Genomic DNA, 50,550 nt, shown 5'->3' on the forward strand with positions numbered 1-50,550 from the left:
TAATAGAGCTTGTCTTAAGCTCAAAATTCAATGCTAGCGAGAATTTTCATTCTCTGTTCAAACATTCACTCGTTGTTCAGTTTTCAAAGGACAATCTTCGTTCGTTTTCGACATCCGTCAAAAGCGACCTGATTAATATATCACATTCGAATTTGTTTTGCAACTAGTTTTTTTAAAGTTGCTTTCATTCGCCGGCCTATCTTGCGACCGGAATGAAAATATACCATGGTTTCCGGAGCAATGCAATGTTTTATTTTTCCATATGATCGATAATTGAATCGTCCACAACGCAGCTATTTACTTGTAGATCGTTAAAGCTTGCTTCCCAAGCTGCTCCCAGCTCTCGATGAATGGGTGCTTTGGTACCTTTTCTGCTTTTTCTCCTGTCAGCGGGTCATTGACGTACACATAATCCTTATCATAACCCACCATAAGAACCGCATGCTCATCAAACGTGGCTTCAATTAATGAACCCTCTTGAGAACGCCACTCAACCCATGATTCAGTGGGCTCGAAATTCGATGTTGTCCAAACCATCACCGGGTGGTCCTTGGCAACCTGTTCTTCTACAGCTTCAAATTCCCCGCCTGTCAGGTTAAGCACCCCATCCGTATCAATCGAATTAAGGAGATCTTCTACTGGCTTATTGTAAACACCATATCCTTTTTGATTACCGGTAATATCTCCTACAAAACCGCGATTGGGATCCCCCCACTGCTCAATGTCCCCGCCATCCCCTTCTATCAGTGGAGTTTCATCTACTGGAAGCATTCGGATTAAATCTTTTCGAGTGTAGGGGAGTTGTTCATAATCGATAAGCATCGCCAATCTTGTAATCTCACAGCCATTCAAATACTCCGGCAGCTGGGAAAGACTATCCACATCGATGAGATGCTCAGCCATCATTATGGGCTCTTCTTTTATCTCAGTTGGAGCTTCAAATAGGTAAGATGGCTCTGAAGGAGATTCAGCGGCCGAGTAATCCAAAGCGTCTGCAGTACTAAACATTTGACGATAGCTATCATCAGGGAACAGCATGAAAACGGCATATAGGAGGCCTAACCCCAAACTTCGCAAGATCGTCATAAGGTCACCACGTTTCTCGATAACTATCATTATTTTTCATTTAACTGTGTCCTCTACTATTTGTCAATTTACAAGGAACGGTTGATTTGACAGTAGGATCAGGTAGGAGTCACGAAGATGCAATTTACATACTTGTGAATCCGTCTATTTTTTTAAAAAAACATGCTATATTGAAAATCGGAGCAAAGTGTCGAAATAATAGTATAAAGTCATTGTAGAAGAACTAGCACTCACATAGTAAAAAACGACTGCGGGTATCGAAGAAAGGATAAGGAATGAATTTTAACACGAAGATGTTAAAAGAGACGAATCAAATTATCAAAAGAAAGGAGCAACAGAAGCTCGACCTCCGGCCTTACCCATGAAATTAAAAATCCTCCTACTATCGTTATGGGATATTTGGATATTTTGGCAGGCAATAACGAATTAAATACAAAGGTCAAGGACATGATTGACCAAATTCAAGTGGCGGGCTCGCACATGAATAGCGTGATCACTCATTACGAGCAAGTTCATCAAGAGCGGTAAAATCCATGCATCGGAAACCGAAATTATGGAAATTATTAAGGAAGCACTGCATCGAGGCCATGGAGGAAAAGGAACACAAAAGCATTACAATCAGAGCCAGCAGCAATGACAATGAAATCCATCAAATTGGGTTTCATCTTTTATTTGTCGACTGGCAAGCTCCAGTTGCCGAATCCGGGCATTCAACTGCACAACCTGCCGCATCGCCTCTTTATCCTTTTCTTTGGCAAAATACAGCTCCGTCTTGCCCCTTCAGATCCCGGTTTAAATGTTGATTCGTCGTTTGAAGGGACGCAAGCTTTTCTGTTTTAGCAGCTCCAGCCTTCTCTAATTTTTCAATGACCCTTTTCAATTGTTCTATTTGCTGAACGAGTCGTTCTAATTTTACATCCGAAATCATCGTTCCTTCTTCGCTTGACTCTTCCCCCACGTTAGATGCTTGCTGCCTCTGCTTCATCTTCTCAAAAAGATGTTTTTCGTCGACTCTCTGTGGCTCTTATTTGTTTCTGCTACTTTCTAGAAAAATCGTGTATTTGTCTAATACAAATGTTGGATGACATCACTATATCAGAGAATATATGTTCGTGCACATAAAAGAAAAAACTTACAAAAGCGAAATATCGCCCTGTAAGTCCTTAATGCTCCAGTGTCGGGTTATTCAGATCTCTTCGTTCGAAATAGTTCAAATCTCGCTTTTGCAACGCCCTAATCATCCTCTGGATCTTCTTCATAATCTGCGGCAAATTCGTAAAATAAATCCGCTAGTTCATCATGGAATCCCCAACCGATTCCACTCGTATTTTGAACAATTGCCCTTAGTCTCTCCTGAAATACGTAATATAGACCGTTACCGTGATCACTACTAATTTTATTTAATGCGTTTTGATACATGGAAACCATACTAGCATAATATGATGCATACATATCACCGAAATCGTTAGTAAACTCCACGCCCAACTCTACATAATAGATCATTAAATCTATGGTTCTGGCTTGGTTATTGCTTAGCTTGGTGAACTCAGAAATCGCCTTCTTAGCTTCTGCCAGTTTAAGCTTCGGTTCACCGCGATCAGGATAAAACTGGTGCAAAATTTTCTTTTTTGTTTCATCAAATAGCTGGTTTTCGGTACTTTCAGGCTCCAGCATCATGTGAATGTATTTCTTTACATCCGGACTGGATTTATAACAATCGATAATAATGGAGACTAGCTCTTCGGTTTTGTATGTTTTTAATTGCTTTTTAAGCTCTGGAAGTGACAGCTTGGTCATATTGAATCTCTTCCCTTCATTGATAGAGATGGTTTTGCTCCCTTATAGTTCCATCCCGCTATATCCCATGGCGCGAAAGCCTTTTATCCTTTTCCTATACATACTCATTAGAAGTGGCACCTGGATATCGACATCATCATAAATCTGCACATCTTGCTTATTTGCATGTGATCTGTGCAGCCTTCCCGCATATTGTTGCAAGTTTCCTTTCCAGGAGATCGGATGAACTAAAAATAACGTATCCAGCCTAGCATCGTCAAATCCTTCGCCAATCAATTTACCGGTAGCAATAAAGACACGCTCCTCCGTATTAGGAATGCCTGCTATCCGCTGCCGCAGCTCCTCTCGCTGCTTTTTCCCCATTCCTCCGCGCAGCACGATCACATTTTTAGCAAACTTCTCCAACTTCTTTTCAAAATATTCAACATGTGCTGTTCGTTCAGTGAGTAGAAGTGGTGATCTCCCTTGATCTAAACACTTAAGAAGATCGTCAAAAATGAGCTCATTCCTTTTCTCGTCTTCAACCAACAGTTGATAGATTGTTTGTATAGAGGGGTTTGCCATTTGTAAAGGCAACTGAAAAGATGTGTACCTTGGCAATACTTTATGTTCGAATCCTCTTGCAAAAGCTTGAGACTTCGCATCAATTTTAGTCCGAATAGGACCGCACTGCATAAGTACAATAGGCTGCTGCCCGTCCTGCCTTGTTGGAGTAGCCGTCAGACCAACGACATATTTAGCACTTGCCTTTTTCAGCACTTGCTCAAAGCTAAACGCCGATATATGATGACATTCGTCAATCATGATCTGTCCATACTCAGTCAAGTATTCTTTAATTTGACCTTTATTGTTTAAGCTTTGAATGACAGCTATATCGATAATACCTGTCCGCTTTTCCTTTCCGCCGCCAATAACACCAATATCTTTGGTAGCTAGATCTAGAAATGTACTTAATCTTTCCTTCCATTGATCCATCAACTCACGGCGATGTACCAAAACTAACGTATTCACTTTTCTAGAAGCGATTATGGAAGCACCTACCACCGTTTTTCCAAAGGCTGTCGTAGCGGAAAGAATTCCCGTCTCATGAGCAAGGATTGATCTAGCCGCGGCATCCTGCAGAATTGAAAGTTGACCAATAAAATTTACGTCTACTTCTATTCCTTTGTTTCTCTCATCAGCTATAGATAGTTCCACACCATATTTCCCAAACAAATTTTCAACTAATTGCAGACAACCTCTTGGTAGAGCAATATGATTAGGAAAGTCCTCAGCACAGCCTATTACACGTGGCTTTCCGTACGTAGGCAAACGCATAGCTTGAGTTTTATAGAAGTCAGGATTTTGAAAGGATGCAAGCCTCCTGATTTGATTAATTATCCTTGCCGGTATGCCATTCTTCTCAATATATATCATATTCGAAAGGGTGAGATGTACCTTCGATGGTAGTGCAATATCGACTCGTGCTTCTTCAAAATCCAGTTGCTGTTTTTCCCATGGTCTATCCTCATCCATCTCTTCATCCCAAAGAGAGACGTTAAGAACTTTGGAGTTCCTTGTCAATTCATGTACTTTAGCCTCAACCTGGGACAAAGTCATTTTCCTTAAACCAGATAAAAACCTCCACTGATCCTCATACGGTGTAAAATATTCGTCTACGAAAACACTATTCCCTTCTTTCCGAGGACCCCCTTGCAGGGGCAGAGCTATCAAATTGCCGAAGCCGCCTTTAGGCATTGTATCTTGATTAGGGAATAAGCGATCGTAGGAATCCAGACCAAGCTCGTATCTATTTTCCATTGTCTTAGTTAAAAGAGCACATCCCAATTTTCGAGCCAAGCTTGCTTCTAGCGGCCGATCAAAAAATATCCATATATGCCCCCCATTCCCTGATCGGGAACGCTCCAATGCCGCCGGCACCTTCAGATCCATAACAGCAGCAGCATCTAGCTTCCAATTTTGCTTATCAAAATCAATAGCGAGAAACCAGCATGTTTCGTCCTCAAGCATCGGGTAAACCCCGATAGTCCGGTTTATCTTAGCATTGAGATGATTAGAAATAACCTCATCAGTTATAGGAAGAAACTCTCTATGAGAACAGTCTGAACATTTAATTTGAGGCTTCTTACATACAGAGGACCATTCGTTTTTACACGCCGGTGAATAACCTGACTTTCCTGTTTTACCTTCCCACCGTTTAGGAAATACATCTTCACGACCACGAAAAAGACTTCGAAATAACGCAATTTTTTCGCTAGGAGTAGAGTAATTATAGATGGTTCCTTTTTCGTATTCTATCCTGGTGAAAGTATCCTTTGCCATAAGAGCATCATTAAGAATAGGAGGATGACTAATGTCAATTAAATCCGGACCATTATTTAAAATGTCAGCAAGTCTTTGTTTTAATTGAGAATTCTCCTGGTTCAACCGTTCTATTTCTTTCAGAGCAATCTCAAGCCGTTTTTCAAGGTCCTTCATATTTCCTCCAATAATGAGCGTTACTAAGATTAGTTTATCATAGGAGGAATTGAGAATAGAATAAAAATACGCCAATTCACATAATGATTGGCGGTAGCTTAATAATGATAGACTAACAATGAGACTCTAAGAACCGAGGGTGTGAAAATAAAAGCATTCATAATCAAGATATCCGACATCATGAAAAAATAAGACGAAGAACTTCAAACTGCAAACCGTCAACTTATTCAAGAGAAAGGGAAATCGGTGTGCAGGAAGCCCTCGAAATGGGCTTGCCTAAAATACACTTTACAGAGGGGCCTATCTCCACGTATTTCGAGGCTCGATCACTTCAGCTTGCGCTTGCTGTTCTATGCCCGTCTACCGTTAGCCTTTAAAAAACTAAGGAACCCAAGACCAAAGCATCTAAACGTAAAGTTGCCCCCCCCTTCCATGCTGGAAGAATTGAGGGAGTATCATTTATACAAGCTTGATTAGTGCGATAAACGGAGATAGGTGGCAAGGCGGTGAATACAATTTTATGTTTTGTCATACTGACGGTAAACCATTTCATCAAGAACGTCCTTACCTATGGTTTCGTGCTTTCCTTAAGAAGAACAATTCGAGGTACATCAAATTCCATACGCTCCGGCATACGAGCGCCACGCTATCGATCAACCAAGGTGTTCATGCAAAAATTATCTCAGAGCGATTTGGCCTCGGCAATATTCAAGTAATGATGAATACCTATGGATTTGCTCTTCGGTCTACTGATAAAGCTGCTGCTGACAAATTCGAATCTATTCTGACCGGAAGAAAAGGACAAGACGAATAATACTCGCACCACCCTATTAGCCCCCGAAAGTATGGTATAATGGAAAAAGAAAATACCCGTTAGCGAGGTGTTATGGTATGCAATGGCAAGAGGTTCGTAATATTTACCCCGATCAATATGTCCTTCTTGAAATCTTAAATTCTCATACAGAAGACAGTGTTCAATATGTTGATGAAGTCGCATTAATCAAAGCAATCCAAGATCCTGACGAGGCGACCAAGGAGTTATTAAAGTGTAAAAACAACAACATCGTTTATCATACCGGCCAAGAAATGATAGCCATTGAACTAAGAAAAAATCCGTTCTACAGGAGCCGGTAAGATGCAGATCGATCTTGTCGATAATATACTGCAAACATCAATGACACTAAATTACAGAGGGCGATCCTTAACAATTGATAATTTGGTCATTGATACTGGCGCGGCGCACTCATTCATCTCCTCTGATATCGTGTTAGATATAGGCATCAAGTTTGAAAACGGAGATAAGCTGGTACGAAGCTTTGGAATCGGTGGAGACGAATACTCTTTCAGAAAGCAAGTCGATCATATCCAGCTTGGTGATTTTGTTCTAAAGGACATCGGATTAGATTTCGGAGTGTTCAATGAGGATATAAACTATATTAGCGGCCTAATCGGATTAGATATTCTGAAAAGCGGTAACATGATCATCAACCTTCATCGGATGCAGATGTATCCGGCAAACTCTAAATAGAACTGAAATGGGGACGCGATTTTGATTGCGTCCCCATTCCGTCCCCAACTATCCCCCGTAACTCACTCAAAACCCTTATAAACCACGGTACAAACTGCTTCCACATGCACCGTATGCGAAGTCAAAAAACGAGTTTATAGAGACTGTTATAGTCCGCTAAAGCCTTGATTTTACTGGGTTTTTGACGTTCGCGTTTTGTTCGCTTAAGCTCGTTTTAGTTAGTTTAGGAGAGGTTTTTTCACCAATTTTACACCAACTTTTTGATAGTTTTTATCTACACTTTTCACAGAAGACTTTTACACCAGTTTTAATATGTACCCAAGTGAAATTACACTGGGTTCATGTCAAGCAATTAATACATGCACTGAAAGAGAAACAGATGGCTCCAGCGGTATTTCTAAGTGGATTAGGACATAAGAGGATACCTCTGCCTTTCATAAAGCGATGTAACAGCTCAAAAAATAGAGTTATACTACGAAAGATTCATATTTGGGGTAGACTCCGGATTTGGAAAAACCCATTATTAATAATGGTTTTCGGCATCTGTTTCTGTCAAAATCATACTCATGCCGCCTCTCCCGCTTACAGACGCAAGGCTATTCCCTTCTTTTTGCATCCGCTCACTTTCCCACTCCAAATAAGCAAAGTCGTAATAAGAAGCAGAGGAAATAGGGGTTAAAAACAAAAAACGGATCAAATAAAGTAATTAAATTCGTCCATCGGCGCAGGAATACAGGGAACTTTAGTTAAGAGTCTCTGAGAAAAGAATCGGGGAAAGGCCTAGTATATAAGGGGATTCTTCGGCTTGAACGACATATCCGTGTATGTACAGCTTATGGTCCAAGTCAAGCGACCGTTGCTCGGGGCAACGCGATTCTTCCAGCATACGCTTTAATTCTCTTTGAAGTTCCTCGGCCGCAGCTTGATGGCTTGCTTTTCGCAAATCCAGTCTTTTTTAGAAGAGCCCCGCAAATCTACCCAACTTATTGGTTTGCGCCTATCTCGTTTAATTCTTCCAAGTACCTGATTTGCTTGGCTTGCTGCTCAACAAGCTCCTATTTGCTGAACGAGTCGTTCCAATTTTACATCCGAAATCATCGTTCCTTCTTTGCTTGACTCTTCCCCCATGTTAGATGCTTGCTGCCACTGCTTCATCTTCTCAAAAAGCTGTTTCTTCGCCGACTCTCTGTGACTCTTATTTATTTCTGCTACTTTCTTCATTTGCGATACAAACGGATGCATATCTATTCCCCCTCGTCTTTATTTCTACGGAAAGAGGATCCTCCGTTAACGTTTTGAACTCCTAAAAGCAGACTTATTATTTTGCCAGTGCAATCACCAATGCGACGATACTAATAATCAACGCAGCTATATTGTTGATATTCGTTGCTATTTTCATATTTTCAGCCCCTTATATGAAAAAAGATCTTCGTATTTGCATAATACAAATGTTGAATGACGTCACCTTGTCAGAGAATATATGTTCGTGCACATGAACAAAAGAAAAAACTTACAAAAGCGAAGTATCGCCCTGTAAGTTCTTACTGTTCCAGCTCTCGATGATCTGATGCGCCAGTTATTTAGATCTCTTCGTTTGAAATAGTTCAAGTCTTGCTTTTCAATGCCTTAATTCATCCTCAGGATCTTCTTCATAATCTGCGGCAAATTCGTAAAATAAATCCGCTAGATCATCATGGAATCCCCAACCGATTCCACTCGTATTTTGAACCATTGCCCTTAGCCTTTCCTGAAATATATAGAATAAGGTCGTTTCATTCTTTCCAGGCCAGGACGCACCGATATGGGGCTTCGTCCCGGTCTACCACTTTTGCCGATAGATGCTGCAGTATTCTTTCCGTTTTCATCAAAAGCTTACGCATATGTTCCTCCGAAGGCGGATTTGAGACTAAGCTAGCATCATGAACAAATAAGAGAAGGTTATTTAAAAATAACTCCGCGTTCAAGTCCAATTCGCCGCGTAATTGAAGATTCCTTATTATATATTCGTACGAATGCTGGAACGGAGGGTGATTGCCGTTAACCTTGATATAGAGCGCTCTAAGCATGGCTTTCACCGACATCCCTGCAAGAGTCACACATTCCTTATGCATGTCATGATCAAGAAATATAAAGGCCTGTGATATGTATCGCTGAGATTGTTCATGCCAAATCTGGATATCCGACAACAAGCTTAACTGGTTGATTGACGTCGCTGACATTTCAAATCGTTATCCAAAATACTCATTTTGGAAATCCCCCCGTTTCTTCTTTAGCAAACCTGCAGTTCCACTTACTCAAAAATGATAGCAATCCATATAGGATCATCAAGAATCATTTCAATCCGGGCAATTTTGTAGCTCATCGCTTCGTATGAAACAACATTCACCATCTGAAGAAGAAGCAGAAGCTCCGATATATTGCTGACCTGCTTCTCAATATATGTATCGTTAGGGAGTAACCATCGGACTTTTGAACCATTCATGATGATATCCCGCTCCTTCTTAGTTGGACATCTAATCCTGGATTAAGAATAAAAATTCTTCATTTTCTGCAGTTGAAAGCACTTTAAACCTCTCTGAGCTTGTCTCATAAGTGTCTATTCCCTGCATAAAATGTTAAGGCTAGAAAACATATATGATCTTATTAATGAATCAAAGGATAACAACTACAATAAATATATCACTTATAAGTGTACTTTTCAACTTTATACACCGATAATGGGATTCCAATTTAAGTCAAGCTCTCCTACGCTTATATTGAGGTGATTCGATTTGTCTAGTCTAAGAAAATTAATTGGTGAAAGAATAAGATATATTCGAAAACTAAAAGGGCTAACGCAAGAAGAATTGAGTGAAAAAGCCCAAATTCGATATACATATCTAAGTGACGTTGAACGCGGCGATCGAAATGCCTCTCTGGATTCTCTCGAAAAAATAATCCGCGCTCTTGATATTCAAACCAGCGACTTATTTGATTTCAGTGAGCTTCATGTAGACCAGACTAATCTTGAATTAAAGGATACCTTAGAGGTCCACTATAATTTTTTAAAAAGTAAGAATATCGAAGACGTGAAAATGATTCATCGGATTACTAAGGAAATATTTAAATCCATTGAATCTAAATAGGACAGAATTACAAAAAAAGATGGCTCCTGACAAATCAAGGAGTCATCTTTGGTTATATATAGCGATAAGTGTTTTTCACTTGACTAACCCTTATCATCGAGGCTTATAGGCAAATGCCTGAAGGAGTAGCTTCCTTAACTTATCGGTTCTGCAGGGAATGTTCCCTTCACTTAATCTAATACTTTCCTCGCCTTTAATTAGCCGCGGCAACAAACCCGTTTAATGTCACGTTGTTTTAATCTTTGAAAGTTCTCTTGTGCCTTTACTCTAACTCTAAAGCTTTCAAGCAAAATTCTTTTATTATTTGCACTTCTTAGCCTCATCGGTATTTCGCTAGTTTAATCTGGAATGGCGGCTGTGATTTGATTTTTTTCTGCTTCCTCGGATATAAAGGATCTTCAGCCAATAGAATTTAATCGCTCCACATGTACTGTATGCGGGTCAAAAAGCGAGTTTTATAGAAACTGTTACAGTCCGCTGAAGCCTTGATTTTACTGGTTTTTTGATGTTCGCATTATGTCCGCTTGGGCTGGTTTTTTTAGTTTAGGAGAGGGTTTTTCGCCAATTTTACACCAAATTTTCCGAAAATAGTACGTAATACACTTAAAAAACATACGTGCACCTATTAGAAATTTATATGGGTTCATGTTTAAAAAATTCACGTATCTCCGATTGGGTGCATGTTAATTAAACAATGGAAATACATGTACCCAACTAAGATACATTTAATTTTAACCTATATAGATCAAGGCTAAAATGACATTACATGTACCCAAAGGGATACCTTTTAACTTTTCGATGTGATATCCACCCCAATTATCAGACCATATCTCCAAATATTTCTGATATATAAAACTGCTAAATCAAGAAATAGCAAGGCTCGAACAATGTAAGATCCCCAAGAGTAACACCAATTCGATTTATGGACATATGGATGCATGTAGCATTATTTATGAATTTCAATTCAAAATGTTCAGTTTTGATTTTTCAAACCAACTTGGATCTTCTCTTCCAACTGTATTTCGATACATTGCCTGATATGGATGAATATTTCGGTGCGGCAGAGCCACTTGGTTAATGAGTGAGAGCCAAAGTGTTATCGAATTAGAACCAGCATTTTAGTGGGAAGAGCCATCAATGAGTGATGTCTCCCAAAACTTCAACTATTTGCTTCCAATCTATGCCCACCCCCCCGCCGTCCGGACCCAGTTTCTCATCTTCATACAAGAGCAGTCCTGAAACTTGTCAATCAGCCATGAAAATATGATAAGATTGATAAGATAAAGTTGGCCAAAAAGCAATAGATTATATTCATGAGAAGGGTGACAAAAATGGGAATTAATATACAACTTGATAAAAGCATTGGAAGACTTGGAGCAATGTATAGATTAGTGTTACTTGGAGCAATTACACACATTTTTAATGTTTTGGAGGAATCTAGTGAAGATATTACGTGGATCATATTTGCTGAAAACGTTAGCCCAACAAATAGACCAAGGAACATCCTGTATCATAGAAAATACTTATACGGTTTCTGTTATACAGATACTAATACAATCTGGATATCTGACAAAGCGATACAATCTATAGGAAATTTAGAAGCAACTTATCGAATGCGAAAAATAAATGGAATTCTCGGTGGAGGACTTCAACGTAATTTATTAGTAGATGTAATTCTTGATGAATTGACACACATAAGAACAAAACAAGATCATGGATCTAGAGCTTATGAGAATAAACTTCGAAAATACAAGGCTAAATATTATCGTGGGACAGATTTATTATTCGAATAAACAACTGCAAACGGCGGCGGCCGGAACATAAGGACGAAAGGGAAACGGAGAGGATCCTCGGCCCGGACCAATTGCCTAGAGCACGTTCGGCCGTCCTATCATGGAATTGCTGATGTGGTATGCATTTGGCGCTAAAGAGGTGAAGGTCGGTCTCACTAGTGCGCCTAGCATCTCGTTGAACTTCCGGGATGGGTAGCGACGGCGGCCTGTCAAATTGCACTCGCACACTAGCCTCGTCTCGCGGAACTCCATGAAGGGCCATGGCGGCCGCCGGCCTGAAGTCCACACGAATAACCGGCTCTTTCTCTGAGCCGGTTATTCGTAGTTGGGATTGGAATAGCACTTAATCTTTATATTCTCGGTATATTTTAAGAACGTATTATGTCCCTAATTTTCTACGATGTGTAGAGCTTCTTAAGATAGTTATTTATATAGGAAAACACTGAATCAGTAATATCTGATAACTCTTCCTTATTCATATCCTCTATGTAATTAATATTATTATAAATAATACTAAAAGGCTCCTGAATTTCATCTAGTTGTTTATCTAATTCGGGTCTACTCTTAGGAACCAGCTCTTTTGAAATTAAAATTATTCTAGCAGTTTGAATAATTAATTTTTTTATATATTTTCTCCCTAAAGCTAAATCATTTCCTAATAAAGCATCATATATTCGAGGAACAATAATATTAATATATGAAAACTTGTTTTGCATTTCATCTTTTTTTATTTTATTAATCGGATTTTGATAATAATTCACGATATAATTCTTATCAAACAAAAGCAATCCATATTTGATCGCCCATATAAAAAATTCTTTACCCTCCAAGTATGCCTCATGAAACTGCTTTTTTAATCTATATACAATATTAATATCTCTGAATACACTCTTGTATGCTAGCTTATCCGTTTTTACTTTCTTATTAAGTATAACTATGATATCTACGTCGCTTTTTTCAGAATATAGTCCTCTTGCAACAGATCCAACCAGCAGAATCGATACAATGCTGACTTTATCTAACAGTAATTGATTAACTATGCGAACTATCTCAGAGTATAAGAGAGCATCACAAACTTTATATAGCTTTAACCAATCACTTGTTATTTTAGCATTTCCGATAAGTGGATTGGAAAAATCTAAACCTATCTTTTCATAGTCATAATCACTTGATTCAAAATGACGCAATAGTTGGTCAATATTTACAATTTGCATCATAATTTCCCTTCTTGTTTTAGGTAAGCTTCTACCTCTTGTACTAATATACATATTTCATTAAATATATCTCTTACTTCATCAAACGAAAATTGTTCTTCACCACTTCCAATATACGTTTCCCCACGATGAAACTCATACGCTTTTTCTAAATAAATTGAATAATCTTTTGACAAAATTCCTTTTGCTGCGAAACGCTTCATCGAGGTTACCAACATAAAAAAATTCATTTCACTTACACCATTAATAGCCATTCGAAGTATATTTATTGCATTTTCGCCTATAACGGAAATCCGGAATGGCAATTCCCTTTTCTCACCGATTGTTACAAGTTCAGTTCCCTTATCAACATGATATCGAATTTTACTTTCCCATAAATCTTTATACATTATACCTACTCCTATTACAAATTAGACATGATTTCTTGAAATACTGTTGGTTTTATAATCCTAGAATACGCTTCGTTTATTGTTCGCGGTGAATAAATCGCTAATAAAGTGCATATACATTGAAGTACTTCTTTTAAATAATCATTCCATATTGTAAATTTTCCGGAATCAAATTCGAGTTGCCAAGAATCACGAAGGTTTTGTTCCCACTTTGTCGGATTAGAGTGAGTATATTGACTGAGGCTTTTAAATATATTACTTATATCCTGTTTTAACTGTGTATTAAAAGGATTACTCCAGTGTCGAATTTCTGGAAAGGAATAAACACTATCAAGTTTTTGAGAGAATCGAAACTCACTTGCGCCTGCTAACCAATTATGGAAATCAGAAGGATTTTTGTCGAAATGCATGCCAAACACAATTAACTCTACGACTTTCCTTAACGAGTCCATGGCCAGACTATATAAGCCGTTAAGAGCGCAAAGTGCTGATTGTTCTAAACATAAAATACTTTCGATTAATGTGTATAAAATAGCTTCCTTTTCTTTATGGGTGATATAGTAGCTATTAATTATATCCTTTAAAGATTTCAAATTCTCTTCAAAATCATTAATTTCAGCTTGTTTATCAACTTTTGATCTTAAATAAATATCTATACTTTGGTTAATTAGAGTTTCTATTGTGCTCATTAACTAGGTCACCTATCTTTTTCAATGCCAACTCAACAGCATCAATCGTATCGGTACTTTCCATATCAAACTCTAAATCAGCATCAATTTTATTTAATTCTTTTTCAATCCATTCTATACTTTCCTCTATGGATATTTCATAGCTCCATTTAATATATGCTTCCCTCTTTTTAACCCTTTCTAATGCCGTAGACTTTGAACACAGTAGTTTTATTACAAAGATAATTCTCCCATTCTTCAAGTCATTTCTTATAAGTTTATCCATTCTTTTACTCAGCCCAGTTGAGACAAAAATATATTCATCTAAAGTATCTAATAAATTAATTATTTTAGACCATGCTGATGAATCATCTTGTTTAGAACTCTCCAAAAAATTATGAGTACTAAACACAGATATATTTAGTTTCTCAGATAGTTGCTTTGCAAATGCCGCTTTACCGGCAGCTATTTGACCACAAACATAAATTGAAATTTTCATTCTATCACCTCAAATATATTATACAAACTAATCATGACAAATAGTAGACCAAATATATCTATAACCCTTTACAATTAACAGTTCTTACCCCCACACACAATTCTTCCATATAAGCATTGGATTAGCACTTTATCTCTAAACAGGGTTCCATAAAATAGAACTTCATACTATCACCAAATTATCACCAACGATTAAAAACACTAACTAAAACAAGGTGCATAACTTCAGTTTTGAACTGTTCATCTCCAAAAGAATGATACCCTTAAATGAACCGTTTCACGGATAATTAAAGTCGTGCACAAATCCCCCATTTTCCCACTTTCCCTCTCAACTTTTCATAGCAAATCTATATTCAGTTTCGCAATAATATCTTGATATGGGCAGAGATAAAGATTGAGGAAAAGATAGGTAAAACTAGGGTGATTGATCGGGTAAAACCATGGGGAAAGGCGATTGAGTAAATGATTGGGGATCGATTGAGAAAGGCATTTGGATGGGGATAAGCCTGGGAAAATCATAGGAATACCAAGGGTTTCCGGTGCCGCGGCGATGGATCAGAAGATCGATTGCATAGCCCTGATAATTATCCTTGCGAGAAGAAAGACCGAGTGAGCCCCGGATCACGTCCCAGATCTTACTCGGTCTTTTTTTGGCTTTATTCCGGCGTTCTTCCCTATCGTATCCCTGGATTATCATGACTTTATTGCGATTTTGTCAGAGGTTTGTTTGTTATGGCAGAGGTTTATTTGTTTGTTACATCATTGTCAAAAGCAATTATAGTCATCCTGCCCATGTCACCTTTCCTTTCCCTCTCTCCACCTTACAGCCACAAGGCTTTCCAGCCTTCCTCCCTCCATCCCCCTATCCCGCCGCGCAATTAAAGTCGTGATGAGAAACGGGGCAAAATCGAGTTCAGAACGGAGAAAATCGGTGTCAAAAATGCAATTAAAGTCGTATTAGGAGCAGGGGAAAAGACAGGGAAAGGCTGGGGAAAGGGATAAAGACAATCGGAGGAAAACCAGATTTATCAAGGGGTTTCGGGTCTTGCGACCCTTTTGAAGAAGAGAAAAGAGCCGAGGAGAAACAGGAGTGGATACCTGAATTTCGCTCGGCTCGTAACATGGCTTTTTAGGCTTTAGTATGACTATTTAGGCTTTGAGATGACTTTGATTGCTATTTACAATCATTTCGTACAAGCAGCGCAACCGACTCCACATGTGTGGGTTGCGTAAAATGGACAAATTTTGATGTGGCAGTATTCGCTGAGTGGTTATTTTTATTATTTTTCGTTTATTGATCTTCTTCCTCTTGGTTAAACCCTACTCGTACAATTTTACCGTCCATTAGCAAGGGTTTTATAGGGTATTTTTTATTAGCTTGTTCAATAAATGCTATGTGTCCATCACTAGTATCTTTTTTATACTTTCTATAATGGAACAAGCCATCATCAGTTATAACCTCATCAAGTATAAATCTACCCACATAGTTCTCGTCCTTATCTCGAACCAAAATATCTTCATAATCACAGTTCAATGAAGAAATATCCTCTTCCGCAGTTTTTACAAACAAAATACTAATAACGTCATTAAGTTCATCAATTGAGTTATTTACTTCAGTAAAAATTACATTGAAACTATTACGAGGATCATCTTTAACCATTTGCCAGTAGTATTGAAGCTTATGGATTCTACCTTCAATGAACGCATCTAATTTGATGTCTTCGGTAATTGCATCAAAAAGCAAAATAATCTCATTACTAATATAGTCATAAACTGATTTAGTTATTGTTTGGATGTCTACACTGCTGAATTGATTTCCCTTTTTGAAGAAAGCACCAATCTCATTAGTTATTCCATCACCAAACAATTCACGAGACATTATCATTTTCGCGTCACTGATATGCTTAATTTTATTATTAAACTCAGTTAAATAATTGAACTCACTACTGCTTTGAATTCTCTCCAGAACATCCAAGGATTTAGTGAAAACCTGTAATTGCTGATCTCTTTTTAATACCGTAATTATTTTATTATAATCGACTTTTTCAATATTTCCGCTATTATTGGCTAGTAAAGCAGAGTTTATTACTTGAGCCATTGCATCCAAAGCATTCCTCAAATATTGAAAAAAGTCCTTTACGTACTTATCAATAAGAAAAGGGTAGTCCACAGTTATGCCGAACATATCCATCTTGAATTGTGGCAAATTGTCGTAACTTATTCCAACTTCTGCTGCCCCAGTTTTTGAAAATTGCTGTGAAACCTCATGGTTTATATTATCCTGCCATTCTTTATGCTCCTGCTCCATTTTCGATATAAGTGAATCAATCACATGACAGCAATACCCAGCAGTTACTACGTTCTTTTGGACATTTAATACAAATTGCCAAGCATCATATACGAAGTGCTCTGCTAAGAATTTCTCATACTCCTTTGAAAAGTATGTCATTTTATATCCCTCTTTTCGTTATAAAACTGTTGAAGTTTATGTTTCCCAATTATTTATCAACACGGTAAATTGACACTACAACATGACTTAAGTGATTGACTACACGCTATATAGCTCCATCGATACTTACTCCATTGAACAAGTTGGGGTAGATATTAAATACGTGCAAAATTTTATTAATTTTGGTGTTAGAGGTTATTGATACTAAACTCGGGATATCTTTAAACTTAAAATATCGATCATTTATACTACTTGAATATTGCTGCAATAAAAGCGATAAAAAGAATTTTTCACTTGAAGAAATTGATTTCACTACAGTGTCTAAATGATCAAAATTTATACCAACTACGTTTGTATTCTTATCAAATGCGCTTTGCCTAATTAATATACAATCTTCAAACTTTAGTAAAGGAGTAGCAAAGATTTCTACCCATAGATCTTTAATAAGTTTAAATTTTGTATACTTCTGATACTTTGTTTTTAGACATAACTCCAATTCTAATAAAACTTTCGTTAAGATATCTAAAAGAACCTTGGCTTTCTCAAGTGAAAAGATATTACCTTTAACAGTTCTTCCACCTAAGAGATATTCTCTGTTTGATACTGTATTATCATGTGCCAGTCTATTTCTATACTCCGAAACCTCTTCTATTGCAGTTCTATCAAACGATAATTCAATTGCCATGAGACTTTGTGCTGTTTGTAATAGAGCTAGCGCATTACCTTTCGAAATAGATTTGATTTCGGCATTAATAATAGTATCGATTATATAATTAGATGAATAAATATTATTGAAAATATCTGAATATTTTAGTCTAGGCTGTTTTTCATCTGATAACTTTTCGGGAAAGGCAGCCAGTATGCGCCGTAAAGCCTCACAAATACTACTTTCAAATAAAGCGAATGAGTAAACAAAAAATGCTTCGTAGTTATTTTTTTCCAATTGTAAAGACATATCGTTAATCTTTTCAATATTTACTCTAAGGTCATTAACCAGTTCTTCGCACACAAGTATCCGCATTCTCTCTTCACTACCCTTTATTTTAATGAGCATTTTGCATAATTCCGTTTTTGTAAATTAGGTAGCAGAATCCAAGGCCTAGTAGAACAGCATTTTTAGCTTGGTCGACTCAAAATACAAAAATGGGCAGACCTGCAGAATTTCTGCTGAATCAAAAATTTAAGCGGCGGCTTTCTTGGACCAACGGGCCATCGCTAACGCAGAAGCCAGCAACACAATGGCGTTTAGGTATTGGTGAGTGGTCACCTTCTGAATACCCCAGACGTGCATGGAGTCTGCAGTCAGATAAGTTTTCATCCTAGAGTTGCATCGTTCTACACTTGTTCTTTCGTTATAGAGTTCCTTCCAACGCTTCGTGTCCCGATGTGGACTCGAGTAGCGCCGCAAATCGCTGTGTGTATCGACTTTAACGACCATTCCATAGTTGGAAGATGAGCATGCAGCCATACCGAGCGGACAGTCGACCTTGCCTGTGGCGTGGGGACAGCGGAATTTCAGGTGATCGCCATCGGCTCCCCAATAGGTCATGGCAAATCCCATTGAGCAGCAGGGTGTGCCGCTGGAAGTCATGCCTGCAGATGGTTCCTTCTCATTGCGAAGATTCATCGGAATAATCGCCTGTGCCTTTACATTCCGCGCTGCTTCGTAGTTTTTGAGCTGGTCATAACCGGCATCAAGCATAAAGAATTTCACTTTCGTACCCATAGCCACTTGTTCCATGAGAGTCGAAGCCATATCGCCATCGTTGACATGAGCCGGTGTAACTGAGAGTGCCACTGGAAGCTCGCTTGTCGTGTCAACGGCAAGATGAAGCTTGTAGCCGAACCACTTGACCTTGTTGCCAAACGAGTCGAACTTCGCACCCCAATTCGCATTGCCGGTCAGCTCGCTTTTTCGTTTCGGTTGCTTCTTCTCATAGGCATGAATCGCCGCACTATCGATCGCCACATGATTTCCGTCAATGATTCCTTCTTGCTTGCCTTGCGCGACGAGATCTTCAAACAGACGCTTAGCTAGCCCTTTGTTGGTCAACTCGGCGAAAACACGGCTTAACGTCGCGATCGAAGGGGCATTCCTATCAAGTCGCAATCCACATTGATAACGAAAGCGAAGGTCCACGTCCAAACGGTGGTGCAGGCCGGTAAATGTATCTATGTTCTCAAGTGGGGCAGCAAGCAGCGCACGAAGAATTCCTTGTCTACAGTGACCATCCGCGCCTCGGGGTGAGCTATTTCTCAGTTCCTTGGCGTAAGGCCGTAAGTCAATGGAGCTAAAAAAGATTGGCAATCGTTCTTTGGATTCAAGTTTTTGTAGTTCCTCAAAGGAAAATAGACTTTCTTGGAGAATATACAAGTAACTTCACTTCCTTGGATGTTTTCGGGTTTGGTCGCTTGAAAACTTCTCCAAGTCGGGGTGAAGTCCCTTTTTTATGCTCAAAATCCTTTGTCTAACAAGGGCTCTGGTTTATGCAAAATGCTCAAATAATAAATCAAAACAATCCATAATTAATTTCATTTCTATAAGAGAGTCAACAGATGCTACTTAGCGTTATTTGATCGTACACATCACATTTAAATTAAGAGCGCATATCCCCCAATATTTCCATTTACTTTATAATTGCTAACTGTTTTTTACTCGAAAGCGTAGTACAAAATACATTAAAAGTTCCTGAAGAGCTCCATCGCCCAGCTACAACTGTAAAGTATTCCCTGTTTGAAAATATAACGTTCTTTATCTCCTTAAACAACTCTTCATCTTCAAACTTTAATATGAAGGTGTATTCCTCTCCGGCAGTAGAGGCAATTAAAGAAAGTTCCTTCTTAGCAGAGTCATAAAAATGTGGTTTTTTGCACTTGGCTTCAATAATTCTCCATCCGAACACACCTTTAGGGTACATGTAGACGCTTCTATTATCCAACAGCATTTTCCCAATTGTTACACCGTTATATGAATCAGAACAGTCATGGGCTTTACACATTGAATATATCTGCCGTATTGTGCGTGGTGGCGATGTTGTTGCAATTCCACCACAATGTTCTCCCGAAAATTCTTTTTTAGTCTGAGACTTGCTTGGCATAGTTAATGCTAATAATGCATTGTCAAACTCGAATGTATCTTCATCATAGTTATTTGGGTTAAATCCATTTGAAGCACCATGTGGACAATTATTTATATGTCCATGAGAATGAATTGCTCCAAAATATGATGCAGAGACACCTTCAATATTTCGTATAAACATATGGGCATCACATTTGTGATTTGGACAATAATAGCGATTACCCTTGTCTTGCTTTTGTGCGTTTCTTGCTAATATCTTTACTGTTCTAGCGGCATCTTTGTAAGCATACATTGCCATGAATGTTCCTCCTTGCGATAGCCGATAACAAGTTTCGAGCCACCAACATTACCACTCTTCATGTTTATAAGAATTTGAACTGTCTGTTTGCAAACACTAAATCTGACCTTTCCCGCGGAGCACTGTACCCTACATGTACTTATTATAAATGCAAAATGGCCCGAAAGAGGCCACTTTTTAAAGTATCCTCTTTCGGGTCACAGTTCATATATGTGGAACAGCTCCTCATCATATATGTGTCCTTTAATAGTGGTGTATGCGCTATAATCATTACAAGATATTACAAGAATTCATCAGGAATAAGGGCATTACCATCCCTAAACTCTTGATCGACAAGAATAACATTATTCAAGTTGGCCGTCTTCCATATTGACTCTGGAATATGTTCTAATACTATCATTTGAAATGTTTGGCCATATATTTCATTAATATGAGTTATAAAGTCGTTAAGTACGGTAAAAGCAATCGTTATTTTTGTTCTATCATCTTGTGGTATCTGTGACCATTTTTTTGTGTTTTTCTTGTTTCCTTCCTCACCGTAATATGGTCTACTAGGTTGATCAAAAATTAGAAGACTTGGAACATAAGGAGCACCTTGTTTTATTATCAACTCATGTATTCCAAGCATAAAACAAAGATGCATAAACATATGATTTGAACTACTCCCTACAACAGAAGGGACAAGTGCAGTCGGTTTTTTCAATTGTAGAATCTTGGTTTTATAATCAAATACAGATTGATAATCTTTGTATATTCCAAGTGCATCAGAAGATTTATTTAGATATTGTTGAATTAGTTCTTCTAGCAACCTGATAACTAAACTTCTATCAACAATTTCATTCTCAAGTTTTGACTTAAGTTGTTCAAGTTCATCTTTCTTTTTTTCTAGATCTTCTTCATTGAAGATCTCTTGATCTCCATGTTTAAATAACCTTAATTTGGATTTTATCTCCCCAATGAATACGAACTTTTCAATTTCCGTGTTAAAAGTTTTTTTATTTTGTGGGATTTTATCTATATCCTTTTGAATTTCATCAAGTTCCTTAGATAGTTTTTTTAGATCATCATCTATATTAATGTCAAATGGCCTTTTGTTACTTATCTCCTTTTTAATCTTATTCATTTCAGTTTCTAGAAAGTCGAGCAATTCATTTAAAATAGAATGCTGTAAAAGATGTCCGTAATTTTCTTTTAAATGATCTACTGGTTTGAGACTTTCAAATGTCTCCGACTGAAGTTGTTTGAACCCATTATACTCATTTTTAAATTTATTATAACTTCTAATCTTATGTTTGATATCATTCTTCTTTTTTTGTAATCTTTCAAGCTCTTTCATGTTTTCAGATGTATTCATAAATTGAACATTTTCAACTACATGCTGTAAGTTGACTATATCCTCATTTAAGCTATTTGTTTCAAGTGAAATTAAATCGTATTCTTTTGCTTGTTTAACTATAGATCTTAAATCACTATCAAATACACTATTTTCTTTTAAAATAGCATTTTTTCGTCGCTCCAATCTCAGAATATCTTTTTCTAATGTATCAATCTTGTCCTTAATTATTATGTTATTAACAGTATCAATTCCAATAGCTAGATCAAATATTCTATGAAGGGCTTCTTTGTATTTTTCATCATTTTGTTTATCGAAGAAAACTTCGCTATGGTCAATAGTATCTCCAGATTGTGTATTGAATAAATAGAAATATCGTAGTGATATTTTGCTTCCAGCCTTTAATTTTTTACCACTGTACGGAATAGTTACATTGCTATCAATCGAAAACTCCTTTTCAATTACAGCTTTTAATTCATCTTCAGTAATGTTTGGATTAGGCTCAATTGGAACATCACCGATTGGGGAGAAGTAGTATAATGAACTTACTTTTCGATTATCACTTAACGCCCCTCTAGCAATTACATATTGTTTATCGTTTATCTCAAATTTAAGCCCGTACCAATTAATATTTTCATTAATTTTTTCATCAGGTATTTTTGTTTTACTGGCAAAGAAACAATAATCTACTATATCAATTATTACAGACTTACCTGTACCACTTTCACCTGTAATTACATTTATTTTGTTCTCAAAAAAAGGGATTGAACGTACTTTTTTATTTTTGAGCCATAAATTTATTTCATTAATAACGAATCTCATAATTTCACCTTCAATTGTAGGTATAGGTTCTTATCATTGTCATTAAGAATTTCCGATAATTTTTTCCCAGCTATTGAGATATTGAATGCTCTTAGTCCATATGCCTCTTTGTTTATAGCAAGTTTTCTCTCTGGATTAATAGAGATTTTGGAATTTTCTATTTTTATAAGTTCTATCTCTTTAAGCAATATTAAAGAATTGACTGACAACGTCAAAAGAGAATAATAACGCTCGTTATAATTTGAAAAGAAATCGGGTCTTTTAATTATAAATTCCTCAAGACTACGCAAGGTAGTGTTGTTGTTTTTCAAGAAATCGAGTGTGCCTTGATGCGAAATAAAAGGGAATATAAGCATTGATTTAGCGACGCTGATGGTTTGTAAATGAAGAAGTACTGAATAGATAGCTATTGCTCCAATCATTTCGTTATTATAGAGATTTTTTTGGGTCATCATGTTTATACTTTTCCCCCCAGTCAATTCGCCACCCAATTAATGGTTCATTGGACAACAAATAAAATTGACCATTACTCAATTCAGTATCAAGTGCTGTCTCATCAAAGATAAGTTCATTTTTTCTAACAGCATCTACGCACTTCAGAGCAGCTAAAACGATATCTTTTTCCGAGGGTGCTGTTCCAAACATTTTTAAATCTAAATTGATTTCCCGATGGACTTCGTCATGACAATTCCTCCACCTTGCAATACAGTCATTGTTGAATTCGTCGATTTGTTCTTGCACTATAAGTCCTCTATTAAGCCAATCCATCAAGTGGTTATTGATCTGTAACATATAACTTGCAAGTCTAAGCATTTCCGCCGTGGCGGTCTTATCTAATGCTAAAATGTCAATCAATTGTTTGATAAATACTTGTTCTTCTATAGGCTTATCAAAGTGAACAGGGGTTTTATTGATGGGTAACTTGTCATTTCTACCTTTATCAAAATATAAATGAAAATCATGGTAAAACTCTTCAAAGCTAATTACATTTTTAACTTTCGATTTAGTATTAATATAGTTACGTTGTCTTAAATTACTATCCACTGAATTGAATACATCATCAATTTTTGATTCTTTTACCTGTTTTCCTTTAATTCTGCTTTTTATTCTTATAATTAAATCGTCTTGATCAAGTTCGAATTCGAGTTTAGCAAAAAACATAGTAAGCCATTTTTGTGGTTGTTTTCTTAGCGATTCAACATACTTCTTAATATCCTCATCAGAGGTGGTTGATTGTAAATCCTCTAAGTATTGCTTTACTTCCAAAATACTAATTAACTTTTGCTTGAGGTCTTTGATTTTTTTGAAGAATTTGTTAGTTGTATTACTAGCCTTATTTGAAACAAGTATGAAAGAAGTTTGCTCTATAAAAGCAAGTTGCTCTTTACTTTTTGACCTCCCATCTAACGGATCATTAATAATATTGACCCAGTTAGAAAGTGTTTTCCACAAGTCACTGTCCCGTTCAGTTAAATTAACAACTTCTCCTGAAGCATTAGTTTGTATTGAATGTTTCAATTGCATTAAGACTTGAGAACCATCATTTAAATCGATATGCACATCGTCTTTAACTTCAATGCCTATTTTCATGCCTTCTTCCAGGCCTAATAATTGGTAAAGAAAATAATAATATTGATAATCAAAACCTATTGATTTATCTTCTGCGTTTGTTTTATCCTGAAATGTTTTCAATAAATTCACCTCTATCACTGCCTTTTTGATTAAGTTCGACAAATTCCTGTTATTTCCTTTTTAATGTGATTCAAAAAGATCATATTTGACTTGTGCGTACAAATGAATTTGAAGAAAATATCATACGGCTCTGATGAGGGCAAGCCTCAATTCAAAGTGAGTAAGCTGATCATTCGACACTGGGGGGATCATTGGAATTCAGTTTTTGCGTTTAAGTAAAGAAAAAGAGCCACCCTTTCAATGGGTGACTCTAACATCATCGTTTATCAGAACGTAAGCGATTCTCTGACCGCTTCAACAGTATTAGTTATTGATTGCTTCCTCCGTTTAAGTTCGCGATAGAGCGAACCTTTGCTAACTCCCGTCATTTCCTCAATTTGAGCTATAGTAAATTCCCCGCTCTCATGAAGCTTCACCGCTTTGTCTAATTTCTTCTTATCCGTCATAGGGCGACCTCCCTTGCGTCCACGTGCTCTAGCTGCTTCAAGCCCCGCTACAGTACGTTCACGGATGATTGACCTCTCAAACTCTGCAAAGACAGCCATCATTCCAAACATAGCCTTTCCTGCCGCCGTAGACGTATCAATGTTATCAGACAGACTTACGAACTCAACGCCTTTCTTGTTCAGTCTGGTAGAATACTGCATCACTTCCGTAAGTTGCTTTACTTAAGCGTTCTAACAACATATCCATTGACTCAGCACTATTAGAAATCCTAGTACCCACATAATATGTTCCATTTTGTCTTTCAAACAAATCTAACCATCCATAATAGAGACCATGATGAATTGTATCATATTCCCCAAACTGTTCCCCACTATGCAATAGGTCGATTACTTTTTTTGGTGCTTCTTTTAATGTTAGTACTCTTAACACATTTCATTCCCCCAATGTCGTTTTGTATGGTAGCCCTTATATTATTAATGGTCGCTACATGCTTAGGAAAAGGTGCAAACAACAATTAGGAAGGCTTGAATGAGGGAATTGGAAAACTTTCACTAACTCTAATTGTGCTGGAAGCTTACATAACATCATCTGAGGGGAGTCGGAAGAAGTGCAACGTGCTTCTTGAACTACAACAGTTATCTCCCCAATATGTCAGCTAACAAGAAAGCTACCGTTACTTGCCGCAAATGGAGGTCACAACAAATGGCAGCCAACACTGTAGCTTTAAGTTGACACCTACACAGAAAAAGTAAAATTTTGGGGAGGTGGGTCAAATTTTGATATACCTCTATCAAGTTCTTCATCTTCCCAACTTTACGTAAGGCGAGCGTAGCGATGCCTATGGGGAAGACCGAGCATAGCGAGGGATTCCACATCGTTACAGTATTTTTATTATTGGTGGGGTAGCCCTCCGCTACGCTACGGTCTACACCCACGGGCTTCGCCTTGCTCGCCCTTTCATTTAAGTTCGATATCTTATCGTAATGTATATATGATTATGGAAAACTTACTCCCCCCACAAGGGGAAAGAGTAAAGGAAGCGTGAATTAAGGCTTCCTACATGACATCTGACGTGCTCAGGTACGGCTTTACCACGTTTATATTAAATATAAGTCTGTCATGACTCCCTCGCCTTTCGGCGACCGTGACGGGGCTACTAAAAAGTAGAATCTGAGGTTGAGTTACCAACTCAAATTCATAACTAACCATCTAACGGGGCAACATCGACTGGTCAAAGCCGAGCCAGTATTTTTACGTGTTCTCCTGTAACCACGGGTGAAGCCGATATGAAGTTTCAGGCTAATTATGACCAATATCATTATCTATATACCTACTATATAGCCCGCGGCGGTCAACTCTACCGATATCGCACTTTACAAAAGTTCTCCAACGTCTCACAACCAAAGAATTTTAATAAATCAACCTCATGAATACGATAAGTGTACATCGACTGCATACCGTCATTAGAAGACCTGTAACACGGTATTTTATCCAAGTCACAGTATCGTTTAATTTGCTGTGGGCTACATTCAAGGGAGCGGGCTACACGCTCACAAGTCCATATTTTCATTCAAACCCCCTCCGTCCATGTGAGAGGATATAGAACTGATGCAATTCTATCTCAGGAATCCTTACGGTAGTTCCTCCCAAATGAACAGCGAAAAGTTTACCTTCGTCAATCCACTTCCTGACGGTCTTCTCTGCGACATTAAACATCTCTGAAACTTCATTGACAGTGTAGTGTCTTTTATCAATCATCGTGTCACGCTCCTAGAATATAGTTTCTTACGCTTCCTGCATCTACTTTGTAGATACCTTTTTCCATTTGTGCTTTCAGCTTTCCCGCCTGAATGAGTCGATGTACGGCGACTTCAGTAAGTAGTCCTAACTTGGTCATAGTCTCTTGAACTGTTAGGCTTTCTGAACGCCCTACAGAAGGCTTACGGACTTCCTGAAGGGCTATCCCGCTTCTAGCGGCATACTTTTCAAGACTGCTCTGAATAATACGTGTGCTGCCATTTTCAGGCTTAGATTGCTCCAAGTATCCGTATTGGCTGAGTCGTAGCACCTCTTGTTCAGTCATGCCTAGCTTTGTGGCGGCTTCGGTGAGTGAGAACGCCCTACTGTTGATTATCATTGACTTTACCTCCTGACATGTCTTGAAGCATGAAATTCCTTAGTCCCGATTGTGGGATTCTGATAACCCGCCCAACCTTTACAGATGGAATAGAACGGCTTGAAACAAGTCTGTGGAGAGTTCGATAAGAAACCCGCAGAAGGTCTTTAGCTTCCTGCATTGTTAGCAGTTGCTCCATTGATTCCACCCCCTTTCAAATATTGTCTACATACAATATAGGTATTTGATTCATTGACTGAACAAGAGGGACGTAAAAAGCTATAGCGGTTCATATTAAGTCCGTTCAATCATCAGAGTGTTTGTTCTTGATTTGAAAGGAGAGGGGCAAAGGCAAGCTAAGGCAAATGAGGTCTGTAATGATGGTATCTAGGAAAAATAAGTAATCCGAGGCGGGGAGGAAATTTGAATAATAGGGGTACTTTTTACAGCATTTTAAACATTATGAATAGCAATAGAAGGTATGTATATCAGAAGATTACATGTCAATAATAGAAACATTCACGCTCCCTTCTTACAGCCCCGCCAATCAGTTGCGGGGCTTTTTGTTTTTAATAGTCTAATATCTTTGCACATTTTCGTAGCCTTGGCACGACCACTGATATTGAGTACACCAAGGAGGCGACTATATTGAAAGTGACTGCAAAATTCACTTCAGATATTCAACTGCAAACTATAATGCTAGAGCTACTTAAATCCCGAGTTGACACATTGATAGAGCAGTCATACGATAGTAAGCAAGCGAATACTGTCACATCTCAAAAACATGATTCCAGAGGGGGAGAATGTGCATGAGATGTGCCATTTATGCAAGAGTAAGTACACAGGTCTTGATAGTCAGAAGGACAGGCTTGAAAGCCAAGTATCGTTCTTTGAGAACCACATAAAAGAAAAAGGTTGGCGATTGGTGGAAGTTTATGCTGATGAGGGGATAACTGGTCGTAGTATGGCTAAGCGTGAAAGTCTAAAGCGACTCATTCGCGATGCAGAAAAAGGTCTATTTGATGTAGTTCTAATCAAAGCATTATCTCGGCTTTCAAGAGATACGCCCGACACAATAAACATTGTTAGAACGCTTCATAGCCATAATGTTGAGGTGTTTTCGTCTAGAGAGGGAATGATTGATGATGAAATGATTTTATCTGTCATTTCAGCGGTCAATCAGAGACAAAGCGAAGATACATCTTATAACATTAGTTGGGGGATAGCAGTAAAGTCACGAGAAGGAATATTTCACGGTACGCCGCCCTTTGGCTACGACAAAGTGAAACCGGGAAAATTAGTTCCCAGCCCTGTTCACGCTCCCACTGTTCAGCTAATATTCGACTTATACCTGAACAAAGGCATGGGCGTTCAAGCAATAGCCAACTTTCTAGATGAAAAAGGTATTCTTCCTTCTAGAAAGAAAAGCAATAAATGGCATGATTCATCTATTCGGCTAATTCTAACTAACCGTCATTATACTGGCGACTTGGTTCAAGGATGCTCTAAGGTTGACAGTAAAGATAAGAAATTCCTTCAAGACAACGGCTACAAGAAACGGCTTAAGATTGATGAAAGCGAATGGATAGTCGTTCCTAACCATCACGAACCACTCATTACTCGTGAGCAGTTTGAAGCCGTTCAGGAGAAAATGAAGCAAAAAGCTGTGCGAGTGTTCAGGGGCAGAGGTCGTAAACCGTTATTTGCGAGGGTGGCGTTTTGTGCGGATTGCGGAACAGGGATGAATTTTAAGAATGACCGTAAATCCTACGTCTGCTCAACCTATCAGAAGAACACGGCTAAAAAGTTTTCCTCCCATATCATCAAGCATGACGCTCTAAAGCAGGTTGTCCTTAGTCATCTAAAGGACTTACTTGAAAACTCCCTGAACATGAAATCGTTAGTAGACGTGACAATTCAACGGGCAGGAATTAAGAAAAACAACGCTGTTAAAGAACTTGATAAGGTTCAACGCGCAATCACCAAATTGGATAAGGAACTCGTTCAGCTTACAAGAAATTGGACTAATGGCGATATTGATAGGGAGATGTTTAACGCTTGTTGTGGGGCGGTCAGGAATGAACGCCAAACATTAGAGGAACTAACGGCTCGGCTTCAAACGGAGATAGCCCACGAACACGATACAGAATCGCGAGTATCAGCATTTAAGGTGGAGTTGATGAAGTTCGCCGCGTTAGACGTAAGCAACGAGGAAATCCTACGAGATATGATTCACAAAATGATTAACTCCGTAGACGTTCACGGAGACGGTTCAATCGAAATCAGTTACAACTTTCAAAACCCATTAAAAGAGGGGGCGTAGCCTAAAAACGGCTAGCCCCTTCTTTCCATCAATATTACGCACTCCACATGTGTGGAGTAATCAGTGAGAACAACCTAACGAAGTGCTTTCGCCAAATAATTTATGACTACACCATTTGTTTGATTTGCTATTGCTTCTTTCTGCCATCACCCATTGCAAAGAAACACAGAGGTAATGCAATTATCATTCCAGCCGTAATAAATACATCTTCCCATACACCACGACTTATGTATTGACCAATTTATTTGAAAATCATAATTATGAAAATGATGCCAATAATTGAAGCTACCACTAAACATCCATTTCCAAGAACCGCCGTTACTGCTTTACGACCAAAAATTAAAATCAAAAATATTAACCAGTCTGCACGCTGAGAGCTGTTATATTTAATATTAAGTTCATTCTACATGTGCCGAGATGAATACTTTAGTACTTATCCTTCTTTTTCCCGTTGCAGTCTTTGCAAAGCATTTGACAATTTTCAGGAACGGTATGACCTCCCTTGCTCCACGGCTTAATATGGTCACCTTCCATCTCATCATACTCAAAATGCTGCGTACAGATTGGGCATATTCCGTTCTGACGGCTATATGCAGTCATTTTATCACGCTTATCAAAGGCTCTAAGACTCAGTAAACGTCCTGCAAATGGATCTTGATCTTTGCATAACAGAAACTCATAAATGCCTTTCTGTTTTTGCACATCTTCGTCCTCGTGCAACCGCTTAACTTCAGTATTCATAAGAGACGAATTGTATGTATTGGAATGATAGGTATTGTATAGATGACACCAATCTATACCTTTCATATCTGAATAGTATTTTGGGAAAATCTTTTCAACCCAATGAATTACATCTTGGAAATATTGCCATAATTCATCAGCATCTGAATCAGCCTTATGATCTGACATATAATCTGTAATATCTTTAATATCCTGATATTCACAAATTCCTTTTAATGCTTTTTCAAGTAATTCCTGACGATTTGGATCACCTGTAATATATCTATCCGAAAGGCGTTTGGCCGCACAATTCCTTTTTGAAAAGTGTTGTTTTGCATCTGTTAACCATTTGCCTGTATACACGGAATTCCGCAATTCTTGGTCAGTTAAACGCGCCCCTGCAATATTGACGACTCTAAACCATTCAAGTTTTTCCGATTCGCTACCTTCGCAAATATAGACCACAAACTCATAGTCCATTATCACTTCGAATGTATCATTGGGTAAAGAGTCCCAATAATACTTTTTGGAGTTTAATGTAATCGGAAATTGGTGTTTCAAATACTGCATAACAGAAAGAGTTCGTTGCTGACCGTCAAGTACCTCGTATTCATCATCGCCGACCTTTACCCAATACATCACATTCAGTGGAAATCCTCTAAGAACAGTATGTATTACGGCTTCTGCTTGCTCTTGATCGTACACAAATTCACGCTGGTATGGCGGACGGACGGTGAGTTTCCCATCATATGCAAAAACACCATCGTCACCATTATCAATATAGTTGTTAAAAACATCACGTACTTTTATTTGCTTCTGTGTAATATTCATTTATAGGCCTCCTTTCTCAGGGTTCTTATTACGGATTAGAATTCGGGCAAACGCAATTTTTGCTTTACCCGTATTATCATAATAGCAAAGATTCTTCATCCCTTTTGTGTAATGACCTGTCCCGCCTTGCTTTCTGTAAGTTTCCAAAAAATCTTCCGGTATATTTCTGATACCAGCTTTTGTAATTTCATCTTCACGTTCATATCCAATTATTTCAAACTGATCAGGGTTGTACTTATCCATAAATGTTTTTGGAACACCCATCACACCTTCATAATCACATGGTATTTCCGATGTTAAATTAACGTCAATGCCGTCGAAGTTCACATATTTGGGATAATCGTCAGGATTATATCTTCTATATAAGATTAGATTTTCGTGGCGTTTATTCAAATCTAAGTTTGTAAACCACATTACGCCAGAAACCCTAATCAGACCATCTTTATGCTGAGACGATACTGCGTAATCTTGGTATGGGCTTTCAAAGAAGGCGACATTTCCTTTAAAACCTTTTCCGATCCACAATTTATTGTCCTTGAATAGAGGAAATATTTCTTTATAAGTAACAGCATTTTGATTACCAATAATCACAAATTTTTTGTTATATTCCATAAGTTGAGCAACATATTCTTTGAATTGCGAAAATGGAGGATTCGTTACGACAATATCAGACTGCTTTAAATACTCAACACATTCTTCAGAACGAAAATCACCGCTACCTTTAAGCTTTTTTACACCCTTTTTTTTTGACTTCAAAAGACGATCAATATCGTTGTCTGATACGCCACGCCCATTTTCCATTGGAACTTCAGTTATATCCATGACATATCCATTTTTGGTAGTTACAAGTTCCTCTAAATCGTCAAAAAGCGTTAACTGCTTTCCTATTACAGGCGAACCACTATAAGATGTGCAAATCAAGCGCTTCAGCCCAAGATAATTAAAATTCTTCAAAAAGAACTTGGAGAAATTGGACTCATATGGATCGTCGCAGTTGCACATAACTGTTTTACCTTTAAAATGTTCTTCGTAATTATTTAACTCCGCCTGAATATCTTCATAACGGGTATAAAATTCATCTTTTTTAGCGGTTTTTGCTTTGGACAGCTTTTTGTTCGGCATTATTTTCCTCCATAAATGCTTGATAACAACATTCTATACGCTTAATTCAGAGCCAATATATACAGAATTTCGATCTTTTACAATCCTAACCACTCATACTCACTGACATATATTTTATCAATTCAACCTTCGAGTTACCACTATCAACTTTCCCACTCTCAGGTCGATATCCCTCAAGGTCTTTATCAAGTATGAAAAATATGTGTTCTTATCAAACGTGATTCTGTATATTAGACAATTATCGGAACCCATCCACGCTGCACACAACGATAAATCACTTTGAATTTAGTCCATTAATCTTATTCCATAAACCAACTAATAAATCCTTTATTCGACGGCGATTTCCTACTATTATACCTCATGCTACCGTCAACTTATTATTTATACATAGTGCGAACACCATTTTCTCAAAATGTTGCGTTAAGGTGCGGCAGCGATTGTATCATATCCCCGCACCGCACCTTTATTATCAGCTATTTGAGAGAAGAGATCACCAAGCAAATTTAAGAATTGTGGGACAGCATGGTACACAGGCTTACAATCAAGGTTATCACCACAGAGCTACCATCCTCTTAACTCATTTTTTCCTAATACGTATAGGTATAGTGTACGGAATGGATAGTTAAAGTGAAAGGGGATATTTCTTGTGAAGAAGTTCTTAGAGAAAATGATATTCAGACCTTTTGAAGAAGTAGGAGATGTATCGGGAGAACTTTATTCGATAAACACTGGTTATTATTTACCTATTCCCGATATATTAAGACGCTGTTACTTTTTACAGCAATCTGAAAAACAAGTATTATTTGAGCTTGTGTCGTGGGCAAGTTCAAATGAAGATAGTGATGAAATTGGATATTGCTCCGTTCCCGAACTAATTATTAGGGGAGCTACCAATTTGTCGAGGAGTAGCAGTATGAACGCTATTAAAGTACTTGAGGAAAAAGGATTTATAGATGTTCGGCGTTATTTTAATCAAAGAAACCGATATAAAATATTGTCTCTATCAAAGAATCCCTATGTCCTACTTAGCGAATGGGTTCATTGGAACAGGAGGCAACAGATTAGCAATTGGGAGTCTATCGAAACTACATTTGAAAATCCCGATTCTCTTGCTGCTTCCGTTCATTGTTACACAGAGGCATCACTTATGTTTGTGAATACCCAGGTGTTCTATATGCCATTCATTTTCCGACTGGCTGCTTCATATGACCAAAACTTTATTGATGAGTATAATAAAGTGATATATGAAGTATCTGAGAAAATCGGAGAGCTCTATAAAATATGTTTGGCAAAACAAGGCCGACAATGTTCCTAGCCGCTTTATAGCGGCCTTTTTGATGAGAAAATTTTAGAATTAATAAAGAGAATTTAATATTTCATGCTCTTTTCCAAGCTCACACTAGCTAAAAATTATACCTAAAGATAATAAAAACTGCTACAACCCTGTCTATTAATTAAACCCTATTATTATCATGTTATTATCTTTTATTATTCTAGTTATAATCATAATCCTCCGCCCAACTCCGTTGGTCGGGGGGTTTTTTATAGAAGCAAGCACCAAATCTCTGCAATTTGTTCCTAGAAAAATCACGTCGCTCTCTGACCAAAACTCCAAAATCGCTCCGTTCCAAGGCATAGGGGGGTATATTTCTTAGAAGAAAACATTAATTCCAACCATTTATTTTTCTTGACTTTCGAAACAATCCCTAATATATTCCTGCTTACAGTTCTTTGAAAACTGAATAGTTTATCCCCCGTTCCCCAATCGTTAGCATAGAAGTCGCTACAAGGCGACTAGGGAGGCGGGAGGGCACTATAGATGGAGAAGATCATCAGGGAGTAAAAGACGCTAGAAATTGATTTGAGAGGTCAATAGACGCAAAAGAAAAACGGCTTCACATAGTCCATGTAATAAAGGACGAGGAAGCGTTCTGTACTAGACTTACTCAAAATGGACTGTTATAAGTCCCGCTCGTACTAATTCAACTATTAGCTGTTCTAGCGACTCTTGAATTGACTGTGTTCCAATGTATTCGGCTTCCTGATTCACGTCTCCTCGCCCTCCCTCCTACCACATCTATACGATAGGGGAATTTAACAGTTAAGCGGGCTAAATTATGGCGAGAGCACCTCGTATAGGTTAAGTGAAACTAATTCAGGAGGAACTACCTATGCGGTATGCTATTTATGCAAGAGTAAGTACTAAATTAGATAGCCAAAAAGATAGTATCGTTAATCAAATATCGTACTTTCAACGATATGTGGAAGAAAAAGGCGGCACTATTTATGGCGTCTATTCAGATGAAGGTGTAAGCGGCGTTAATGTGAAAAATCGTCGTGAAATGCAACGGTTACTGAATGATGCTCGAGCAAAGCGATTCGACTATATTCTATTCAAATCCATATCCCGCTTCGCACGTGACAACCAAGATGGTATTAACATGAAGCGGGAGATGGACGAGCTAGGTATCGGTATGATATTTATGGAACAAAATATCGATACCCTATCAGTCGATGAGTTCCAATTCATGGTATACCTAAGCTTTGCACAGAAAGAGAGCGAAGGAACCTCTGCACGTGTTAAGTGGGGGAGAACTGAAAAAGCAGTTAAAGGAGGATTTAACGGTTCCCTCCCGCCCTTCGGCTACAAACGGGATGGAAATAGTCTTGTATTGGACGTTCAATATGCAAGCATAGCAAGAGATATCTTCCGTCTTTATTTATATGAGGGCTGGGGACTAAGCCGAATATCCAAGTACCTGTGTGACAATAAAATCCCTACTCCTAGAACTATTGCTGGAGCAAAAAATGCTGGTGAGTCATGGCAACAAAGTACGATTAAACTAATTCTAACCAATCCAGCTTACATGGGGCATATGATACAGCACAGGAGTCAGGTTAAGAGTATTAGGATTAAGAAACGTACAATCATTCCACCTGAAAACCAAATCGGAGTGATGAATACTCATCCCGCCATCATCTCGGAGGATGAGTTTCATCAAGTTCAGGAGAAGTTAAAACACAAGGGATTGAAAAGGAGTAATGGTCAGGAAAGTATCTTCGCACATATTGCCATATGTGCTGATTGTGGTATGGGAATGCACTACAAGAAGGACAGGAATGGCTATCAATGCGGACGGTATGGTAAATACGGTAGGCAGTATTGTTCCTCTCATCTCATTAAGTATGATTCTTTCCTAACCCAAGTGAAAGAGGCATTAAAGGAATTAAAACTTGGCGGGAGAGTGCATATTAAAAAACTTAAGGAGATGGTCGATACGGAAACGAAGAATCAGCAAACCAATTACAGAAAAGAGCTTAACCAAATTGAAAAAAGGTTAACCTCTTTATTCGCAAACAAAGTAGCCTTCTTGAGCAACAATTAGAAGGGGAAATTACTAAGGAGGAATGGAGAAGGCTACATTCTTATACTGGAGGAGAGATAGAAGCCTTGGAGCAACGTAAAGCTGAACTAAGCCGATTCATGCAGCGTGATGAGAAAAGGAGAGCCGATTCCGCTCCTTTGAAAAGCAGGTCAAAACTCTCCTAAGCCTTAATTTTGAGAACGAAAAAATTCTAAAGTGTATTGTAGACAAGCTCATTCATAAAATTGAGGTTTATGAAGGCGGCACTATCAAAATACACTATAACTTCCGTAATCCAGAAGTACAGCAGGGAGCGTAAGCACAACTTACGGCTCCCTTCGTTTTAGCAACACTGTACACTCCACATGTGTCGTATGTTGGTCACTAACAAATCACCGATGATATATCCAAATCATTGCGTCTTGCTCATGTTGGAGTGGTAAATCGATAATATATCTTAGGTGTTCCATCCGCTTGAACTTCGACCTTATCAACCAACTGGTGAAGCATTTCTGGGGTCAGCTCATCTAGCTTTAAGAATGATTGTATTTCGTTCTTCAATCGCTCTAAGTCAAATTGAGAATTACTCTGAGAGGAAAATCTATGTTGCTGAACCTGTGCCTGTAATTGTTGTATCTCATGATTTGAAGTAGCAACATATTCTTGGTAGTCAGAATCCGAGACAGTACCATCAACGAGTTTTTTTATCAAGGCATTCTTAGAATCTTTGAGTCGAATGATTCTTTTCTCTAGTTCAGCAACCTGCTTTTCACGTATCTTTCGTTCTTTTTCAGCAGTTGCTTTGATCTTAATTAAAACCGCTGTTTCATCTAACGTCCTAGAGAGTTCCCGAATATCATCTAAGATAATACTTATCAGTCTAGCTTCTTTAATAGTGTGTTGTCCACAAGCATGTTTACCGTGCTTTAAGTGCGTTCCACAAACATAACCTTCACGATGTTTAATGTACCACAAACTTTTACCACAATCAGCACAAAAAGCGACATTTGTGAAAAGGTGCTTCTTACATTTGGGACGCTTCTTCTTTCGTCCATTCATCATATCTTGAACCATTTGAAATTGTTCCCGACTAATGATAGCTGGGTGGGTATTGGGTATCACAATTTGCTCATCCAAAGAAACCTTGTCTCTTGTTTTGACAGTAACACTAATTGTCGTCTCTCTGCCTTGTACTAAATCACCAGTATAGTGAGGGTTAGTCAGAATCAGCTTTATTGTCGACCCATTCCAATACATACCTGCGTTCTTTTTTCCTACCGTCTGTGAAGGAGTTTGATAACCTTCGCGAGTAAGCGTTCTTGCAATGGCATCGAACCCAATACCCTGTAAATACAACTGAAAGATTCGTCTCACTACTATGGGAGTATCGTCTTCTCGTAGAGATAGAACTCCGCTTACAACATTATATCCGTAAGGGGGGATAGACCCCTTAAACTCCCCCCTACGTGCTTTAGAAGCAAACGAAGACTTGATTCTTTCAGATGTTCTCTGTGATTCTTGTTCATAAAGCCAAGCGTATAAACCAAAATTTTCAGAACGACCTTCCATGGTATTTACTGCATCATCTAACGTGATGATATGAATACGATTTGTTTGAGCAATATCACGTATTTCATACGACAATTTACCGTTACGTGCAAGGCGGGACAATTCCTTCGCAAGAATAACATCAAATTTACGTTGTTTCGCATCGCTTATGAGGCGTTGTAAACTTGCTCTCTTGTCAGTAGTACCTGTCTCAACATCAACGTAAAACTCATGCACGTCCCAACCTTTATCCCCAATGTAACGATAGAATAAATCCCTCTGATTATCCAAGGATGATTTCTGTTCTTCCTTATTAGTAGAAACCCTTAAATATATTGCGCATCTCATAACCATGTTCTCCCTTAATTTTCTTGGTTATGAGAAGGTAATGTGGGTACATTTTCATTCTCTTGTCTAGTGATTTTATCTACAATTTTGCCTATTTGATCTTCTACAATTGGCATGAATAGGCTCATGAATGAAGCAGTTGCATTAGGATTATACACACGAATAACATTCATCAAAATATTCCCTCTCTCGAAGCACACCCCTTGCATTTTATGTTTTGTTTAGTAATTTCCTTATGTTTATCGATTAGTGGTTATCGTTGGGCTAATAATATTCAATGTAAGGCAGTTGCTTTATCTTTATTATTAAGTAAAATAAGAACTAGGTTTGTTTAATTTATTCCACGATCTTGGACTTTTTATCGTTATCGGCAAAATAACGTGTCCTTATCGACGGAAGTGTTATCTATTGGCTAATCGTCAATGGACTGAGACAGTTCCCTCTGGGAATTGTCATTTTTTTTGCCTCAGTTTTTCGATTGGCATATGTTGAAGAAGTGTATATTTTTCGTAGCGTTTGTTCATCGAACATCTCTTGTAGTCGTTGAAACCCTAGCATTCGTTCAATCTGGGCTATGTTTACTCTGTTCTCTAGTAGCCACGATAAATCCAGCTCATCAAACTCTGGCGGGTATTCAATTTCCCCAAGTACTTTCCCCGTCATGTATTCAAAGAACGGCTTCCCAATTAACTCAACCGCTAATCTAGTTGGAGAAAACTTCTTCATATCATTGGTACTTGGCTTGATCTCTAAGCGAAGTAAACCTCTTGACTGTTCAATGATATAATCTGGCTCTTTCATCTTGGTTAGCTGTGCTTCTTTGTCGTAGAAGATGATTCTGCTACTTTTGTTTCTGTATTCGACTGTCTGATCTTGGTTGTATGTTATGGTACTCTTGAAAGCAAATTTCTGTTTACTTAGCAATCTGACATACTTGGGAACTTCATTACCCACTTGAAAGTTCCAACTTACATCACATCGGATGACTGTCCAACTAGAGTGCGGAATTTTTACAAAGAATAATTGTTCTAGTCGTTCTTGAAGTCGATCAAAGAATACTGGTATATCCGTTTCTGTAACCTGCTGAACATTGTTCCCAAATAACAGCTTTGGAATGGAGACTTGAACATCAAGCATATGGCTACCGTCATAATAAGTGATGTATGGCAAAAGTTCGTCATATACCTTATATGTGGTACGGAGTTCTCCTGTACTGCTGTTATAGGAGGTAAATGACTTCGGATTGTGTTGATTCAAGTAATGTGAATCAAGATCAATAAATCTTGCTCTTAGTTGTACAGTATCAAACATCTTTTTTTATCAAACCCCTTTTTGTTATTAGTAAATGATCATGTAACCTACAATCTTGGACGAGATTAGACATGTTATAAGAACGGGACACTGTATGGCATCACTATCACCTCCTAATCGATGGACAATCCATTTTCTTTGAGTAAATTATCTAGTTTTTCGAAAAAGCCATTATGCTCGTACTTGCTTACAGAGGGGTGAATCCCTCCCCAATCCTTGTTGCTCTGATAATCCGTCAAATAATGCAGTACAAGTTCAATGGACTTGCGATGAGGTTCTTTATCGAGGACTGTTAGCAATTGTTCGATAAGGCGTTTATTCTCGTTACCGTCGACTAAATCATCGCTGACAACTTGCTGAACACATTCAATGAACCTCGCTTCTTCGTCACGTTCATGAAGATAACGGATGATTCCTTCATTCTGAGATACTTGTTGCTTAATGATGATTTCTTTCCCATCCTCATCTACATGAGGATATTCAACCTCAACCCACTCATCTGTGATATGGAAGTAGAGAATTTGAATGTCTCTTTTTTCCGCATCCGTAAGTTCCTTTTGGAAAAGTCCTAATTCCTTGACGCCAAATAACTCTGAAAGTTGTTCCAATCGTTGTTGCGGTATTTTCCTGCGTTCTTTAATCCAATCCTGAAAAGTTTGCTTAGAGACACCGATTTTCTCAGCTACTGTCTTGTACTCCATGTGGAACGTATCAGCTATGTACTGTAGACCAATCATTTTCATCACCGCCATACTTAGTATGTCTTAATATCCTTATAATACCCGCCCATACCGAGTATGTCAACTGGTTTATTAAAAAAAGTTAAGCCACGTGTAGGAATGCCCACACATGGCTTATTAACGAAGTTTCTTTAGTTTTCGCAATGCAAACTTTCTTGTATCCTCATAGCTATCATACAAACATTCTTCTAAAATCTCTTGGGGGAGAACTTTTCTTTTGGACATTCCTTGAATCAGAGTATGGCGACAATATGAACACAGTGTTTGTCGATACATGTAGATATAAACGGAGGGATTAATCTTAACTGATCGCTTATCTAATAAATCCTCAACGCTCATAAAGACACCATGCCATTCGCCTTCATCATAAGATACTGTCAGACTTTGAATGCCTTCGAGTAGGACAGTTTCATCCTCAGACTTATAGCAATAACATAGGAGAGTTAGAGCATTTGCTAGTTCCTTCTTTTGTTTAAGAAGATTTATTGCAAAGTCGTGAATCCGATCTGACGGTAAATGCCGCATTATTTCAAAAGCTACATCACGTATTGATTGATTATCACTTTCGGCAAGTTCGAAAATAAACTGCTCATCCAATGGGAAACGAACCTTCCTAAAAGTCCATAATAATTCTAACTTTATTTCAAAATTCGTTTCCTCCATAGAGTATCTCGCTAATTTAATCAAATCATCCTCTGATGCAATTTTTGCAAAACGAAGTGCAAGACCACGGCTTCGCTTTTCTCTTGATGCTTCAATGAGTTCTTCTAATGTTGGTGAATCAATACTTTGTCTATTTTGAATCGTGGTGCGTGATACAGAGTTTAGAAAAGCTTTTACATAATCAAATTTAATCGCATTGTTTTGCAAAAATGTATCGACACGTTTATCCCCAAACTTATTTTTCGCGTTTGAATAGAACCAATCCATATTCAAAACATCACGATTTCTTAATAAATACTCACCAAGCTGTTTTACAATGCTCTTGAATGCAGGAAATCCATCTAGCGATGTTAACCATACACAAAGCCATTCAAAGTTATCCCTTTCTAAACGATTGGCGCGATGTGAAAGAAATCCGAATAATGTATTATATTTTTCATATAATGATTCCCTCGCTCTAACGCTACCATCTACTGAAAATAAATACAAAAGCTCGCATAACTGATCGAATAACCATGTATCTAGATTCTTTTGCATAAACTTTTGGATTATTGCCTCTTCAAAAAAGCTCCTATCTTCGAACAGACAAATTGCATCGTATAAAAAGATTCCACGCCCGCCTTCACATTGCATGTCATAGCAAGTGTTATGAAGACATGACCATAAGACAATATCCTTGTACTTTTCCCGATTATTGCTCTCTTTTAACTCGATATATGAGTTACCTAGTCCTCGTTTGAAAGCCTCTTTGAATTGAGTTTTTGTTAGTTTTCTTACCTTCAATTAATGATCTCCTTTTCTATTCCAAGTCTCTACATCATACCCATAGGATTTTTGGCTAAACTCCTCTGCTTTTATTAAGCCATTCTTCATTGTTCCAAAGTACAGGTAATGCTCCCAGTGATTGAATATGTAACCGAGGGTCATTTGAATGCAAAAAAGCTATCAACTTCTTTTGATTTCCGACAAGTAATCTCCAAGAACTATTTTGGATAATGTCAAGCACATGATACGCAGTGTCTTTATCTCGTGCATTGAATTTGTCGAAGTTCTTGAAGACAAGCACAAAGCCTTCACCACTAGGGATAATATCGGATCAAATCCTTGTTCCATTATATTTTCAACGTATTTTTCTAATATGCTTTGTCTCCAAAACATAACGATAGAACCATTCATCATCAACGTCTTCCATAATACTTCTCGTTCCATTTATCTCCCCCCCCAAACAACTTCCATTAGAACAATGACCTAAATCCATTGTACCATATGTTGGTATTTGCCTTTTCGTATCGATAAAATTTTTGCGTCTGGTTGCTGAGTAGATGTGTACTGCCCGAAATTGATAATAGTGACAATCATTTAGCTGTAAACCACCCCCCGAGTGTCTATCCATCCAACTCCCGCTCCCTTGTGAAGACAAAAAAATACCCTCTCAATGAAGAGAGGGCAATCCCACATTAACTTCTCATTCGTTATTTCCGTTCCAAACTAATAGTGAACAACACTCCACATGCACCGTATGCGGAAACATATCCACCGGCTGGACCTCGACGGTGGTGTAGCCGCCCGCCGCGAGCACCTGCAAGTCCCTCGCTAGGGTCGAGGGATTGCACGACACATACACCACTCGAGATGGACGCATCTCGAGGATCGTATCGAGCAGCGCGGCGTCGCAGCCTTTGCGCGGCGGGTCAACCACGATGACGTCGGGGGCGATGCCCTGCCGACGCCATTCGGGGATGACAACCTCGGCCGCGCCGGTCTCGAACTGAACGTTGCGGATGCCGTTCAGCCGCGCATTGCGCCGAGCATCGTCGATCGCTTCGCCGACGATCTCGACGCCGTACACTTGGCGAGCGCGCTGCGCCAAGAACAGCGAAATCGTGCCGATGCCGCAGTAGGCATCGATCACGGTCTCTTCGCCGGTCAACCCGGCGAAGTCGAGCGCCTTCCCGTACAGTACCTCGGTCTGTACGGGGTTCACTTGATAGAACGATCGCGCTGAGATCGCGAAGCGGATGTCTCCGATGGTATCATAGATCACATCGTCGCCCCAGAGCACCTTCGTCTTGTCGCCGAAGATAACATTGGTCCGCTCTTTGTTGATGTTCTGGCAGATGCTCTTGATGCCAGGAATGGCCTGGCGCAGCAGGCCGACCAGCTCGTCCGCGTACGGCAGGCTTTCGCCGTTCGTGATGAGGACGACCATGATGTCGCCTGTGTTGAAGCCGTAACGCGCCACGACGTGGCGCAGCAGGCCCTTGTGGGTCTCCTCGTTATATGCCCGGATCCCCAGCTCACGGGCGATGCGTTTGACCTCGGCGACGACGAGGTCGTTGTTCTCCTGCTGGATGAGGCACTCATCCATATCGATGATGCGGTGGCTGCCTTGGGCGTAGAAGCCCCCGACCAATCCGCCCTCCCGGTCGGCCGAGGCCGCTTCGAAGCCGATAGGCACCTGCGCCTTGTTGCGGTAGCGCCAAGGATCGTCCATCCCTAACGTCGGATGGACGATAACTCCACCCGCCTCCGCGCTCTTCTCGGCGCTTCCGGCTACCTGAAGCTTACCGATCCGCTCCAGGTTGTCCACCACGAGCTGCCGCTTGAAGCGGAGCTGCGCTTCGTAGCTCAAATGCTGCAGCTGGCAGCCGCCGCATTGGCTGTAGATCGGACAGGGCGCCGCGATACGATCGGGGCTTGGCTTGAGGATGCGCAGAAGCTTGGCGTAGCCATACTGCTTCTTCAGCTTCAGCACCTTGACCAGCACCCGCTCTCCGGGCAGCGCTCCCTTAATAAAAAGGGTAAAGCCGTTCACACGGCCTACCCCTTCTCCCTCGTGCCCGATGCCGACAATATCGGCTTCATATTCTTCGTTTTTCGCCACCGGCAGGCCACTCAAATCTGGCGCAGGACCCACCGTCTTTCTTCCTGCATTCCGATAGCCGCCTTGGTCTTTGGCGCCATCCTGCTGTCGTCCCTTGCCCTGCGGCCTTCTGCTGCCGTTATTGCTCTTCGTGCTCATGTCCGTCCACTCCAGATTTGGTTTTCCAAGGCAGCTTGATCTGCTGCAATGGGTTCGTTTTATATACCGATTGACCGCTCTCGTCTACGAAGATGTGAAGATGGGACGGCAAATTAGTGAATAAGCACGGCAGAGTGCCGCCGAATTCACCGTCCAGATTGATCTGCACATAATCCGGAGAAGTCACTTCAATGTTGCGGGTTTGAAAATAAATAATGTTCGGGTCACCCAAATGCTCGCCGCGGAGCGCTAAGGTGACGACGCGGATAAATTCGGCGAGATTGCACTTTTTCAAGATCAGGACATCGAACAAGCCGTCATTGAGGGAAGCGTCGGGCGCCAACCGCTCAAAGCCTCCTACAGAGTTGCTGTTCGAAATGAGGAACAGCATCACTTCCTCGTGGAATTCCGCTTCGTCGGTCCGGATATGCAGCTCGATCGGACGAAGCCGCGGCAGCTTCTCCAGTCCCTTCATATAATAGGCCAGCTGGCCGATCATCGTCTTCAGCTTGCTCGGCACCTCGTAAGTCAGCTCGGTCAGAGAGCCTCCGCCGGCAATGTTGATGAAGTAGCGCTGATTCATTTTGCCGACATCGATTACCTTCGAATGCTGCTGCAAAATGACATCGACCGCACCTTCCCAGCTGCGCGGTATATTAAGAGCCCGGGCAAAGTCGTTGGTCGTGCCCAGAGGCAGAATCCCAAGCGGAGGACGGTGCGGCTTCTCCGCCATGCCGTTGATCACTTCATACAGCGTACCGTCGCCGCCCGCTGCAATGATCACGTCGAAGCCGCGCTCCACCGCATCCGCTGCGGCAAGCGTCGCGTCGCCTTCGCCGATCGTGGCGTGCGTGGACGTCTCCAGCCCGCCCCGCTCCAGCCGCTGCAATATTTCAGGCAGCCGCCTTCTCATTTCTTCCCTGCCGGAAGTTGGATTGTATATCAGTCTTGCACGTTTGGTCATTCCTTTATTCACCCGTTCGCCTCGATTTGCTGCATGGTTACCACTCCAAAAAAGGAGCCGCCTGCCGCTCCATCCACCGAGTCAGCAGAGGATGCGGCAACAGCGCTCTCCCATTATATTTATATGTATAGCCTTGCATACGAGAAGGAATTACCTCGTTCGTGAAGTACCCTTCGCTTAAGAATAGCGGCGCTGCCAGCACCGTATGATGCGGCTTACACTCGCTCCACTTGTTCAGCTTGCTTGGTATTTGATCGGGCAGCAGCATGGCCGTATCGACCTCATCGAAGCCGCCCAGCGCTTGAATGCGCATCGCCAGCTTCAGCATGCCGTCCTGCCACGGCTCGTAGAACCCTTTTTCTACACTTCCGTGCCCTACTAACAGGACGATTTCCTGTGAAGGATCGGCCGATAGCGGCTTCAATTTCTCGTAGAGGATAGCTGCTATATCCGGATCGTCGTCAATGGGCGATGTAAAATGCACCCTTGCTTTTATATCGAATGGAAGCATATCCGTCGGAAGGACAGGCTCCTTCTTAACGCCGAGAGCATAGCTGATTTCATCGATATGAGTGCTTCCTGAAGAAACGAACAGCGGGATAACCACAATATCTGTCACGCCCTGCATCTCCAAAGCGGTGATTCCATCCTGGATCAAACGCCCCTCCACGATTTCCAGAAAGGAGGAGTATACCGGAACATTCGCCGGCACATGCATCGCCAGGACCGCTTCGTCCACAAGCCGAACCCACTCTTCGCTGCGTGAACCGTGACTTATGACTAATATGCCGTGTTTTACCAACGAATATCCTCTCCCCTGTACGAGAAAACCATCTATCGATGTAATTCAGGCTGTTCGACCGCGGTCTGCGGTAGTTTTTATCGCCAATGGGAGCTTTCATCTGCTGCGTCTACTTCGCAGGTTCACGTCCCATGTGGAGAGAAAACCATCTATCGATGTAATCAGGCTGTTCGACCGCGCTTATTACACAGCTTTTTCCTATTATAGCATAATCCTGCTGAGTCCGTTCCCTGGCGGCTCAACGACTTTGTGAATAAACTTTTTCAGATAAGTTCCTTAGCAAAAGTCACCGGATAGGATAACGGACAGAACTTCCCTGACAGTTCCGTCAGCAATGATTTTATTGGTACACGAAGAAAATCCCTCCCGGTTCACGTTCGGGAAGGATGGCGAATAAGCTTGCGCATTTCCGCTAGCGTCCAAGGCGCTCCAGCGTCATTTTATAACCGTCGTTACCGTAGTTCAAGCAGCGCTTGACGCGAGAAATCGTAGCCGTGCTGGCACCGGTTTCCGCCTCAATTTGGTTATATGTATTGCCTTTGCGCAGCATCCGGGCCACTTCCAAACGCTGGGACAGGGACTGAATTTCGTTCACCGTGCACAAATCGTCGAAAAAGACGTAGCATTCTTCAATATCTTTAAGCGTCAGGACCGCTTCGAACAGTTGATCGATCGCTTTATCATTTAATTTTTTCAATTGCATGTTTTCGTTCAACCCCTATGATGGTCTGCTAACAATTCTTGCATTAATGTATTCGACACCAATGGAGGAAATCCTCCCTTTAGATTAGCAATTCTTTACTATTTTTATGCGGTAATGAAGTAAAACATCAAAAAGCTGATAAAACCGTGACAGGAGTCCAATCCATTCATTCGCCTATAACATAGACTAAATTAGGTAAAACGTCTATGTCCAATTTTCGGTACGTCTAGCTGTACCTTTTGCCAATGGCATCCAGTGACTTAGAAATCCATAATAAAGGATCGTGAAAACCCGTGACTTATCAAAGACCAACTATCGGAAACCAAGGGGATCCGATGCGCAGCTTTACTCAGCCGGGCTCTTTTTTTGAAGGAGGACAATACCCGGTTCAATATCCGGGAATGGAAATTAACAGCTATGCGCAGTCCCCTGTCCCTACAACCAACAACGGCGGCGGAGGCGGATTAACGACTCTGCTGGGCGGATCGGGAGGCGGCGGGAACAGCAACATTAACATCGGCCAAATCAAGCAAATCATCGATCGGCTCGGTGGTATCGAAGGCATTGTAGATACGGTGTCGAAAGTACAGCGCATGGTGCAAAGCGTACAACAAGTAGCTCCGCTAGTCAAGGTGCTGATGGGCGGTCTCCTGAAGAAGAAAAACGGGGACAGCCTGGAGGTAACCCCCAGACGCAAAAGGCGCCGCAAACGCAAAACCGGTCCCGTACAAAAGACTCGCGTCAAACGGCGCACTTCCAGATAAGGCTGCAAGCCTTTCACCTCTTCATAATGAAAAAGAGCTGCACCTGCGCGAGGGGCGGCTCTATTATCTGTTTAGCCAAATCCTCGTAGACGTAAACGGGTTTGCTGTAAAATCCCTTCCATTGGGAGAAAAACGTCTATTATCCTCCTTTTCTAGAGGTGCAGGCGCATTTTGCTATAACATCAAAAAGCCCGGTAAGAGCAGCTTATGCTCCAACCGGACCTCCAATGCCTTCCGATGCCAATAATCACCTCGCCAGGCTTATCCCTGCTGTACCTTGGCCTTGATGGTCTCTAATGGCTTATGGTTCCCATAGACCGGATATTCGCGAGTCGATGGCGCTGCCCAATGCGTTGCATTGCGAATGACGCGGCGCACTTGTTCGTTGTAATAGGTTGGGTACGTTTCGTGTCCCGGACGGAAATAAAAGATTTTGCCTTGACCGCGATGGAACGTGCAGCCGCTGCGGAACACCTCTCCGCCTTCAAACCAGCTGACCATAATCAGCTCATCCGGCTGAGGAATATCGAAGTGCTCCCCGTACATTTCTTCCGCTTCCAATTCAATATATTGACCGATGCCTTCCACGATCGGATGGCTTGGAGCCACAACCCAGATGCGTTCCTTTTCATCGGCTTCGCGCCATTTCAGATCGCAGGAGGTACCCATCAGCTTTTTGAAAATTTTGGAGAAATGACCGGAATGCAGAACAATCAAGCCCATGCCGTGCAGCACGCGTTTATGGACACGCTCTACAATAGCGTCCTCCACCGCACCATGCGCCTTGTGACCCCACCAGATGAGAACATCCGTGTTGTTCAGCTTTTCCTCCGTCAGCCCGTGCTCCGGCTCATCCAAAGTAGCGTAGGACACTTCCACATCGGCTCCGAGGCCCTCTCCTATCGCTTGATGAATGCCGTTGGGATAGACGGAACGAACCTTTTCGTTCTCTTTTTCATGACGAAATTCATTCCACACCGTGACTCGCAGCTTTTGACTCATGGGATTATTACCTCCATTGATAGGTCTTTTTTTGTACCTTGATTATATAAGATGCCCCGCACAAAAAGATATTCTCAAAATTGCCCCATCTGTATGCAATAATGTCATGTCCTGTCCAAACGTGCTATACTATTCTTATTTCAACGTCAATTTTATTATGCAATATAGTCTTCCTTTTTGTGGAAACGGGGGTTGCGGCAAGCGTATGACGAAGTGGGACGATGCGGAAACCGTTGTATTTAATGAGCTCGTCGATTACCAGAATCCTCTGCTTCGCCTGAAAATTTGGCAGATCGAAAGCCCGGGCACTACCATATCGATTCCGAAGGTCTATAAATGGCATTATCATAAAGAAGTGGAGTTTCTTATTCTGACCGAAGGCGGTCTGGGTATCCAAACGAAGCACGATTCAAGACTGCTGCAGAAGGGCGATGTCCATTTGTTCGGCTCCTCCCAGCTTCACCGGACTCGCAAGGAGCTTCCGATGCCGCTCAGCTATATCGTGTGCCAGTTCGATTTGTCCCAGCATTTTGATGAGAGCACGATGCCTTACTTGGCTTATTTCAACGAGGCCAGACGTCCGCTCGGGCAGTTGAACTATATTTTTCGCGAGAAGCCTGAGGTGCAGCGGCAGGCGTTTGATCTCATTATGGACATCTATCAGGAAGCCCAAAGCAAGGCCAAGGGGTACGAGCTCGCGATAAGCGCTTCGATCCGCCGGCTGCTGCTGCTCCTTCTGCGTCATGACGACCGGGATCTGCTTCAAGGGGCCGACAATGCCGAGCTGATGAGGCTGCAGCCCGCCCTCGACTATATCGATGCCCATCTAAGCGAGAAAATCGCGATTGAACAGGCGTGCACCGTCCTTAATCTGAGCTATCATTATTTCATTAAGTTTTTCAAAAAGGTCATGGGCATGTCGTTTGTTGACTATGTGAATTATAAACGGATTAAAAAAGCCGAACGGCTCCTGCTGACCAAGGATGCCAGTATTATGGAAATCGGTGACGCCGTCGGCATTCCGAATATGGCCCAGTTTTACAAGCTGTTCAAGCGGCATAACCAGTGCTCGCCCAAGGAGTTCAAGCAGCGGATGCGGGGCGACAGCTCGATGGAGCAGGCGGCTCAAATGATGTAAGGGAGAGGGCGCCGCAGTTGTTGAGAGACCCTGTTTCACTCGAAGCTTTACTGAATCGTAGATGGGGGATGCCTCGAAGGAGCGAAAGCATCCACCTTTGGGAAATCCCCGCTATAAGGCGAATAGGATAAAAATTTCCCAAGAACAACAGCGGCTGGAGGGGCATACCCCACCGAAGTTAACTAGATTTTTCAAGATTATAGACTTCTCAACCATCCACGGGGGATCATCTCCCCCTTTTTTTGTTACCTTTTCGCATCAGTGGGCTGTGAGGGGATTATCAGAGTGCAGCCATTCTTCCCTGCCAAATTTATCTATACAATAGGATAGCAACGGAAATGCAAGGGAATGGTGAAGCATGAAAAAGAAACGAATGGTGACCTGGGGCCGCTTGCTTGCGCTGACCTGCGTGCTGGTTGCAATGGCAGGCTGCAAAGGGAATGAGCCGAACCCGGATGATGCGATGCGAGCCTTCGCAAATGCATGGCAGCAAAAGCAATATGAAGCCATGTACGATTGGCTCTCCACGGACTCCAAGCAAAAAATCGACGCAGCCGCGTTCGTTACCCGGCACAAATCGATCTATGATGGGATCGGCATGAAGGATTTATCCATCCAGTGGCTGCCGGTCGAGCAGGACGATTCCCGTAAAATCAAGGATAAAAAATCGTACAGACTGCACGTGAACCTGAACAGCACGTATGGACCCATATCCTATGACCAGAATGCGCTGATAGTCAAAGAAGACGTAAATTGGAGAGTCCAGTGGGACTCCGCTTATATTCATCCCAAGCTGGGAGACAAGGACAAAGTAAGAGTCGAGGATACCAAGGCGCAGCGGGGAGAAATTCTGGACCGGCAGGGCTTCGGGCTGGCCATTAACGAAGATAAGCTGGATCTTGGCCTTATCCCGAAGAAGCTCCCGGAAACTCCGGACCCTTCGATCCAGAAGCTGGCTGATTTATTAAAGCTGGACCCGAAAACAATCCAAAATCTGCTCAATGCCTCTTGGGTAAAGCCGGATTATTTCGTTCCCGTAACGATTGTGCCCAAGGGCGATCAACGGCTGGAGGCTCTGACGGCCATCCCCGGCGTCACCTATCGCACCAAGAAGGTGCGCTCCTACCCCCTGGAGGAGGCAGCCGCCCATCTTGTTGGGTACATAGGCAAATTGACCGCAGAAGAGCTGGCCAAATACAAGGACAAAGGATATGCAGTAGACGATTGGATCGGCAAAACCGGATTGGAGCTTTCCCTGGAATCCAGGCTTAGAGGCACCGATGGAGGACGGATCTATATTGTAGATGCAGACGGTAAGGAGAAAGCGACTCTGGCGAGCCGTCAGGCGGTCGATGGTGAAGATATTAAGCTGACGATCGACTCGACTCTCCAATCGGATTTGTACCGGCAGCTTGCCAAGGACGCGGGGTCCGGCGCCGCCATTCAGCCCATGACAGGGGAAGTGCTGGCCTTAGTCAGCGCTCCATCGTATAATCCCAATCTGTTCATTAGCGGCGTATCGGCCGATCAGTGGAAAGCTTGGACGGATGATCCGAACAAGCCGCTTTTGAACCGTTTTGCCCGGGCTTATGCCCCCGGGTCGGCGTTTAAGCCTATCACGGCGGCCATCGCCTTGCAGGAGCGCACATTGGATCCGAATGCAGCGAAGGAAATTACGGGGAAAACGTGGAAAAAGGATTCATCCTGGGGCAATTATTACGTATCCCGGGTGTCTTCATCCCAGAGCCAGGTCGATTTATCCAAAGCGATGATGTATTCGGACAACATCTATTTCGCTCAGGTGGCGCTGGAGCTGGGCGAGCAAAAATTCATGCAGGATGCCAGAAAGTTCGGGTTCGGTGAACCGCTGCCCCTCCCGCTTGCGTTCGATGCCTCCTCCCTCTCTAACACGGCGAAGATGAAGAACGATATCCAATTGGCCGACTCCGGCTATGGTCAAGGAGAGGTCGTCATGAATTCACTTCATGTAGCGACGACCTACACAGTATTTACCAACAACGGAACGATGCTGAAGCCGACCTTGCTCTTAAGCGATGCAGCCAAGCCCGAGCCTTGGAAAAGCGGGCTGCTTGATCCTGATGTCGTCAAGACCGTGACCGATAAAATGGTCGAGGTCATCGAAAACCCGGTCGGCACAGGCCATGCCGCGATGATTAAGGGCCTGCGTCTGGCAGGCAAAACGGGCACCGCCGAGCTGAAGCAGAAAAAGGACGTCGCCGGACAAGAGAACGGCTGGTTCGTCGCCTTCAACACCGATAAGCCTCAGCTTTTGCTCTCCTTGATGGTCGAGCAGGTCCAGGAACGCGGCGGAAGCCATTATTTGAGCGAAAAAATCAAAGCCTTATTTCAAT

Annotated in this window: 48 protein-coding genes and 2 pseudogenes; 12 read left to right on the top strand and 38 right to left on the bottom strand. The window is 40.7% G+C overall.

The window, feature by feature from the left end; translation table 11 throughout:
* Positions 1 to 297: 297 nt before the first annotated feature.
* Entirely contained in the window at positions 298 to 1,086 is a 789-nt protein-coding gene (locus GGC63_RS27230; RefSeq protein ID WP_192704989.1) for a C39 family peptidase, read from the bottom strand.
* Positions 1,087 to 1,395: 309 nt separating this feature from the next.
* Between GGC63_RS27230 and GGC63_RS35420 the strand changes: the two genes are divergently transcribed.
* Positions 1,396 to 1,614, top strand: coding sequence for a histidine kinase dimerization/phospho-acceptor domain-containing protein (locus tag GGC63_RS35420; protein ID WP_412973900.1), 219 nt, complete (start codon positions 1,396 to 1,398; stop codon positions 1,612 to 1,614).
* 211 nt (positions 1,615 to 1,825) lie between these two features.
* Here GGC63_RS35420 and GGC63_RS27235 read toward each other — a convergent pair whose 3' ends face one another.
* The 3 genes from GGC63_RS27235 to GGC63_RS27245 form a co-directional block, all read right to left on the bottom strand.
* Positions 1,826 to 2,014, bottom strand: a complete 189-nt coding sequence (locus tag GGC63_RS27235) for a hypothetical protein (protein ID WP_192704990.1) — start codon at positions 2,012 to 2,014, stop codon at positions 1,826 to 1,828.
* A 305-nt stretch (positions 2,015 to 2,319) separates the two neighbouring features.
* Entirely contained in the window at positions 2,320 to 2,883 is a 564-nt protein-coding gene (locus GGC63_RS27240) for a DUF6155 family protein (RefSeq protein ID WP_192704991.1), read from the bottom strand.
* Positions 2,884 to 2,925: 42 nt separating this feature from the next.
* Positions 2,926 to 5,361 carry a TOTE conflict system archaeo-eukaryotic primase domain-containing protein gene (locus GGC63_RS27245; RefSeq protein ID WP_192704992.1) on the bottom strand — a complete coding sequence of 812 codons (2,436 nt, stop codon included), beginning with the start codon at positions 5,359 to 5,361 and terminating at the stop codon, positions 2,926 to 2,928.
* A 520-nt stretch (positions 5,362 to 5,881) separates the two neighbouring features.
* Here GGC63_RS27245 and GGC63_RS35230 point away from each other — a divergent pair.
* A pseudogene (locus GGC63_RS35230) lies at positions 5,882 to 6,031 on the top strand (site-specific integrase); the annotation flags it as partial.
* Between the two features lie 12 nt (positions 6,032 to 6,043).
* Here the strand turns inward: GGC63_RS35230 and GGC63_RS35235 are convergent.
* A complete protein-coding gene (locus tag GGC63_RS35235) occupies positions 6,044 to 6,187 on the bottom strand; it encodes a hypothetical protein (RefSeq protein WP_318781137.1) in 144 nt (47 codons plus the stop codon).
* A 65-nt stretch (positions 6,188 to 6,252) separates the two neighbouring features.
* Between GGC63_RS35235 and GGC63_RS27255 the strand changes: the two genes are divergently transcribed.
* Both GGC63_RS27255 and GGC63_RS27260 read left to right on the top strand, forming a co-directional pair.
* Entirely contained in the window at positions 6,253 to 6,495 is a 243-nt protein-coding gene (locus tag GGC63_RS27255) for a hypothetical protein (RefSeq protein WP_192704993.1), read from the top strand.
* 1 nt (position 6,496) lies between these two features.
* The gene (locus GGC63_RS27260) at positions 6,497 to 6,889 is read left to right on the top strand and encodes a retropepsin-like aspartic protease (protein ID WP_192704994.1); all 393 of its coding nucleotides are present in this window, start codon (positions 6,497 to 6,499) and stop codon (positions 6,887 to 6,889) included.
* 1,044 nt (positions 6,890 to 7,933) lie between these two features.
* Here GGC63_RS27260 and GGC63_RS27265 read toward each other — a convergent pair.
* The 3 genes from GGC63_RS27265 to GGC63_RS27275 form a co-directional block, all read right to left on the bottom strand.
* Positions 7,934 to 8,131, bottom strand: a complete 198-nt coding sequence (locus tag GGC63_RS27265; protein ID WP_192704995.1) for a hypothetical protein — start codon at positions 8,129 to 8,131, stop codon at positions 7,934 to 7,936.
* A 530-nt stretch (positions 8,132 to 8,661) separates the two neighbouring features.
* Complete coding sequence (locus GGC63_RS35425; protein ID WP_192704996.1) at positions 8,662 to 9,108, bottom strand: HEPN domain-containing protein; 447 nt, start codon at positions 9,106 to 9,108, stop codon at positions 8,662 to 8,664.
* 71 nt (positions 9,109 to 9,179) lie between these two features.
* Positions 9,180 to 9,371: a hypothetical protein gene (locus tag GGC63_RS27275; protein ID WP_192704997.1), complete on the bottom strand. Its 192-nt coding sequence runs from the start codon at positions 9,369 to 9,371 to the stop codon at positions 9,180 to 9,182.
* 289 nt (positions 9,372 to 9,660) lie between these two features.
* On the opposite strand from GGC63_RS27275, the gene GGC63_RS27280 reads away from it, so the two are divergent.
* A complete protein-coding gene (locus tag GGC63_RS27280; RefSeq protein WP_192704998.1) occupies positions 9,661 to 10,014 on the top strand; it encodes a helix-turn-helix domain-containing protein in 354 nt (117 codons plus the stop codon).
* Between the two features lie 1,331 nt (positions 10,015 to 11,345).
* Positions 11,346 to 11,807, top strand: coding sequence for a hypothetical protein (locus tag GGC63_RS27285; RefSeq protein WP_192704999.1), 462 nt, complete (start codon positions 11,346 to 11,348; stop codon positions 11,805 to 11,807).
* A gap of 395 nt (positions 11,808 to 12,202) precedes the next feature.
* On the opposite strand, the gene GGC63_RS27290 is transcribed toward GGC63_RS27285, so the two are convergent.
* From GGC63_RS27290 to GGC63_RS35430, 17 genes and pseudogenes are all read right to left on the bottom strand, one after another.
* A complete protein-coding gene (locus GGC63_RS27290; RefSeq protein ID WP_192705000.1) occupies positions 12,203 to 13,024 on the bottom strand; it encodes a nucleotidyltransferase domain-containing protein in 822 nt (273 codons plus the stop codon).
* Positions 13,021 to 13,410 carry a hypothetical protein gene (locus GGC63_RS27295; protein WP_192705001.1) on the bottom strand — a complete coding sequence of 130 codons (390 nt, stop codon included), beginning with the start codon at positions 13,408 to 13,410 and terminating at the stop codon, positions 13,021 to 13,023. The genes GGC63_RS27290 and GGC63_RS27295 overlap by 4 nt, the downstream gene beginning before the upstream one ends.
* Positions 13,411 to 13,424: 14 nt before the next feature.
* Positions 13,425 to 14,099, bottom strand: a complete 675-nt coding sequence (locus tag GGC63_RS27300) for a hypothetical protein (RefSeq protein WP_192705002.1) — start codon at positions 14,097 to 14,099, stop codon at positions 13,425 to 13,427.
* Positions 14,074 to 14,577, bottom strand: coding sequence for a hypothetical protein (locus GGC63_RS27305; protein WP_192705003.1), 504 nt, complete (start codon positions 14,575 to 14,577; stop codon positions 14,074 to 14,076). Before GGC63_RS27305 ends, GGC63_RS27300 begins: the two co-directional genes overlap by 26 nt.
* 1,290 nt (positions 14,578 to 15,867) lie before the next feature.
* A complete protein-coding gene (locus GGC63_RS27310; protein WP_192705004.1) occupies positions 15,868 to 17,025 on the bottom strand; it encodes a hypothetical protein in 1,158 nt (385 codons plus the stop codon).
* A gap of 106 nt (positions 17,026 to 17,131) precedes the next feature.
* Positions 17,132 to 18,079: a hypothetical protein gene (locus GGC63_RS27315; RefSeq protein WP_192705005.1), complete on the bottom strand. Its 948-nt coding sequence runs from the start codon at positions 18,077 to 18,079 to the stop codon at positions 17,132 to 17,134.
* Positions 18,080 to 18,205: 126 nt separating this feature from the next.
* Positions 18,206 to 19,399 (bottom strand): transposase, encoded by a 1,194-nt coding sequence (locus tag GGC63_RS27320; protein ID WP_192705006.1) that lies wholly within the window; start codon positions 19,397 to 19,399, stop codon positions 18,206 to 18,208.
* A 253-nt stretch (positions 19,400 to 19,652) separates the two neighbouring features.
* Positions 19,653 to 20,402 (bottom strand): hypothetical protein, encoded by a 750-nt coding sequence (locus GGC63_RS27325; RefSeq protein WP_192705007.1) that lies wholly within the window; start codon positions 20,400 to 20,402, stop codon positions 19,653 to 19,655.
* 280 nt (positions 20,403 to 20,682) lie between these two features.
* Positions 20,683 to 22,557 (bottom strand): DUF3732 domain-containing protein, encoded by a 1,875-nt coding sequence (locus tag GGC63_RS27330; RefSeq protein ID WP_192705008.1) that lies wholly within the window; start codon positions 22,555 to 22,557, stop codon positions 20,683 to 20,685.
* Complete coding sequence (locus GGC63_RS27335; RefSeq protein WP_192705009.1) at positions 22,554 to 23,012, bottom strand: three component ABC system middle component; 459 nt, start codon at positions 23,010 to 23,012, stop codon at positions 22,554 to 22,556. The genes GGC63_RS27330 and GGC63_RS27335 overlap by 4 nt, the downstream gene beginning before the upstream one ends.
* Positions 22,987 to 24,249, bottom strand: coding sequence for a hypothetical protein (locus GGC63_RS27340; protein WP_192705010.1), 1,263 nt, complete (start codon positions 24,247 to 24,249; stop codon positions 22,987 to 22,989). Before GGC63_RS27340 ends, GGC63_RS27335 begins: the two co-directional genes overlap by 26 nt.
* A 266-nt stretch (positions 24,250 to 24,515) precedes the next feature.
* Positions 24,516 to 24,695 carry a helix-turn-helix domain-containing protein gene (locus tag GGC63_RS34980; RefSeq protein WP_264082124.1) on the bottom strand — a complete coding sequence of 60 codons (180 nt, stop codon included), beginning with the start codon at positions 24,693 to 24,695 and terminating at the stop codon, positions 24,516 to 24,518.
* A gap of 72 nt (positions 24,696 to 24,767) precedes the next feature.
* Positions 24,768 to 24,896, bottom strand: a pseudogene (locus GGC63_RS34985) (recombinase family protein); the annotation flags it as partial.
* Positions 24,859 to 25,125 (bottom strand): hypothetical protein, encoded by a 267-nt coding sequence (locus GGC63_RS27350; protein ID WP_192705012.1) that lies wholly within the window; start codon positions 25,123 to 25,125, stop codon positions 24,859 to 24,861. The gene GGC63_RS27350 and the pseudogene GGC63_RS34985, both read right to left, overlap by 38 nt.
* 1,137 nt (positions 25,126 to 26,262) lie before the next feature.
* A complete protein-coding gene (locus tag GGC63_RS27355) occupies positions 26,263 to 26,454 on the bottom strand; it encodes a helix-turn-helix domain-containing protein (RefSeq protein WP_192705013.1) in 192 nt (63 codons plus the stop codon).
* Positions 26,455 to 26,458: 4 nt separating this feature from the next.
* Complete coding sequence (locus tag GGC63_RS27360; protein WP_192705014.1) at positions 26,459 to 26,833, bottom strand: hypothetical protein; 375 nt, start codon at positions 26,831 to 26,833, stop codon at positions 26,459 to 26,461.
* Complete coding sequence (locus GGC63_RS35430; RefSeq protein ID WP_192705015.1) at positions 26,817 to 27,011, bottom strand: helix-turn-helix domain-containing protein; 195 nt, start codon at positions 27,009 to 27,011, stop codon at positions 26,817 to 26,819. The genes GGC63_RS27360 and GGC63_RS35430 overlap by 17 nt, the downstream gene beginning before the upstream one ends.
* Before the next feature lie 615 nt (positions 27,012 to 27,626).
* Between GGC63_RS35430 and GGC63_RS27370 the strand changes: the two genes are divergently transcribed.
* The gene (locus GGC63_RS27370) at positions 27,627 to 29,135 is read left to right on the top strand and encodes a recombinase family protein (protein ID WP_192705016.1); all 1,509 of its coding nucleotides are present in this window, start codon (positions 27,627 to 27,629) and stop codon (positions 29,133 to 29,135) included.
* Positions 29,136 to 29,561: 426 nt separating this feature from the next.
* Here GGC63_RS27370 and GGC63_RS27375 read toward each other — a convergent pair whose 3' ends face one another.
* Both GGC63_RS27375 and GGC63_RS27380 read right to left on the bottom strand, forming a co-directional pair.
* A complete protein-coding gene (locus tag GGC63_RS27375) occupies positions 29,562 to 30,686 on the bottom strand; it encodes an HNH endonuclease family protein (RefSeq protein WP_192705017.1) in 1,125 nt (374 codons plus the stop codon).
* Positions 30,687 to 31,808 carry an adenine-specific methyltransferase EcoRI family protein gene (locus tag GGC63_RS27380; protein ID WP_192705018.1) on the bottom strand — a complete coding sequence of 374 codons (1,122 nt, stop codon included), beginning with the start codon at positions 31,806 to 31,808 and terminating at the stop codon, positions 30,687 to 30,689.
* Positions 31,809 to 32,454: 646 nt separating this feature from the next.
* Between GGC63_RS27380 and GGC63_RS27385 the strand changes: the two genes are divergently transcribed.
* Positions 32,455 to 33,123 carry a hypothetical protein gene (locus tag GGC63_RS27385; protein ID WP_192705019.1) on the top strand — a complete coding sequence of 223 codons (669 nt, stop codon included), beginning with the start codon at positions 32,455 to 32,457 and terminating at the stop codon, positions 33,121 to 33,123.
* An 856-nt stretch (positions 33,124 to 33,979) separates the two neighbouring features.
* Positions 33,980 to 35,194, top strand: a complete 1,215-nt coding sequence (locus GGC63_RS27390) for a recombinase family protein (protein ID WP_192705020.1) — start codon at positions 33,980 to 33,982, stop codon at positions 35,192 to 35,194.
* A 405-nt stretch (positions 35,195 to 35,599) separates the two neighbouring features.
* On the opposite strand, the gene GGC63_RS27395 is transcribed toward GGC63_RS27390, so the two are convergent.
* From GGC63_RS27395 to GGC63_RS27440, 10 genes are all read right to left on the bottom strand, one after another.
* The gene (locus GGC63_RS27395) at positions 35,600 to 37,069 is read right to left on the bottom strand and encodes a recombinase family protein (RefSeq protein WP_192705021.1); all 1,470 of its coding nucleotides are present in this window, start codon (positions 37,067 to 37,069) and stop codon (positions 35,600 to 35,602) included.
* 14 nt (positions 37,070 to 37,083) lie between these two features.
* Positions 37,084 to 37,242: a hypothetical protein gene (locus GGC63_RS27400; protein WP_192705022.1), complete on the bottom strand. Its 159-nt coding sequence runs from the start codon at positions 37,240 to 37,242 to the stop codon at positions 37,084 to 37,086.
* Positions 37,243 to 37,474: 232 nt separating this feature from the next.
* Positions 37,475 to 38,380: a hypothetical protein gene (locus tag GGC63_RS27405; protein WP_192705023.1), complete on the bottom strand. Its 906-nt coding sequence runs from the start codon at positions 38,378 to 38,380 to the stop codon at positions 37,475 to 37,477.
* A 113-nt stretch (positions 38,381 to 38,493) separates the two neighbouring features.
* The gene (locus GGC63_RS27410; protein WP_192705024.1) at positions 38,494 to 39,117 is read right to left on the bottom strand and encodes a helix-turn-helix domain-containing protein; all 624 of its coding nucleotides are present in this window, start codon (positions 39,115 to 39,117) and stop codon (positions 38,494 to 38,496) included.
* A gap of 120 nt (positions 39,118 to 39,237) precedes the next feature.
* Positions 39,238 to 40,566 carry a hypothetical protein gene (locus GGC63_RS27415; RefSeq protein WP_192705025.1) on the bottom strand — a complete coding sequence of 443 codons (1,329 nt, stop codon included), beginning with the start codon at positions 40,564 to 40,566 and terminating at the stop codon, positions 39,238 to 39,240.
* Between the two features lie 162 nt (positions 40,567 to 40,728).
* Positions 40,729 to 40,992 carry a hypothetical protein gene (locus GGC63_RS34680; protein WP_225948545.1) on the bottom strand — a complete coding sequence of 88 codons (264 nt, stop codon included), beginning with the start codon at positions 40,990 to 40,992 and terminating at the stop codon, positions 40,729 to 40,731.
* Between the two features lie 256 nt (positions 40,993 to 41,248).
* Positions 41,249 to 42,805 carry a 23S rRNA (uracil(1939)-C(5))-methyltransferase RlmD gene (rlmD, locus tag GGC63_RS27425; RefSeq protein WP_192705026.1) on the bottom strand — a complete coding sequence of 519 codons (1,557 nt, stop codon included), beginning with the start codon at positions 42,803 to 42,805 and terminating at the stop codon, positions 41,249 to 41,251.
* Positions 42,786 to 43,769, bottom strand: a complete 984-nt coding sequence (locus tag GGC63_RS27430; protein WP_192705027.1) for a diacylglycerol kinase — start codon at positions 43,767 to 43,769, stop codon at positions 42,786 to 42,788. Before GGC63_RS27430 ends, rlmD begins: the two co-directional genes overlap by 20 nt.
* Positions 43,770 to 43,806: 37 nt before the next feature.
* Positions 43,807 to 44,571 (bottom strand): sirohydrochlorin chelatase, encoded by a 765-nt coding sequence (locus GGC63_RS27435; RefSeq protein WP_192705028.1) that lies wholly within the window; start codon positions 44,569 to 44,571, stop codon positions 43,807 to 43,809.
* A 412-nt stretch (positions 44,572 to 44,983) separates the two neighbouring features.
* Positions 44,984 to 45,274 (bottom strand): YerC/YecD family TrpR-related protein, encoded by a 291-nt coding sequence (locus GGC63_RS27440; RefSeq protein ID WP_028549983.1) that lies wholly within the window; start codon positions 45,272 to 45,274, stop codon positions 44,984 to 44,986.
* A 293-nt stretch (positions 45,275 to 45,567) separates the two neighbouring features.
* Between GGC63_RS27440 and GGC63_RS27445 the strand changes: the two genes are divergently transcribed.
* A complete protein-coding gene (locus GGC63_RS27445) occupies positions 45,568 to 46,038 on the top strand; it encodes a hypothetical protein (RefSeq protein ID WP_192705029.1) in 471 nt (156 codons plus the stop codon).
* Positions 46,039 to 46,299: 261 nt separating this feature from the next.
* Here GGC63_RS27445 and GGC63_RS27450 read toward each other — a convergent pair whose 3' ends face one another.
* Complete coding sequence (locus tag GGC63_RS27450; protein WP_079914124.1) at positions 46,300 to 47,040, bottom strand: ThuA domain-containing protein; 741 nt, start codon at positions 47,038 to 47,040, stop codon at positions 46,300 to 46,302.
* Positions 47,041 to 47,245: 205 nt separating this feature from the next.
* On the opposite strand from GGC63_RS27450, the gene GGC63_RS27455 reads away from it, so the two are divergent.
* Together GGC63_RS27455 and GGC63_RS27460 are read left to right on the top strand one after the other, a co-directional pair.
* Positions 47,246 to 48,178: a helix-turn-helix domain-containing protein gene (locus tag GGC63_RS27455; RefSeq protein WP_192705030.1), complete on the top strand. Its 933-nt coding sequence runs from the start codon at positions 47,246 to 47,248 to the stop codon at positions 48,176 to 48,178.
* Between the two features lie 358 nt (positions 48,179 to 48,536).
* A partial coding sequence (locus GGC63_RS27460) for a penicillin-binding transpeptidase domain-containing protein (RefSeq protein WP_192705031.1) occupies positions 48,537 to 50,550 on the top strand: 2,014 nt, incomplete at its 3' end.

The sequence above is a fragment of the Paenibacillus sp. OAS669 genome (assembly GCF_014873645.1).
Classification (GTDB): domain Bacteria; phylum Bacillota; class Bacilli; order Paenibacillales; family NBRC-103111; genus Paenibacillus_S; species Paenibacillus_S vulneris.

Bases quoted from the DNA above. Each gene is read 5' to 3' on its own strand.
- GGC63_RS27290 (WP_192705000.1), bottom strand. From the start codon at position 13,024: ATGATGCAAATTGTAAATATTGACCAACTATTGCGTCATTTTGAATCA.
- GGC63_RS27305 (WP_192705003.1), bottom strand. From the start codon at position 14,577: ATGAAAATTTCAATTTATGTTTGTGGTCAAATAGCTGCCGGTAAAGCG.
- GGC63_RS27410 (WP_192705024.1), bottom strand. From the start codon at position 39,117: ATGATTGGTCTACAGTACATAGCTGATACGTTCCACATGGAGTACAAG.
- GGC63_RS27455 (WP_192705030.1), top strand. From the start codon at position 47,246: ATGACGAAGTGGGACGATGCGGAAACCGTTGTATTTAATGAGCTCGTC.
- GGC63_RS27315 (WP_192705005.1), bottom strand. From the start codon at position 18,079: ATGCTCATTAAAATAAAGGGTAGTGAAGAGAGAATGCGGATACTTGTG.
- GGC63_RS27390 (WP_192705020.1), top strand. From the start codon at position 33,980: ATGCGGTATGCTATTTATGCAAGAGTAAGTACTAAATTAGATAGCCAA.
- GGC63_RS27395 (WP_192705021.1), bottom strand. From the start codon at position 37,069: ATGAGATGCGCAATATATTTAAGGGTTTCTACTAATAAGGAAGAACAG.
- GGC63_RS27380 (WP_192705018.1), bottom strand. From the start codon at position 31,808: ATGCCGAACAAAAAGCTGTCCAAAGCAAAAACCGCTAAAAAAGATGAA.
- GGC63_RS27375 (WP_192705017.1), bottom strand. From the start codon at position 30,686: ATGAATATTACACAGAAGCAAATAAAAGTACGTGATGTTTTTAACAAC.
- GGC63_RS27360 (WP_192705014.1), bottom strand. From the start codon at position 26,833: ATGATAATCAACAGTAGGGCGTTCTCACTCACCGAAGCCGCCACAAAG.
- GGC63_RS27330 (WP_192705008.1), bottom strand. From the start codon at position 22,557: ATGAGATTCGTTATTAATGAAATAAATTTATGGCTCAAAAATAAAAAA.
- GGC63_RS27265 (WP_192704995.1), bottom strand. From the start codon at position 8,131: ATGCATCCGTTTGTATCGCAAATGAAGAAAGTAGCAGAAATAAATAAG.
- GGC63_RS34680 (WP_225948545.1), bottom strand. From the start codon at position 40,992: ATGGAACGAGAAGTATTATGGAAGACGTTGATGATGAATGGTTCTATC.
- GGC63_RS35425 (WP_192704996.1), bottom strand. From the start codon at position 9,108: ATGTCAGCGACGTCAATCAACCAGTTAAGCTTGTTGTCGGATATCCAG.
- GGC63_RS27440 (WP_028549983.1), bottom strand. From the start codon at position 45,274: ATGCAATTGAAAAAATTAAATGATAAAGCGATCGATCAACTGTTCGAA.
- GGC63_RS27255 (WP_192704993.1), top strand. From the start codon at position 6,253: ATGCAATGGCAAGAGGTTCGTAATATTTACCCCGATCAATATGTCCTT.
- GGC63_RS27285 (WP_192704999.1), top strand. From the start codon at position 11,346: ATGGGAATTAATATACAACTTGATAAAAGCATTGGAAGACTTGGAGCA.
- GGC63_RS27430 (WP_192705027.1), bottom strand. From the start codon at position 43,769: ATGACCAAACGTGCAAGACTGATATACAATCCAACTTCCGGCAGGGAA.
- GGC63_RS27400 (WP_192705022.1), bottom strand. From the start codon at position 37,242: ATGAATGTTATTCGTGTGTATAATCCTAATGCAACTGCTTCATTCATG.
- GGC63_RS34980 (WP_264082124.1), bottom strand. From the start codon at position 24,695: ATGACGGATAAGAAGAAATTAGACAAAGCGGTGAAGCTTCATGAGAGC.
- GGC63_RS27230 (WP_192704989.1), bottom strand. From the start codon at position 1,086: ATGACGATCTTGCGAAGTTTGGGGTTAGGCCTCCTATATGCCGTTTTC.
- GGC63_RS27300 (WP_192705002.1), bottom strand. From the start codon at position 14,099: ATGAGCACAATAGAAACTCTAATTAACCAAAGTATAGATATTTATTTA.
- rlmD (WP_192705026.1), bottom strand. From the start codon at position 42,805: ATGAGCACGAAGAGCAATAACGGCAGCAGAAGGCCGCAGGGCAAGGGA.
- GGC63_RS27295 (WP_192705001.1), bottom strand. From the start codon at position 13,410: ATGTATAAAGATTTATGGGAAAGTAAAATTCGATATCATGTTGATAAG.
- GGC63_RS27260 (WP_192704994.1), top strand. From the start codon at position 6,497: ATGCAGATCGATCTTGTCGATAATATACTGCAAACATCAATGACACTA.
- GGC63_RS27405 (WP_192705023.1), bottom strand. From the start codon at position 38,380: ATGTTTGATACTGTACAACTAAGAGCAAGATTTATTGATCTTGATTCA.
- GGC63_RS35430 (WP_192705015.1), bottom strand. From the start codon at position 27,011: ATGGAGCAACTGCTAACAATGCAGGAAGCTAAAGACCTTCTGCGGGTT.
- GGC63_RS27310 (WP_192705004.1), bottom strand. From the start codon at position 17,025: ATGACATACTTTTCAAAGGAGTATGAGAAATTCTTAGCAGAGCACTTC.
- GGC63_RS27240 (WP_192704991.1), bottom strand. From the start codon at position 2,883: ATGACCAAGCTGTCACTTCCAGAGCTTAAAAAGCAATTAAAAACATAC.
- GGC63_RS27275 (WP_192704997.1), bottom strand. From the start codon at position 9,371: ATGAATGGTTCAAAAGTCCGATGGTTACTCCCTAACGATACATATATT.
- GGC63_RS27450 (WP_079914124.1), bottom strand. From the start codon at position 47,040: ATGAGTCAAAAGCTGCGAGTCACGGTGTGGAATGAATTTCGTCATGAA.
- GGC63_RS27325 (WP_192705007.1), bottom strand. From the start codon at position 20,402: ATGGCAATGTATGCTTACAAAGATGCCGCTAGAACAGTAAAGATATTA.
- GGC63_RS27235 (WP_192704990.1), bottom strand. From the start codon at position 2,014: ATGATTTCGGATGTAAAATTAGAACGACTCGTTCAGCAAATAGAACAA.
- GGC63_RS27335 (WP_192705009.1), bottom strand. From the start codon at position 23,012: ATGATGACCCAAAAAAATCTCTATAATAACGAAATGATTGGAGCAATA.
- GGC63_RS27245 (WP_192704992.1), bottom strand. From the start codon at position 5,361: ATGAAGGACCTTGAAAAACGGCTTGAGATTGCTCTGAAAGAAATAGAA.
- GGC63_RS27355 (WP_192705013.1), bottom strand. From the start codon at position 26,454: ATGATTGATAAAAGACACTACACTGTCAATGAAGTTTCAGAGATGTTT.
- GGC63_RS27370 (WP_192705016.1), top strand. From the start codon at position 27,627: ATGTGCCATTTATGCAAGAGTAAGTACACAGGTCTTGATAGTCAGAAG.